Below are 55,863 nucleotides of genomic sequence, written 5' to 3'. Positions count from 1 at the left end.
GCCAGCGCGTCTGCGCCGAGCTCCTTGGCGAGATCGAGCAAGTCGCGGAACTTCACGGTGCGGTTGCACTCGACGCAGGGGATTGGCGTCTCGCCGGCAAGGTAGCTTTCGGCGAAGCGCTCGATCACCGCATCGCGGAAGCGGCTTTCGTAGTCGAGCACGTAATGCGGGATGCCGATCGTCTCGGCGACACGGCGGGCGTCGTGGATGTCCTGACCGGCGCAACAGGCGCCGGCGCGATGCACCGCGGCGCCGTGATCGTAGAGCTGGAGCGTGACGCCGACGACGTCATAGCCCTCGCGCTTGAGCAGGGCCGCGACCACCGAGGAATCGACGCCGCCGGACATCGCCGCGACGACGCGTGTCGCCGCGGGCGGCTTGGCGATGTCGAGGGAATTGCGGAAAGCGGTCATTCTCGGCTGGGTCGTCGCTGGCTCGGGGGCTGGCGCGGGCATTCGGCGCATCTGCGGGCTCTATACCGGCTTTGGCCGGGCGCCGCCAGCAGGATCGGCAAATCCTGCCGGCCTGGGTCGGGAAACCGGGCTCATCTTGCCCGCCTGCCGCGGGGCATCGGCGCTAAGGCCTTGATTCAGAAAGGGCCGTTTCTGGCTTGCAACTTGCTGGGCTGGGTCGGGCGCGTTGTTGCCCGCGTCACGGGACCGTTCATGCCGATCCAGTCTGTGTTCACCCATCAGGCCTCTGCCGAAGCGCCGGCCACCCGGTCGCGCGCCGGGCAGGCGGAGCCGCAGGAGGCTGGCGAGATCTTCGTTCTGCCGGAGGCGGAGGCGACTGTTGCGGGGACGGTGAAGGCCGCGGCGGCCGCGAAGGTCGCTGCCACGGCGGAACCGGCTGCGACCAACGAGATCAGCGGCGCCGACCAGATCGTCGACCCCGCGAAGGTGAGCGCGCGGCTGGACGGGCTCCAGCCGGCTGCCGTGCCGGCGGCGCCTGCTCCGGCGGGCAAGCCTGCGCCGCAAGCGGCGAAGGCCGATGCGAGCGGGATCGCGTTCCTGATCGCGATGGCGGCCGCCCAGGCAGATGTCCGGACCGAAGCTGCCGGCGAGGAACCGGCGGCGGAGCCCGGGGAGGTTGCGGGCGAGGTCCGCGAGGGCGCGACCAAGAAAGACGGCAAGGCGGCCGTCGAGGACAAGGGTGAGATCGCGGCGGCGGCTGCCGCTCCGGTGGCCGAAAGTCCTGCCGCGGCGACGCCGGCGGTGGTCATGATCGCACCCGCTCTGCTTCCGCCGGGGCCATCGATCGCCATCGATGCTGCTGCGGACGATGCTGCGGAAGCGGTGTCGAGCGAGGGCGCGACGAAGACGGGCGCAGCGAAGCTGGCGCTTGCCGCAGCAACCGCGGGGCTGCCGCTGATTGCGGCCGCGGCGCCGGAACAGCCGCAGGCGGGGATCGCCGCGGCTGCCGAGGGCAAGGCTGCGGCAGGTGGCGTGCAGGCTGTCGGAACGGCCGGGCAAGGTGCGCAGGAATTTGCGGACGTCCTCGCCAAAGCCGACCAGCCGGCTGCCGCCAAGGGTGCGCAGGCTCCCGCCGAGGCCAAGGCGCTCGACGCTCTTCAGCAGCAGCCGGCCGCCCCGTTCGATCTCTCGACCCTGCTGCAGCAGGCGCCCGGAAAATCCGGGCATGACCGGTTGCTTCAGCCCTTCGATCCGAGTGCTGCGCCGGGCGCGGCTCCCGGCGCTCCGGGGCAGAGCGCGGCGAACGGCCAGCCGACGCCGATCCATGTCGTGCCGATCGAGATCGGCCTGCGCGCGATGTCGGGCTCGCGGCAGTTCGATATCCGGCTCGATCCCGATGAGCTCGGCCGCGTCGACGTCAACCTGTCGATTTCCGACGCGGGCGAGGTCAGCGCCAGGCTGGTTGTCGACCGCGTCGAGACGCTTCACCTCCTGCAGCGCGATGCGCGCACGCTGGAACGCGCCTTCGAGCAGGCCGGGTTGAAACCGTCCGATGGCGGCGTCGATATCACCCTGCGCGACCCGTCCGACCAATCGGCCTTCCGCCAGAACCGCCAGCAGGACGAGGCGCCGCAGCGCCCGCGCCAGCCGAACGGCAGCGAACTCGCCGAGGACGTCCCCCTTTCGATCGACCCCGCCCCGCAGCGCCGTCTCATCCGGCTCGGCGGCGTCGATCTCAGCATCTGAACGAGGACCAGCGCCATGGCGGTTTCCGGAACCAGCGGCACATCGGGCAGCAGCACCAGCGGCGTGACCGGCTCCACGAGCGGGATCGCCAATAATTTCGACCAGTTCCTGACGTTGCTGACGACGCAGCTCAAGAACCAGTCGCCGCTGGACCCGCTCGACACCAACCAGTTCACGGCTCAGCTCGTGCAATTCGCTGGCGTCGAGCAGCAGCTCCGGACCAACGAGACGCTCGGCTCCCTGCTCAGCCTCAGCGCCGCGGGGACGGCGACGAACGCGGTCGGCTTCATCGGCGCCACGGTCACCGCCGATGGCACGACGACCCGGCTGATCGAGGGCAAGGCCGACTGGAAGGTGAACATGGCCTCGGCTGGCACCGCCACGATCACCATCAAGGATTCGAAGGGCAGCGTCGTCCAGACCCTCACCAAGACGCTGACCGCCGGCGACCAGACTTATAGCTGGGATGGCTCGACCTCGGTCGGCACCACGGCGCCGGACGGCGAATACAGCATCACGATCGATGCCAAGAACGTCGCCGGCGAGAGCGTCACGGCGAAGACGCAGATCAGCGGCGTGGTCGACGGCGTCGACTTCACCTCGTCGATCCCGATGCTCAAGATCGGCTCGATCAGCATCCCGATCGACAAGGTCAAGAGCGTGGTCCGCAGCGAGTGACCGGCTGCGAATCAGTCGTGGACATCCGGAGCGATCGTTTTAGCCAATTCTTAAAGCCGCCCGCCTATGATGCCCTCAGTAGCTCTGTTGAGTTGTGTGAGAGTACCATGACCGAGCCATTGCGACCGCGGGTGAAATACGTGATCGGACCGGACGGAAGTCCGCTGACGATCGCGGACTTGCCCCCGATGAATACCCGGCGCTGGGTCATCCGGCGAAAGGCAGAGGTGGTGGCAGCCGTGCGCGGCGGGCTGCTCAGCCTCGAAGAGGCGTGCCAGCGCTATACGCTGACCGTCGACGAGTTCCTGAGCTGGCAGATGTCGATCGACCAGCATGGCCTCGCCGGCCTGCGGACGACCCGGATTCAGCATTACCGCCAGTAAGAAACAGATATTCACGTTTCTTTTCAAAGGCGTCGGCCCGAACAGGGCCGGCGCCTTTGGCGTTTGCGCGAACCTCCGCCTGGAAAGTTTAACGACCCGCATCCAAAAATTAACCGGCCGCTAACCATGCACTGGGAAAAACTTGCCTAGTGGGTCGGAGCAGGTGCGCCGTCCCTGCGATTCTGTGGGACGGATGACGGCGTGAGCGGCCTGATCGAGCAGTTTGCCAAATTCGGCGCGGCGCGCCTGGCGGCCATGCTGGCCGTCACGCTGGTGCTCGTCGGCTTCTTCGGCTTCGTCATGCTCAAGATGTCCCAGCCGGCGATGAGCGTGCTGTTCGCGGACCTCGGGAGCCAGGACGTCAGCGCCATCCTCAAGGATCTCGACGCCCGCGGCATCAAGTACGAATTGCGCGGCGACGGCCAGACCGTGCTGGTGCCGAAGGCCGACGTGCCGCGCCTGCGCCTTGACCTCGCCAGCAAGGGCATCCCTGCCGGCGGCGGCGTCGGCTACGAGATCTTCGACAAGGGCGATGCCTTCTCCTCGACCAGCTTCGTCCAGAACATCAACCACCTCCGAGCGCTGGAAGGCGAATTGTCGCGCACGATCCGTTCGATCGGGCGGGTGCAGGCCGCGCGCGTCCATCTCGTCATTCCCGAGCGGCGGCTGTTCGAGCGCGATCGCGAGGCGCCGCGCGCCTCGATCGCGCTCAAGCTCGCAGGCGATCTCGATGCAGCGCAGGTCCGGGCCGTGCGCCATCTCGTCGCCTCGGCCGTCGATGGGCTGAAGCCGGAGCGGGTGTCGATCGTCGACGAGCGCGGCAGGCTTCTGGCGGACGGTGCCCAGAGCGACCAGGGCCTGATCGGGCTCGGCATCGAGGAGCGCCAGACCGCGATCGAGAAGCGCCTCAAGGCGCAGGTCGAGGATATCGTCGCCAGCGTCGTCGGCTACGGCCGGGCGCGGGTGCAGGTCTCGGCCGCGCTCGACACCAACCGCGTCGAGAGCCGCTCCGAGAGCTTCGACCCGGAAAGCCGGGTCCTGCGTTCCAGCCAGAACCGGACCGAGGCCTCGACGACGAACGAGGGCGGCAACGGCACGGTGACCGTCGGCAACGAATTGCCGGGTGCGCAACAGGCGCAAGGCGCGCAGCAGAACCAGCGCGAGAATTCCTCGAAGAACGAGGAAGTCGCCAATTACGAGATCTCGCGCACGACCCGCACCGAGGTGCTGGAGGGCGGGCGGGTCAAGAAGCTCTCGGTCGCCGTCCTCGTCGACGGCAACTACAGCCGCAGCCCGGCCGGCGAATTGTCCTACCAGCCCCGCAACAACGAAGAGCTGGAGCGGATCGGCGAGCTGGTGCGCACCGCCGTCGGCTTCGACCAGGGGCGCGGCGACAAGGTCGAGGTCGTCAACCTGCGCTTCGCCGAGGCGCCGCCGCCGCCGGCCGAACTGGCCGAGCAGACGCTGATGCAGCAGCTCACCTCCTTCACCAGGGAGGATCTCGTCCGTTTCGCCGAGCTCGGCGTGATCTCGCTCTTGACCCTGATCGTGCTGATGACCGTGGTGCGCCCGCTGCTGAAGCAGGTGCTGGCCTCCGACAACGGCAATGTCCGCGCGATTCCCTCCTTCATGCGCAATGGCACGGTCCTCGCGGGCCCGCCCGGCGCGACGGGAGACCCGGCCGGCAGCGGGCGGGCGGTGGCCATGGCTGGTTCCGATGCCGAGGCGCTGGCCGTGGAAATGGACCCGGCGCCCTCCGAGCGGATGCTGGCGATCGCCCAGGTCAAGGGGCAGCTCAAGGCGCAATCCGTGGAAAAGATCGGGGCTCTGGTCTCGCAGAACCCGTCCGATTCGGTGGCGGTGCTGCGGAGCTGGATCCACGAGAAGTCGGCAGCGTGACGGAGCGCTGAACCATGGCCGAGACCCGATCCATCGCAACGCGCAATACCGGTTTTCAGGACGCCATCGAGGGCGGCGGCTTCGGCGTGACCACCGTCGCCGAGATGAGCGGCCCGCAGCGCGCCGCCGTCATCCTGCTGGTGCTGGGCGAGGAGCACGGCCGCGCGATCTGGCAGGAGTTCGACGACGACGAGATCCGGATCATCACCCGCGCCATGGCCGAGCTCGGCACCGTCGATGCCGACGAGGTCGAACGGTTGATGCTCGACTTCGTCGGCAAGCTCTCCAGCGCCGGTGCGGTCACGGGCTCCTTCGACCGGACGATCTCGCTGCTCGAGAAAATCCTGCCGACCGATCAGGTGGCGCTGATCATGGAGGAAATCCGCGGGCCGGCCGGTCGCAATATGTGGCAGAAGCTCGGCAATATCGACGCGGTGGTGCTGGCGAACTTCCTCAAGAACGAATACCCGCAGACCATCGCGGTGATCCTCTCGAAAATCCGGCCCGAGCATGCCGCGAACGTGCTGCGCAACCTGCCGAACGATCTCTCGATCGAGGTCGTGGGGCGAATGCTGCGGCTGGAATCGATCCAGAAGGAAGCGCTCGACCATATCGAGAATACGCTGCGCACCGAATTCGTCTCGACGCTGACCCAGACGCGCCGTCGCGACCCGCACGAGATGATGGCGGAAATCTTCAACGGCTTCGACCGGCAGACCGAGATGCGCTTCCTCTCGGCGCTCGATGCCTCGAACCAGGAATCGGCCGAGCGCATCCGCGCCCTGATGTTCACCTTCGAGGATCTCGCCAAGCTCGACCCGGCCGGCCTGCAGACGCTGATGCGCCAGGTCGACAAGGACACGCTGGCACGCGCGCTCAAGGGCGCCAGCCAGTCGATGCGGGACTTCTTCTTCGGTGCGATGTCGCAACGCGCATCGAAGAACATGCAGGACGACATGGAAGGCCTGGGTCCGCTGCGCCTCAAGGAGGTCGACGAGGCCCAGACCAAGCTCGTCCAGATGACCAAGGACCTGGCCGACAAGGGCGAGATCGTGCTGTCCAAGGGCAACGCCGACGACGAACTGGTTTATTGAGATGGCTGCTGCGACCAAGTTCATGTTCGGGACGGATTTCCGCGAAGGAGGCCGCAAGGCCGCCGGGGAGGCCGATCTCGCCGCCGCCCGCGCGGAGGGCTTCCATGCCGGGCAGGAGCACGCGCATCGCGAGGCGCAGTCGCAGCTCACCGGCCTGACGGGGCAGCTCGCACGTTCGGCCGAGCGGCTTTTCGCGCAGGAAGCGGCCCGTATGGCTGCGATCGAGGAACATGCGGCGCAGGTCGCGATCGTGACGGCGAAGGCGCTGGCCGGCGCCGCACTTGCGGAAAAGCCGCTGGCGGCGCTGTCGGGGGCGATCCGGGAGTGCCTGAGCCATGCCCGCACCGCGCCTCATCTGGTCCTGCGCGTCCATGAGAGCGTGGTCGAGCCTGCCGAGGAGCTGGTCCGCAAGCTCGCGATGGAACACGGCTTCTCCGGCAAGCTGATGGTGCTCGGGCAATCCGACATCGCGCCGGGCGACGGGCGCATCGAATGGGCGGAGGGCGGTTTCGTCCTCGACAGCCAGCAACTCACGGCTCTGGTCGAGCAGGCGGTCGCCCGCGTGTTCGGCCATGGTCATGCGGAACCATGAAGGTCTGAGCCATGAGCCAGCAGAACGATCTCAACCTGCCGCCGCTGAACCAGGCCGACCTGTCCTTCGACCAGGGCGACATGTCCGTCGCGCGCTCGGGTCCGGTACCGGTGAAGACGGCCGAGGACCTGGAGCAGGTCTTCGACGTGCCGGTCACGGTGTCCGCGGTGCTGGGCTCCTCGAAGGTCGCGGTCGGCGACCTCCTCCAGATCGTGCCGGGCGCGGTGCTGGAACTCGACCGGCGCGTCGGCGAAGCCATCGACATCTTCGTCAACGAGCGCCTGGTCGCGCGCGGGGAGGTCGTCGTCGTCGAGGACCGCCTGGGCGTGACCATGACGGAAATCATCAAGGCGGACCGGTGAGAGCCGGTCCTGCCACAGTGACAAAGAACAGAAGGACCTGAGCCATGCGCCTCATCATCGCCGGCGGTCTCAAGGGACAGATCATCGCGGCCGCCAAGATCGCCATGTCGCATGGCGCGGCCGTGACCCATACCGAAAGCCTCGACCAGACGCTCGCCGTGCTGCGCGCCAAGGGCGCCGACCTGCTGATGATCGACGTCGTGCAGCCGATCGCGGCCTATGTCGCGGCGCTGGAGGCCGAGCGCATCCGCACGCCGATCGTCGCCTGCGGCACCTCGACCGATACGCGCGCCGCCGTCGCGGCGATCCAGGCCGGCGCTCGCGAATATGTGCCGCTACCGCCCGATCCGGAGCTGATTGCGGCGGTGCTGGAGGCGGTCGCGGCCGACCAGTCCCGCCTGATCTGGCGCGATCCGGCGATGGAACGTGTCGTGCAGCTCGCCTCGCAGATCGCCCGCTCGGAAGCGCCGGTGCTGGTCACCGGCGAGAGCGGCACGGGCAAGGAGGTGATCGCCCGCCACCTGCACCAGAAATCGGGGCGCAAGGACCGGCCCTTCGTGGCGGTGAACTGCGCGGCGATCCCTGACAACCTGCTCGAATCCGAACTGTTCGGCCATGAGAAGGGCGCCTTCACCGGCGCCATCGCGCGGCGCATCGGCAAATTCGAAGAGGCCAATGGCGGCACGCTGCTGCTCGACGAAATCTCGGAGATGGATGTCCGCCTGCAGGCCAAGCTCCTGCGGGCGCTGCAGGAACGCATGATCGACCGGGTCGGCGGCACGCAGCCGGTCAAGGTCGATATCCGGATCATCGCGACCTCGAACCGCAACCTTGCAGACGCGGTGCGCGACGGCGCTTTCCGCGAAGACCTGCTCTACCGGCTCAATGTCGTGCACCTGCGCCTGCCGGCGCTGCGCGAGCGGCCTGGCGATATCCTTGTCCTGGCGGAGCATTTCGCCAGGAAATACGCAGATCTGAACGGCCTGCCGCCCCGGCCGATCGCGGCCGATGCGCGTAAGCTCCTGCTGGCCGGCGCCTGGCGCGGCAATGTGCGCGAGCTGGAGAACACGATGCACCGGGCGGTGCTGCTGGCGAGCGGGCCGGAGATCACGGCCTCGGCGGTACTCAGTCCGGAAGGGGAGGCGTTGGCGCCGGCTCCGTCGCGTGATCCCGCGGCGCGCGCGGCCCAGACCGCCGAGGCGATGACGCGTTCGCTGGTCGGGCACACCGTCGCCGATGTCGAGCGCGAACTGATCCTCGACACGCTCGATCACTGCCTGGGCAACCGGACGCATGCGGCCAAGATCCTGGGGATCTCGATCCGCACGCTGCGCAACAAGCTCAGCGAGTATACCTCGGCCGGAATCACCGTCGCCGAGCCGGGTCAGACGCGCATCAGCGCGGCCTGACCCGGAAAAGGCTTACCAGTAGCGCCTGCGGTAATAGCGCGGGCGATAGTAGTAGCGGGGGCGGTAGTAATATCGCGGCCGGCGATAATAATAGCGCGGTCGGCGATAGTAGCGCGGCCGGCGATAGTAGTAGTACTGGCTGAATTCGGCGTCGGTCTTGTCGAGCGCCTCCTTCATCTCGGCGGTAACGGCCTCGTCGCCCTGCTTGGGCTCGGCATCCGGCAGCGGTGCCAGCTTGGGCTGGGCTGCTTCGGCGGCGGCGATGCCGCCCATGCCGGCAGCGGCAAAGCCACCGACCAGTGTCATCAGGAATGAGCGTCTGTCCACGACGGCCTCCAGGCTGTTGTCACCACATCTCCCACGGCATTCTTAGACAGGGAATGCCAGTGTGGGATAATGCATTTAAATGATGCTTTGTTCCATCTGATCGGCTTTCGCGCGCTATGGTTACGGGCGGGCCATGGTCAATCGACCGCATTGAGCGGGCGCGCCACGCTTTCGAGCGGCTGGCGCTCCGCACGGATCGCGAAACGCCCGGCAATGGCCGCCGCCGCCAGCATCAGCGCCGCCCCCAGCAGGTAGCCGCCGAAGACGCTGCCGCGCGACCCGGTATCGATGAGGATGCCGAAGAGCCAGGGGCCGGCGATGCCGCCCGCGCCGGTGCCGACCGCATAGAACATCGCGATGGCGAGCGCCCGCATCTCGACCGGGAAGGTTTCGGAGACCGTGAGATAGGCCGAGCTCGCCGCGGCCGAGGCGAAGAAGAAGACCACGCTCCAGCACAGGGTGAGCTGCGAGGCGGTGAGCCAATCCCTCCAGAAGAGATAGCCGGTCCCGGTCAGCAACAGGCCCGACAGCGCGTAGGTCGCGGCGATCATCACGCGGCGGCCGAGCGTGTCGAAGAGCCGGCCGATCAGGAGCGGACCGAGGAAGTTGCCGGCGGCGAAGGGCAGGATGAACCAGCCGATATTCTGTGACGGCACCGCGTAGAAATCGGTCAGGATCAGCGCGTAGGTAAAGAAGATCGCGTTGTAGAAGAAGGCCTGCGACAGCATCAGCGCCAGCCCGACCAAAGCGCGCTCGCGATGCGCCACGAAAAGCACGTGGAAGACCTCGCCGAGCGGTGTCGCGGCGCGCGGGCGCAACCGGGTCAGGGGCAGGACCTCGCCAGCGGGCGGAACGAAGCCGGCGCGGCGCTCGATATCGGCGACGATCGCGGCAGCACGCTCGGGATGGCCATGGCTGATCAGCCAGCGCGGGCTTTCCGGAATCCATTGCCTGAGGAACAGGATGACGAGGCCGAGTGCGGCGCCGATGAAGAAGGCCAGGCGCCAGCCGTATTCCGGGTCGATCCAGGCGGGGTTGAGCAGGATGATGGAGCCGAACGCGCCGAGCGCCGCGCCGATCCAGAATGAGCCGTTGATGACGAGATCGGTCCAGCCGCGCACGCGGGCCGGGACGAGCTCCTGGATGGTGGAGTTGATCGCGGTGTACTCGCCGCCGATGCCCATGCCGGTCAGGAAACGGAAGAGGATGAAACTCGTGACGTTCCATGAGAAGGCGGTGGCGGCCGTCGCAGAGAGATAGACGAGCACGGTGATCGTGAAGAGCTTCTTGCGGCCGAGCCGGTCGGTGAGCCAGCCGAAGAAGACGGCGCCCAGCACCGCACCGGCGATATAGGCGGCACCGGCGAGGCCGATCTCGGTATTGGTGAATTTGAGGACCGGGCTTTCCTTGAGGGCGCCCGAGACCGAGCCGGCAAGCGTGACCTCGAGCCCGTCGAGAATCCAGGTGATACCGAGCGCGGCGACGACAAGCGTATGGAAGCGCGACCAGGGCAGGCGGTCGAGCCGTGCGGGCACGTCGGTGGCGATCGTGCCTGTCTGAGCGTTGTCCGGCGCTGTCATGCCGGCTGTCCCCCCTGATGATCGATGGTTAAAGGAAAGGCCGGCACCCCATGGTGCCGGCCCTGAACCGGTCAGTAGACCCAGTAGACCCGGCCGTTGCGGACCACGCGCCGCCGGCGGCGACGGTGGACCGGCGGCGGGGGCGGGCGACGGGGATGGCGCGGCCGGCGATAGTACTGGGTGAACTCGGCATCGCTCTCGTCGAGGCCGGCCTTCAGGGCCGGGTCGATGTCTCCGGCCTTGGGTTCGACAGGCGCGGGGGCCGCTTCGACCAGGTTCTTGGCCATGGCGGTGCCGCCGATGCCGGCAACCGCGAGGCCGCCGACAAGGCTCGTCAGGAAGGAACGTCGATTCAAGGTGACCTCCAATATCGTCGGGATCGGGCGAAGTCCCGCCCTCCCTGTGCCGAGTGGGGCCGGCGAATGCGGCCACAACGCGGCGTTTTGACAACCAGCCGTTCATCGGATGGTTCCGACAGGGTATTAATCCGTTTCTTAACAATTCGTTCACCATGAACCCGGCAAGAATTGCCGAGCTGCGCCCTGCTTCGGGGCGCATGAGGCGTGGGGCGGGGCGGTCGATGACCGATGTGACGGCAGGGCAGGGCAGAGGGTTCGCCATCCCCGATCGCGGGGCGCTCGCAAAGCTGTTCAACCGTCCCGACCTGTTCCTCGCCATCGGCGTGATGGGCATCCTGGTGGTGCTCGTCTTCCCGATGCCGGCGGTCCTGCTCGACCTGATGCTGGCGTTGTCGATCATCGTGTCGGTGCTGGTGCTGATGACCGCGCTCTTCATCGAGGAGCCGCTGGAGTTCTCGGCCTTTCCGACGGTGCTGCTGATCGTCACCATGTTCCGGCTGGCGCTGAACCTCGCCTCGACGCGCCTCATCCTCGCCCATGGCCATGAGGGCACGGCGGCGGCGGGGCATGTCATCGAGGCCTTCGCCGGCTTCGTGATGAGCGGCAATTTCGTGATCGGCGTGATCGTCTTCACGATCCTGATCATCGTGAACTTCGTGGTCATCACCAAAGGTTCGGGCCGCATCGCCGAGGTCGCGGCGCGCTTCACGCTCGATGCCATGCCGGGCAAGCAGATGGCGATCGACGCCGACCTCTCCGCCGGCCTGATCGACCAGGACACCGCCAAGGTTCGCCGCAAGGCGCTGGAGGACGAATCCTCCTTCTTCGGCTCGATGGACGGCGCCTCGAAATTCGTCCGCGGCGATGCGATCGCGGCCCTGCTGATCACCTTCATCAACGTGCTCGGCGGCATCATCATCGGCGTCGCGCAGCAGGGGCTGAGCTTCGGCCAGGCGGCGACGAACTACACCATGCTCACCGTCGGCGACGGCCTCGTCAGCCAGGTCCCGGCGCTGATCGTCTCGACCGCAGCCGGCCTGCTCGTCTCGAAGGCGGGCGTGCGCGGTGCCGCCGACAAGGCGCTCGGCAAGCAGCTCTCGGGCTATCCCAAGGCGCTCGGCATGTCGGCGGCGGTGATGCTGCTGATCGCGCTGCTGCCTGGCATTCCCATGATGCCCTTCCTGTTGCTGGCCGGAGGCGCGGGCTTCCTCGCCTACCGCTTCGGGCGGGCGGCGAAGGAGCGCGAGGCACAAGCAGGCATGACCGATGCGGCGCAGGCCGGCGGCGCGGTCGCGGCGGACGGCACGCCGCGCGAGGAGACGCTGAACGACCTGCTCAAGATGGACGAGCTCAAGATCGAGATCGGCTACGGGCTCCTGCCACTGGTCAATGCGCCGAGCGGGCAGGACCGGCTGACCGACCAGGTCCGGGCGCTGCGCCGTCAGCTCGCGGCCGAGCTCGGCTTCGTCATGCCGGCGGTGCGCATCGTCGACAATGTCCAGCTCGAGGCGAACCACTACTTCATCAAGATCAAGGAGATCGATGCCGGCCAGGGCATCGTCTATGCCGGCCAGTACATGGCGATGGATCCGATGGGCGGGGCGGTGAACCTGCCGGGCCACAACGTGCTGGAGCCGACCTTCGGCCTGCCGGCGACCTGGATCGACGCGGCGCTGCAGGACGAGGCGCAGTTGCGCGGCTACACCGTGGTCGACGCGGCGACCGTGATCTCGACGCATCTCACCGAGGTGCTGAAATCGAACATGCCGGAGCTGCTCTCCCATTCCGAGGTGCAGAAGCTCCTGCGCGAACTGCCGAAGGACCACGCCGACCTGGTCAAGGAGATCGTGCCGAGCCAGATCTCGACCACCGGGATCCAGCGCGTCCTGCAGCTCCTGCTCTCCGAGCGCATCTCGATCCGCGACCTGCCGACGATCATCGAAGGTGTCGCCGAGGTCGCGGCCAGCGTGCGCAACCCGCGCGAGATCGCCGAGCATGTCCGCGCGCGGCTCGCCCGCCAGATCTGCGCCCAGTTCTCCAACATGCAGGGCGTGCTGCCGATCATCACGCTCTCGCCGGCCTGGGAGGGCGTCTTCGCCGAGTCGATCATCGGCCAGGGCGAGGACCGCCATCTCGCGATGCAGCCCTCCCGCCTGCAGGAGTTCGTGCATCACGTCCGCGACAAGTTCGAGGATGCGGCGCGCATCGGCGAGATGCCGGCGCTTGTCACCTCGGCGATGGCGCGGCCCTTCGCCCGCCAGATCATCGAGCGCTTCCGCAGGGAGACGCCGGTGCTGTCGCAGGCCGAGATCCACCCGCGCGTGCGGCTCAAGACTGTCGGCAGCGTCTGACGCCTTCCCGCCTCCGGTTTCCACGGGGGCGCGATGCCCGCGGCGCAATGGTCAGCGCCCTGAGCTGCGGCTAATCGGACATCATGTCGCGCAACGCCGCCCTCTTCGCCGTCATGTGCCTCGTCTGGGGCCTGACCTGGCTACCGGTCAAGGTCGGCTCCATGCATGTCCCGCCGGTCTTCCTGGCCGCGGCGCGGTTCTCGATCGCCGGCCTGCTGATGCTGCTCTGGGCCGGTCGCGATGCTCCCAAGGTGCCTGTTGACGCCTGGCCCCGGCTGGTCGGCACGGCGCTGCTGCTCAACACCGCCAATTACACGCTATTGTTCTGGGGCACGAAGCATGCCCCGACCGGGCTCGCGGCCATCGTCAATTTCGCGACCATCCCGATCTACACGCTGCTGGCGAGCCGGGTGATCGAGGGTGTGCGGATCGACGGACGCAAGCTCGTGGCGATCGCGCTCGGAACCGTGGGCCTCGGCTTCCTCTTCGCGACGCGGGCGCTGGGAGGCCTTTCGGCCACGCAGGGCGATCCGATGGAGATGATCGGGCTCGCGGCGGTGGCGGCCGGTACGCTGTTCTACTGCGTCGGCGCCGTTCTCTCCCGGCCGATCGCCGGGACGATGCCGACATTGACGCTCGCCGGCTGGCAGACGCTGATCGGCGGCATCGGCCTGACCGCGGTTTCGCTTGCGCTGGAGCCCGTCAGCTTCGCTGATATCCGGGCGCTGGCGAGCTGGCCGGTGCTCCCGGCAGTACTGTTCCTGATCGTCGGCGGCTCGCTGATGGGCTTTACCATCTATATGCGGCTGCTGCGCGACTGGGGCGCGTTCCGGGCCGGGCTCTACGCTTTCGTCAGCCCCGCCATCGCGGTTGCGGTCGGTGTTGTCGCGCTGAGCGAGCCCTTCGGCTGGTCGGAAGCCGTCGGCGCGCTCCTGATGTTCGGCGCGGCAGCAATCGCGCTCAAGCGCTGACAAGGCCTGTCAGCGCATCGGCTTGCCCCGAAAACCGGTTCCCACTTTTCGGGCCGATGCTATGGCGGCGGAGCGATGCGGGTGCTGCGCTTGAGTTGCGCCCGCTCGAAGGCGAGCACGATCGGCAGCGAGATCACCAGCGGCAGGATGAGATAGAACAGCCGCCAGATCAGCAGGGCGGCGAAGACGGCCGGCGCCGGCACGCCGGGCATCACCGCGAGGAAGACCGCCTCCATCACGCCGACGCCGCCCGGAACCTGGCTGAGCAGCCCGGCCGAGAACGAAAGCAGGAAGGCGCCGAGCACGATCAGGAAGCCCGGATTGCCCTGTTCCGGCAGCGCGAAATAGATGATGCCGGCGGCGCCCGCGAGCTCGATCGGGGCCGCAAGGTACTGCCTGGCGACGATCGGCAGGCGCGGATAGATGATCTCGAGCTTGCCGATCTTCAGCGGCTTGAACTGCAGCCAGGAGCCGATCGTGTAGAGCGCGGCGAAGGCGAGCATGCCGACGCCGATCCAGCGAGCGGTGCTGTCGGTGATCGCGAACCATTTCGACATCCGCTCGAGCGGATGCAGGATCTGCGGCTCGTAGAGCAGCACGAGACCCATCAGGAAGATCGTGCCGAAGGCGAAGGTGAAGGAGCAGAGCGCGACGAGGACCGCAACCTCGGCCGCCGTCAGGCCTTTCGCCGTGTAGGCCCGGTAGCGCACCATGCCGCCCGAGAAGACCGAGGCGCCGATATTATGCGAGAGCGCATAGGTCACGAAGGAGCAGAGCGAGATATAGGGCCAGGAGATGTTCTTCTCCTTGCCGAGATGGATCAGCGCGATGCGGTCGTACCAGGCGAGCGCAGCATAGGCGACGAGGGTCGCAAGCGCCGCGTGGAAGAAGGCGTCCGGCGGGATGACCGCGATCTTGTGGCCGATGCGGTGGGCGATGATCTTGACGCTCTGCCAGAGGCCGGCATTCTCCAGCAGCGCCTCGATCCTGGCGTCGGTTCCGGCCTCGAGCTTGAGCTTGCTCCAGAGCAATTCGACGGACCAGACGACCGCGACGAGCCCGATGATCGGCCAGAGATAGTCGAGATAACGCTTCATGGAGGCCGCGGGCTCAGGACAGGTTGGTGACGGGTAGCGGGTGGCCCACGTCGTCACCGCTGCGGCGCGAACCTTCCCCCTCTCTGCCAGCGGGGAAGGGCGAGGGCAAGCGCCCGAAGACGATCGCCCTCGCCCAAGGTCAAGCGAGCGGAGAGACGGCTACTTGCCGTTCTTCTTCAGCCAGTCCTTCATCATCGCGACTTCCTTCTCCTGGTCGCGGATGACGTTCTCGGCGAGCTTGCGGATCTCAGGGTCCTTGCCATGGGCGAGGACGACCTTGGCCATGTCGATGGCGCCCTGGTGATGCGGGATCATGCCGCGGACGAAATCGGCATCGGCATCGCCGGAATAGGGGATGTCCATGTCCTTGTGCATCTTCATGTTGGCGTCCCGATAGGCCTTGGTCGAGGCGCTGTCGCCAGCCTTCGACGCTGCGGGTGCGCCGTGGCTGCCATGGCCGCCGTGAGGCTGCTGGGCCTGGGCCGTGCCGGCGAGCAGGCCGGCCGCCAGGAGAGCTGCCAGGGCAATGGCGGTGCGGTTCATCTGGTCTGGTCCTCAATTGGGGGTTGATGCGGAACGCACCGCAGTGGTGCTTCGATCCATCGTGATATCCGGCCGAGGAGGCGGGATGGCGCGCGATGCCGTGACGCCGGGCATGCATCGGCGTGCAGTGATCTTTCGACCTCGATCATGTCATGATCGCGGCAGATTCCCCGACGAGCCGTTGAACCCCTTCATGTCCCAGAGCCTGACCATCACCCTGACCGGAACGACCGACCTGCCGCCCGGCAAGATCGCGACGATCGTGACCTCGCTGGAAATGTTCGAGCGCCCGCCGCAGCGTCCCGATCCGGCGGGCACCGAAGGTTTCTCGCTCGAACCGATCGCGCGCTCCGAGATCGAGCGCTATCTGAGCGTCTATCGGCTGCTCGGCGAGCGCTGGATGTGGTTCAGCCGCCTGACCAAGCCGCAGGCCGAGATCGAGGCGGTCTTCGCCGATCCCGCCATCACGGTTTACGCGGTTCGCTTCGAGGGGCGCGATGTCGGCCTGCTCGAACTGGATTTCCGGGTGCCGGGAGAGGGCGAGCTCGCCTTCTTCGGGCTGGACGAGCCGGTCGTGGGCAAGGGAGCGGGGCGCTGGCTGATGAACCGGGCGCTGGCGCTGGCCTGGGCCAGGCCGATCTCGCGCTTCTGGGTGCATACCTGCACGCTCGACCACCCCGCCGCGCTCGCCTTCTATCAACGCTCGGGCTTCACGGTGTTCAAGCGCGGGGTCGAGGTCGACGACGATCCGCGCCTGACCGGCAAGCTGCGGCGCGACTCCGTCACGCACCATCCCGTCATCGCATGAAAAAGGGCGGCGTCCGGAGGACACCGCCCTTTTTTGAATTCTCCGAACCGGTCTCAGGCGCGCGAGCGCAACCCGATCGCGTCCATGGTGGCCTGGTCGCGGGCGGCTTCCGCCGCGCGCTCCGAGGCGCGCTCGCGGTCGTCGAGGATCTCGACCTTCTTCATGTCCTCGAAGGCCTCCTGCAATTCGGCCTTGGCCTCGTCGAGCTGGCCCTTCAGGTTGTCGGCCGACTGGCGCAGGTTGTCGCGGCGGCCGAGCGCGGCCTTGGCATAGGTCGGATAGGCGAAATGGGCGGGGTCCGCGATACCGGCGCGGGATTCCTCGGCCTGGATCTCGCGATCGAGATCTCCAGCCATCCGATGAAAATCGGCGATCATCATCTCGATCTGGCTTACCCGGCGACGCTTCTCGTCGACCTGGAAGCGCTTGAGGCGAAGAAGCGTCTCTCGCGACTTCATGTGGTTTTCAACTCCTGATTACGCCCTAGGCCCCCGCGCGCCCGTCAGGACACGGCAACGGCAGTCAATCCAGTTGTCATCACATCGGCTTTCGAAAGGTGGATTCCACCTTTCGGTCCGATGCTACGGGCGCCGCCGACCCCTCGACATGCGCCCGAACTCCATCCGCGAGACGAGAAGCAACATGGCGCAAGGAGGTTGACCTTTCCTTACCGAAACGGGCTGCCTTTTACGCATGATCCGGGCGCGTCGGGGCTGCTGCCGCGGGTTGTCGGGATGGTCTAGTGAACGTGTGCTGCATTGGCCGTCCGGCCTCCTGCCTCCGCGGATATCCTGTCTTGGCTGCCTCTTCTCGTTTCGGCGGGCACGGTCCCCTGCTTCTCGGCCTCGCGCTGACCCGCATCATCGGCTGGGGCTCGACCTTCTATTCGCCCTCGGTGCTGGTCGGCGCACTCGATCGCGAGATCGGGCTCAACGCCGAGATCGTCTTCGGCGGCATCACCATCCTGCTCATCACCGGGGCGCTGGTCGCGCCGGCGATCGGGCGCGTGCTCGACCGCGAGGGTACGCGCCGTTCGATGTGCATCGGCGCGGTGATCTGCGCGCTCGGGCTCGCCGTGCTGTCGCAGGCCCAGGGGCCGGTGAGTTATCTCGCGAGCTGGTTCGTGATCGGGCTCGGCCATGCGATGTCGCTGGCCAATACCGGCAATGTCACCATCGCCCAGCTCATGGGCGAGCGGACGCGGCGCGTGATCGGCCTGATGATGCTGGTCACCGGCCTTGCCTCCAGCGTGTTCTGGCCTTTGACCGCCGTGCTGATGAATGCCTTCGGCTGGCGGATGACGCTCATCGCCTTCGCCGCGATGCAGCTCGTCATCGTGCTGCCGATCTATGCCGTGATCCCGCGCTACCGGCATGTGCCGGCGCCTGCGGCTGCGCCGACGGCCGTTCCGGGAGCGGGCCTGGCAGGGGAGCACGGCAGCGTGGCAGCGCATTCGCGCCGGGCGGCGTTCTGGCTGGTGGCGCTCGCCTTCTCCGCGAGCGGGCTCGTCTCCTGGGGGCTGCCGCTGCACCTGATCACCCTGTTCCAGGAGGCGGGACTGACGCAGGGCGAGGCCGTCTGGGTCGCGACGCTGAGCGGCCCTGCGACGCTTGCCGCGCGGGCCATCGACGCGACGTTGGGCGAGCGGCTGCCGGCGGAGAAGGTCGCGCTGTTCGGGCTGCTGCTGGGGCCGGCGCTGTGCCTCCTGCTGCCCATCGTGCCGATGACGATCATGACTGCGGCTGCGTTCGTCGTGCTGTTCAGCGCGGCGCTCGGCGTGATCTCGGTTGCGCGCGCGACATTGCCGCTCGCCCTGTTCGGCCGCAACGGCTTCGCCGCGATGCTCGGCAAGCTCACCGTGCCGCAGAACATGGCATTCTCAGCCGCGCCGCTGCTTTTCGCGGTGATGGTCGAACGGCTCGGCGCGAGCCCGACGCTGATCGTCTCCGCCGCGATCCAGGCGATCGGCTTCGTCGCTATGTTCGCGCTGGTGCGGATGGTGGCGCGGGGCTGAGACCCGCTCAGATCCCGGCCAGCAGCGCTGCGATGGCGAGTGCGGCGGGCAGGGCCTGGATATAGAGGATCTTGCGGCTGGCGGTCGCCGCCCCGAAGAGCCCGGCGACGAGGACGCAGGCCAGGAAGAACAGCTTGATCGCGAAGCCTTCCGCCCCGAGCCAGAGCCCCCAGGCCAGGCCGGCGACGAGGAAGCCGTTATAGAGCCCTTGATTGGCGGCCAGCACCTTCGAGCGCGCGGCGAAGTCGGGCGCGAGCCCGAAAGCCTTGTGTCCGCGCGGGGTGTCCCACCAGACCATCTCCAGAATGACGATATAGACATGGATGAGGGCGACGAGGCCGGTCAGAAGCGCTGCGATCATCGGATCATCATCCTGCGGCGGTATGCTTCGGCGGTTATCAGACGCTGCCGCTCATGATGGCGGCGAGGCGGGTATAGCATTCGCCCAGCGGGGTGGCGTCGTCCTTGGCCTGCTTGAGGAAGGCCTCCAGTGCCGGATGGAGGCGTATCGCCTCGTCGACCTCGGCCGAGGCCCCCTGGCGATAGGCGCCGAGCCGGATCAGCTCCTCCATGTCGGCATAGGTCGCAAGCGTGGAGCGCGCCTTCTGCACGACGGGGTAATAGGCCGGGTCGCAGGAGCGCGGCATCGTCCGCGAGACCGATTTCAGGATGTTGACTGCCGGGTAGCGCCCGCGCTCGGCGATCGAACGCTCCATCACGATATGGCCGTCGAGGATGCCGCGCACTGCGTCGGCGACGGGCTCGTCATGATCGCCGCCATCGACCAGCACGGTGAAGAGGCCGGTGATCGCGCCGTCGCCGGTGCCGGGGCCGGCGCGTTCGAGCAGGCGCGGCAGTTCGGCGAAGACGGTTGGCGTATAGCCCTTGGTCGTCGGCGGCTCGCCGGCCGCGAGGCCGATCTCGCGCATCGCCATGGCAAAGCGCGTCACCGAATCCATCAGGCACATCACCTGCAGGCCGCGGTCGCGGAAATATTCGGCCAGCGTGAGCGTGGTCAACGCCGCCTGCTTGCGCATCAAGGCGGGCTCGTCGGATGTCGCGACGACGACGATCGAGCGGGCGAGGCCCTGCGGGCCGAGGTCCTCTTGGAGGAACTCCTGCACCTCGCGGCCGCGTTCGCCGACGAGGCCGATGATATTGACATCGGCCTGCGCATAGCGGGCGAGCATCGAGAGCAGCACCGATTTGCCGACGCCGGAGCCGGCGAAGATGCCCATGCGCTGGCCGACGCAGCAGGTCAGGAAGGTGTTGAGCGCGCGGACGCCGAGATCGAGCGGATGGCCGACGCGGCGCCGGGCATGGGCGGGCGGGGGATCGTTGCGGAAGGCGAAGAGCGTGTCGCCCTGCGGCAGAGGCGGGCCGCCATCGACCGGGCGGCCGAGCGCGTCGACGACGCGGCCGAGCCAGGCGGATGTCGGTTTCAGGCCGGGCTGGGCGCGGTCGACATGGACGGGGCAGCCGCGGCGGACGCCGTCGAGCCCGCCGAAGGGCATGACCAGGGCCTTGTCGCCGGAGAAGCCGATGACCTCGCAGGGAACCCGCGTGCCCGGTGCGATCTCGATGCCGACGCGCCCGCCCAGGCTCATCGCGCCGATCGGGCCAGCAACCTCGACGAGCAGGCCGCGCACGCCGATGACGCGGCCATAGACGGTCACGCCTTCGAGATGCTCGATGGCGGACGCCAGGGCGGAGAGGCGATCGTGGCCGTGGGACGGGGAATTCATCGGGATGATTCAACTTCGCCGGTGGCGCGAGGGCAACCGAATTCGCGGCCAGCCGGTCCTGTGGATGATTTGGTAAGGGTTCCTAACAAATTGCGCTCATTTACCAGCTGTTAAGCTCTGTGATTAACACTGTGGATCGAGGCTGCCACGTGTCGCAGAGCCATTATGGCGCTGTTTCCCGCGGTAACCCTCCGCGAAAGGCGCTTTCGCGGCCGAGAAGTTCAGCGATCCGTGTCAAATTCGACTCACCTCGACAAGGATCGTTCACTTTCTCCGAGGAAGCGCTTGCGCTCGGGAATCACGGTTTGTTAACCAGTTTCCTCGTAGCGTGTCGCGTGGCGTTTCATTGGGCAAGTGCGTCGTCGTCCAGGGCCGAACGGGTCCGGGCGGAAACAACGGTCAAACCTGCCCTGCGGGCGAAATTGGGGACGTGGACATGCGGGTTCTGCTGATCGAGGACGATAGCGCGACCGCTCAAAGCATCGAGCTCATGCTCAAATCGGAGAGCTTCAACGTCTATACGACGGATCTCGGTGAAGAGGGCGTCGATCTCGGCAAGCTCTATGATTACGACATCATCCTGCTCGACCTGAACCTCCCCGACATGTCGGGTTACGAGGTGCTGCGCTCGCTTCGCGTCGCCAAGGTCAAGACGCCGATCCTGATCCTCTCCGGCCTCGCCGGCATCGAGGACAAGGTGAAGGGCCTCGGCTTCGGCGCCGACGACTATCTCACCAAGCCGTTCCATAAGGACGAGCTCGTCGCCCGCATCCATGCGATCGTGCGCCGCTCGAAGGGCCACGCCCAGTCGGTCATCACCACCGGCGACCTGGTCGTCAATCTCGACACCAAGACGGTCGAGGTCGATGCCGCCCGCGTGCACCTGACCGGCAAGGAATACCAGATGCTGGAGCTGCTCTCGCTCCGCAAGGGCACGACGCTGACCAAGGAGATGTTCCTCAACCATCTCTATGGCGGCATGGACGAGCCCGAGCTCAAGATCATCGACGTCTTCATCTGCAAGCTCCGCAAGAAGCTCGCCAACGCGTCGGACGGCAAGAACTACATCGAGACCGTCTGGGGCCGTGGCTATGTGCTGCGCGAGCCGTCCGAGGCCGAGGAGCGCATCCCGGCCTGACGCATTCCGGTGGCCGGTCCGTCATCGGGCGGTCATGAAGCAACGTCATACCAGTTCTTGACCTGATCGTCGGATGTACACGACAGGTCGACGGGGACCCCGCCGAGAGGCGGGGTTTTTGTTTGTGGGTGCTGAAGCGGCCGGGAGCGGCTTTTGGCCCGCCCGAAAACGCCTTCCCGTCATTGCGAGGAGCGAAGCGACGAAGCAATCCAGGGGGATTGGGTGGAACCGTTGCGCCCAGCCTCCCTGGATTGCTTCGCTGCGCTCGCAATGACGAGGTTGGCCCTTCGAGGCGCGGGCGGATCAGCCCCGTAGAGCGGTGGCGACGGCGGCAGGGCGCGGACGAAAGTCCGGCGCCGGGGAGGTGGCGAGCGGAGGGGCCATCGGGGCGTGCCGGTAGAGGCCACGGTGCTGCGGGTCGCAGACGAGCTTCGTCGCCAACCCGAGCACGGTCTCGGCGGCGCCGAGCAGGAAGGCTCCGTCCGGCACCAGACGCGGGGCGAGCTGCTCCAGGACCTTCACCTTGGTGGGCACGTCGAAATAGATCAGGACGTTGCGGCAGAAGATCACGTCGAACCGGCCGAACGGGTCGTTGCGCTCCAGCAGGTTGTGCTGCCTGAACTCGACCATCGCGCGGATGCGCTGCGAGACCTGCCACTTGTCTCCGACCTGCTGGAAATGTTTCAGCAGCATCTGGATCGGCAGGCCGCGCTGGATCTCGAACTGGCTGTAGATGCCCGCCCGGGCCTTCTCCAGGATCTCTGCGGAGATGTCCGTTCCCAGGATCTCGATCTTCCAGCCGGCGAGCCGCTCACTGAGCTCGTCGATCAGCATCGCCAGGGAATAGGCTTCCTGGCCGCTGGAGACGGCCGCGCACCAGATCCGCAGCGAACGGCTGGCGGCGTTGGCGGCCAGCCGTTCGGGCAGGATGACGTCGCGGAACAGGTTGAATGGCGTCTGGTCGCGGAAGAACAGGGTCTCGTTGGTGGTCATGGCATCGACCACGGCGCTCTCCAGAGCCGGGTCGCGGGCCATCCGGAGCTGGCGGACGAGCGCCTCGATGTCGGCGATGCCGCGCCGGCGGCAGAGGATGCCGAGGCGGCTTTCGGCGAGGTAGCGCTTGTCCGCGGTCAGCGACAGGCCGGAGCGCTGCTGGAGCAGCAGGCAGAGGAAGGAGAAATCGGCTTCGGTCATGCCGGCTGCACCCCGCGTACGAGGCAGCGGATCGAGGCACCGATCTCGTCGAGCGCGATGATGCTGCTGGCATGGCGGGCGCGCACGACCGAGCCCGGCATGCCCCAGATCGTGCTGCTCGGCTCGTTCTGGGCGATGACGGCGGCTCCCGCCTTGCGCAGCGCGCCGGCGCCGTCGGTGCCGTCGCTGCCCATGCCCGTGAGGACGAGGCCGAGCGCGGCGGGGCCGAGATGGCGGGCGGCATCGCCGAACAGCACGTCGACGGCAGGTCGGCAGAAATTGACGGGGGGTTCGTCGCCGATGCGCGCGACGATATGGCCGAGCCGGCGGTCGATGCCGAGATGGCGGCCGCCGGGCGCGATATAGACGGTGCCGCGCATCAATCGCTCGCCGTCGAACGGCTCGCGGGCGGGGACGCCGATATGGTTGGCGACCTGCTCGGCGAAGGAAGCGGTGAAAAGCGGCGGCATGTGCTGGACGACGATCGTGGTCAGGTCGTTGAGGCCCTCGCCGATGTCGAACAGCACCTTGGCGACGGCGCGGGGGCCGCCGGTCGAGGCGCCGATCACGAGATAGCGCGGCATCACCGAGACGAGCGGGCGCAGATTGACCGGCCCGGTATGCGGCAGGTCGGTGTCGATCTCCGGTGGCAGCGAGCCGGGTTTGACCGGCGTGTGGACGATATTGCCGAGCTTGAGCAGGAATTCGCTGCGGAAATCGAGCGACAGCGTCATGCCGCTGCGGCTGTCCGGCTTGGAGACCACGTCCATCGCGCCCCGGGTCATGCATTCCAGCGCGAGGCGGGTATTGCGCTCGTTCAGCGTCGCGGCGAGCAGGACGCCCGTATTCGGGCTTTCCTTGAGGATCTGCGGCAGGGCGGCCACTCCGTCCACGCCCGGCATGTCGAGGTCGAGCACCATGACGTCGGGCTTGAAGCGGGTGGCGTGTGCGACCGCGGTCTCGCCGTCACCGGCGACGGCGACGACGTGGAAATTGCCCGCCTCGCCCAGCCAGCGCGCGAAGAGCCCGCGCACGACGACGGAATCGTCGGCGATCACCACGGTCTTGTGCCGCGATGCGGGGCTTGCAGGGATCGCGAGAGGAGACAACATCGGTATGTTTCTCACTGAGCCGGCTGCAGGGGCGAAGGCATTTCACGCGAGGAAAGCCCGATGCGCAGCCGCACCGGCGCGCCTTCGCTCAGAGCAACCCGACCTGATGGAATTTCGAAGCCACGATCTCCTTGTCGAAGGGCTTCATGATGTATTCGTCGGCGCCGGCATGCATGGCGCGCGCGATATGGGCGATGTCGTTCTCGGTGGTGCAGAAGACCACTTTGGGTCGCTTTCCGCCCGGCATCTGGCGCAGCGTGCGCAGGAACTCGTAGCCGTCCATGATCGGCATGTTCCAGTCGAGCAGGACGGCATCCGGCATCTCGCCCTTGCAGGCGTCGATGGCGCGCGCGCCATCTTCGGCTTCGGCGATGCGGAACTGCAGTCCTTCGAGGATGCGGCGAGCCACTTTGCGGATCACCGCTGAGTCGTCGACGACGAGGCAGTATTTCATGGCTGGGTCTCCAGAACTGTGGCGCCGCCGTCAGGCCGCGCTGCGAAGGTCGAGATCGAGGACGGCGTCGAGATCAAGGACGACAAGAAGCTCGTCGGCCAGGCGATGGATGCCCGTCGCCAGCGCCGCCCAGACGCGATCGAGATGAACCGGAAGCGGCTCGAAGGTGGAACGGTCGAGCCGGATGACCTCGCCGACGGCGTCGACGATGAGCGCGTAGGCCTCGCCGTCATGGTCGATGCCGATCGCCGTCAGCTCGGTGCGGCCTTGCCCGTCGAGCTTGAGGGTGACGGGCCGTCCGAGCCGCTTGCGCAGGCAGATCGCGGTGACGATCCGTCCGCGCAGGTTGAGCAGGCCGACGATCTCGTCAGGTGCGCGCGGGACGATCGTGATGCGGTTTGCGATGAAGACGTCCTGGACCCGGCCGATCGGCAGGCCGAGGAGTTGCTCGCCGACGCGGATCGTCACGTAGTCGAGCGAGTCGCCGAAGCCGGGCGCGGTCGGCACGGGAGGAGGGGATGCGCTCGAGCTCATGCCGCATGCCTCAGATCGGTGCCGGCCGCATTGAGCTCGCTCAGCAGGGCCCGGCGGTCGAATTTCGCGAGGATATCGTCGAAACCGGCCTGGGCCGCCCGCATGTGCAGGTCGGGCGTGGCGCAGGTGGTCAGGCCGAGGATGCGTAGGCGCTCGCCCTTGGCGCGTTCGCGCAGGGCTGTCGCAAAGGCAAAGGCGGCGTCGCTGTCGCGATCGAGATCGAGCAGCGCGGACATGATCGGCTCGCCGGCGGCGGCGAGGCTCGCCGCGCTGAAATCCGCCAGCGTGGCGATGATCCGGCCCGAGGCCTTCAGCACGGGGGTCAGCATGTCCCGCAGGAAGTCGGACGGCTCGACCAGCAGGATGCGTCCGGAAGGCTCCGCGCTCCGCCCGGCCGCGAACCAGCCGGGCTCGTTCAGCGGCAGGTAATGGGCGAGGTCGAGGATGTCGGTGGCACGGCCGCGGATCATGGCCGAGCCGATGATGCCGCGCTCTCCCGCCGCCGCCATCTCGAGCTCGAAGGTGTCTTCGACGATATCGACGATCGCCTCGACGGCGAGCGCGACGGTGAGGTCGCCATTCGAGACGATGACCAGCGGCTGGATGCCCTCGCTGCGCAATCGGGTGTCCGCGACAGGCGTCACCGGGACGAGGCGGTCGCGATAATGCAGCAGCGTCCGGCTGCCGCTGCGCTGGAATTCGCCCGCCTCGATCTCCTCAAGCCGCGTCACGAGCGACAAGGGCAGGGCCTGGAGATTGCCGGCGCCGGCGCGGAAGACCAGCATCGTCGTGCGCTCGCCGCGATGCACCTCGGCTGCCGCCTCGCGCGGTTCGTTTTCCGTGTTCTCGGAGGCGGCCGCCCCGACCAGGCGCGCGACGCCGTTGGGATCGACGATGAGGACGACGGTGCCGTCGCCGAGGATGGTGTTGCCGGAAAACAGGTGGATGTGGCGCAGCTTGCTCGACATCGGCTTCACCACGATTTCCTCGGTGTGGAAGACGCTGTCGACGAGGATGCCGAATTGCCGTTCGCCGATCTGGGTGACGACGATGAAGCCTTCGCCATCGGCCCGCCCGGCTTGTTCCCCACCGGGGCAGGCCATCAGCCCCGGCAAGGAGACGATCGGGAGCAGGCGCCCGCGCAGTCGCAGCACCGGGGCTCCGTTAATCTCCTCGATGCGGTTCTCGTCGCCGGCCTTGGCCCGGACCAGTTCGCGCACCGCGATCTGGGGGATCGCATAGCGATCCTCGCCGGCGACCACGATCAGCGCCGAGATGATCGCGAGCGTGAGCGGGATCTTGATGGTGATGGTCGTGCCGAGACCGGGGCGGCTGGCGACATCGACCGTGCCGCCGATCGAATCGACATTCGCCTTGACGACGTCCATGCCGACGCCGCGGCCCGAGACCGCGGTCACGTTATCGGCCGTGGAGAAGCCGGGATGGAAGATGAAGCGGCTGATCTGCGCGTCGCTGAGCTTTTCCAGCTCGGCCTCGGTCGCGAGACCTTTGGCGACGGCCTTGCGACGGATGCGGTCGATATCGAGGCCGCGGCCGTCATCGGCGATCGAGATGGTGACCGAGCCGCCCTCGTGATAGGCGGCGAGCCGGATGGTGCCGTGATCGGGCTTGCCGGCCTCGCGCCGGTCTGCCGGCAGTTCGATCGCGTGGTCGGCGCAGTTGCGGACCATGTGGATCAGCGGATCCTTGATCAGATCGAGGATCTGGCGGTCGAGTTCGGTCTCGGCGCCGTCCGTCAGCAATTCGATGCGCTTGCCCAGTTCGGCGCTGAGGTCGCGCACGATGCGCGGCAGCTTCGACCAGGCATTGCCGATCGGCTGCATCCGCGTCTTCATCACGCCGTCCTGCAGTTCGGCGGTGATCAGCGACAGGCGCTGGAGCGGGGCCTTGAGTCCGGCATCCTCCTGCCGCCTTGCGACTTCGAGTAGCTGGTTGCGTGTCAGCACGAGCTCCGAGACCATCGTCATCAGGTGCTCGATCGTGTCCACATTGACGCGCAACGTGGCCGGGCCGCCGCTGCGGGACGGGCTTTGGGCCTCCTCGGTGGCGGCGCCGGTCTCGCTGCCCTCGATCCGGCCATCGCGCCCGCGCTGCGGGCCGGGCGCACTGCGAAAGACGACGTCCTCGACGCTCGCCGGGCTGGCGGCGACCTGGCCGTGACGGGCGAGATAGGCTGCGACCGGATCCAGCACGCTGTCAGGTGCCGGTGGCTGCTGCTTCAGCTCGCCCTTGGCGTATTCGGCGAGGGCGAACAATTCCCCGATCAGCGTCTCGTCGTTGCCCTCGGGCTCCTGCCCCTTCTCGGCGAGCTCGGCCAGGATGTCCTTGATCCGGTCGATGGTCTCCAGGATCGCCGTGACGGCGATGGAATTGACGGTGGCGCCGTCGCGGAACTGCCCGATCACCGACTCGGCGGCATGGGTCAGGGCTTCCAGCCGCGGCAGGCCGATGAAGCCGCAGGTGCCCTTGACCGTGTGGACCAGCCGGAAAATGTTCCGCAGGATATCGCGGTCGTTGGGGTCCTGCTCGAAGCGAACGAGTTCCCGATCGACCGTGTCGAGATTCTCGCCGGTCTCCGTCAGGAACTCTTGCAGCAACTCGTCCATGCAGGAACTTCACTCAACGCGGAACGCTGCAGGAACTAAAGCAGGAGAACGGTTTATGATCGGTTGAGATCGTGTCTCGACCGGTAACGACCGCTCAATCCGTCTTCTTTCAGTCTGCCTTGGCGGCCTTGATCGTCACCGTGTCGCCTTCGATGGCGAAGGTGATGCTCATCCCGGCAGCCTGGGCGACCATGCCGGCATAGAGCGGCTGGACGGCATGGGCGTCGATCGTGCCTGTTTCCGAACGCCCGGCCAGAAGCTCCTCGACATGGGCGGGAATCCGGGCATGCGAGCCGGTCGCGGTGATCTCGAACGCGCCCTGCTCGCCCTCGACCGTGGCGCGGGAGACGAGCTTGCCGCCGCGCGGCACGGCCTGCGTCGCGATGACCAAGAGGTTGAGCAGGAGCTTGACCTGATTCTTCGGCAGCAATGCGCGCGGCGCTTCCCAGTCGAGCGAGAGCTTCTCGTCGTTGAGGAAGCCGTTGGCGACGTTGCCGGCGTCGCCGAGGTCGATCATCGCGCCGGCGGAACCGGCCGCACCGAAGGCGAGGCGGGCGAATTGCAGGCGGGCCGAGGCGGCGCGCGCGCTCTTCTTGATCAGCTCCAGCGCGAAATCGCGCATCGACGGATCGTCTTCCTCCAGAACCTCGAGAGCGTTGACAATCGCACCGACCGGGCTGATCACGTCATGGCAGACGCGGCTGCAGAGAAGCGCGGCCAGATCGAGCGGCTCGAGCGAGATGGCGGTCATGGGGGCGAGGTCCTGGAAACGGGGTTGCGCCGGATTGAGGCGTCGTTGTCGTTCGATATGCTGCTATCTTGGTTTTCATGTGGTTAATCGCCATATCGGGACCGTTATGAGAAGGATGGGCCGCGATGATCGGCCGTGACGATCCCCGCCTGCGCGACCGCGACGGGCTGGGGCGTAAATTGGCGGAAGCCGCCGGGTTGAGCGCCGCCGTCCTGCTGGCGAAGCGGACGGCGCGCGACGTCACGCTCAAGAGCGACGGCTCGCCGGTCTGCTCCGCCGATCTTGCGGCCGACCATGCCGCCAAGGAGGCCTTGGCGCGCCTGTTGCCCGGCTTTCCGATCGTCAGCGAGGAGACGGCGCAGAACCCGGCGCCCGGCGACATCTTCATCCTGCTCGACCCGCTCGACGGCACGCGCGAGTTCCTCGCGGGCGGCGACAGCTATTGCGTTGCGATCGCGGTGGTCCGCGATGGCCGGCCGATCGCGGGTGCGATCGCGGCCCCGGCGACCGGGCGGCTCTGGTTCTCCGGCATACATGCCTATGTCCAGGATTTCGGCCCCGACGGCGCCCTTTTGGGCGCGGCCCGGCCGACGAGCGTGCGCGCCGTCCCGGGCGAGGGCCCGGTCGCGCTGGTCAGCCGCTTCCATGGCGACGGCCGCAGCGACGGCATCGCGGCATCCATGTGCTGCAGCAAAGGCATCCCGGTTTCGTCGGCGGTGAAGTTCGGGATGATCGCCTCGGGCGAGGCGGACCTGCATGTCCGCTGCGGCCAGACGATGGAATGGGACATCGCTGCCGGGGACGCCATCCTTTCGGCAGCGGGCGGGATCGTGCTGACGCTGGACGGCGCCTTGCCCGATTACGGCCGCAGCGAGCGGCAGTTCCGCAACCCGCCCTTCGTGGCGGCATCGAGCGAGGCCCTGGCGCGCCAGGCCATCGCCGGGGATTGCGGCGGCTAAGCTTTCTAGCGCGCCACGAAACGCAGGACCGCGTTCCAGCGGCTCTCGGCCTGCGCCAGCAAGCCGGCATTCTGCAGGAAACGCTGGCGGTTGGCGGCGGAGCGGAACAGGAACAGGCGCGATCCGATGACCGCAAACTGGCTGGGGTCGCTGTCGACGGCGACGCCGTTGGCGACGCCGGTCGGGTCGAAGCCGCCGAAAGCAGGCATGTAGACCTCCGGTGCATCGCGGAAGGCTTCGAGATTGGCCTGCGAGGCGAAGCGCCAGACGAAGCGATCCTGGATGAGCTCGTATTCGGCGCGCCCCGCCGCGGGCTTGGCTCCAAGCCGATAGGAGACGGGATCGAAGCCGTTGATGGCGAGGCCGGTGCGCAGGTCCCGCTGCATCACTTCGCCGAGCGAGGGCAGGTCGGGCAAGCCGGAGGGCAGGGCCGGGAAGGGGTTGGACGCTGTGGTTTCCGGCGCGACCGAGGGCGCGCTGGCAAGGGCCGTCTGTCCGATCAAGGCGAGCGAGACGGCAGCGGCGGCGAGCGAGATCCAGCGCTGCCTTGTTGCGGCCTTCATCGCATCAAATCCTCAGGTAAGTCCCATCCCGGGCCGATCGGCTCTCCGGAATCTTCACGCCTTGGATAGATTTGCGGCGTATCAAATCCGTTACCGAATTGATTCGCATTCGCCGGACGTCATGCTTCGACGCCCGGCCGGGCGGCGGACAGCCCAGGATCGGCCCGCCCCCCGGCCCGTATCGCATCCATTCCGAGCCGGCTGCCGCGCAGCCGCCGCCGGTGCCGAGCGGACGGACGATCGAACCGCCCCGGCGCTCTGCCTCGTCTGGCGCCCTGCCTGGAGATGTCGCTGATGACCCAGACCCGCCGTAACCTGATCAAGGCCGGTCTCGCCATGGCCGGCGCGAGCGTGAGCGGATTGCCGCTGGGCGCGCGCGCCCAGAACTACCAGAACCAGCAGTCGTTCAGCCAGAACGAGCTCGTCGGCTCCGGCCACAAGTTCTTCGGAAACGTTTCGCGCGGCCTCGCGCTGGCGATCGAGGAAGCGGTACGACGCTGGGGCGAGCCGAACGGCTATGTCCTCGGTCAGGAGGCCTCCGGCGCCTTCGTCGGTGGGCTGCGCTATGGCGAGGGCCAGCTCTATACGCGCAATGCCGGCGACCGCCGGGTGTTCTGGCAGGGTCCGTCGATCGGCTTCGATTTCGGCGGCGAGGGCGCGCGCACGATGATGCTGGTCTACAACCTGCCGGCGGTCGATGCGCTCTACCAGCGTTTCGCCGGGGTGGACGGATCGGCCTATTTCATCGGCGGCTTCGGCTTCACCGCGCTGACGGCGGAGGGCATTACGGTCGTGCCGATCCGCACCGGCGTCGGCTGGCGGCTCGGCGTCAATCTCGGCTATCTCAAGTTCACGCCGCAGGCGACCTGGAACCCGTTCTAGCCGCGGGGCGTACGGTGCCGAAAGATGGTTGCCCTCACGTTCGGGCGACTATCTCTGGCCATGACATGGCTGGCATGGCAGATTCGGCCTGAGCCCATGCTGCATCGCCGGGAGCCTTGAGACTTGATCGAAGCCGCCATGCTGTTCGCGCTCGGCTTCCTCTGCGCGGCTTTGCTGGCTCTCGCAGCCGTGCCGGCGCTGGCGCGGCGGGCCGACCGGCTGGCGCGCAAGCGAGCCGAAGCAGCGTTCCCCTTGTCGCTCGCCGAAATCGCCGCTGACCGCGACCATTTACGCGCCGAGCTTGCCCTGCGCATGCGCTCGGCCGAGCAGGATGCCGAACGCGGCTTTGCCGCCAAGGCCGGCGCGATGCAGGAACTCGGCCGGCGCGACATGACGATCGGGCGGCTGGAGCGCGAGCTCGGTGAGCGCGATACCCGGATCGGCGGCCTCGAGGCCGATCTCGCAACGACACGCAGCGCGCTTTCCGATACGCAGGCCGCGCTCGCGAGCGAGCGCTCCGGCCATGGCGAAACGACGGCTGCGCTGGAGAAGCGGGTGGCGGATCTCGCCAGCCTCGAACGTAATCTGGAAGAGACGCGCGCGGCCCTGACAGGCACCGGCACCGACCTGGTCGCGCGCAATGGCGAGCTGGCGCAGGAGCGCGAGACCGTCGGCCGGATCGAGACCTTGCTCGCAGAGCGCGAGCGGGAACTGACTGAGAGCCGCAGCCATGCCGAGAAACTGCGCGTCGAGCAGGTCGAGGGCGGGACCCGCCTTATGGTGTTGCAGGGGAAGCGCGACGAACTTGCCGGCAAGCTTGCCCTGACCGAGGAGCGCCTTGCCTCCAGCGAGGCGGCGCTTTCCGCGATGACCAGCGAGCGCGATGGCGAGCGGGTGCGGGCCGACGCGTTCAGCGCGCGGGCCACGCAGGCCGAGGCCGGACTCGCCGCCGCCGATGCCCGTGCCAGCGCGGCAGAGGTGGCGGCGCAGCAGCTCGAAACGCAGCTCCGGCAGGAGCAGGCCGAGCATGCCGCGACAAAGGACATGCGTGGAGCGCTGGACCTGGCGCTGGCCGCCGCCAGGAGCGACCATGAGGCGGCCAAGCGTCGGAACGGGGAGGAGATCGCGACCTTGCAGGACGCTCAGAACGAACGCGAGAGCCAGATCGAGATGCTGCGGGCCGAGCTTCAGACGTTGCAGGGCGCGCTGACCCAGGCAAGGGCCGACCGGACCCAGCTCATGGATGACATCTCGGCCTTGCGCCGGGCCGGGGGTGCGGGAGCCAATGACGCGGCGCTTCGCCAGGAGATCGTCAAGCTGGCAGACCGGCTGATGAGCGCGGCGCCGAAGCGGGAAGCGGCGGAATAGGTGGCTGGCGCCGGGCACCTCCGGCGATCGAATTCTTCCCCCGCCCTGGATTTCACTTTGCCATTCGATGCTCTAGGAAGACCGTGTTCCCGGCGTTCCCGCGCCATCTGAATGGTTTGAAACGTGACCGACAGCCGCTTCGATCTCCTTTGCCTCGGCGAACCGCTCGGCGAGTTCAATGCGACCCGCGCCGAGAGCGGCGCCTTCCAGTTCGGCCATGGCGGCGACACCTCGAATTGCGCCGTCGCGGCGGCGCGGCAGGGCATGTCGGTCGGCTATCTCGGCGCGCTCGGCGACGATAGCGCCGGCCATTCGATCCGGGGCCTGTGGAAGCGCGAGGGTGTCGACGACACGCATGTCTCGACCCATCCAACTGCTCCGACAGGCCTGTATTTCGTCGATCACGGCCCGTCGGGCCATGTCTTCTCCTATCTGCGCGCCGGCTCCGCCGCGAGCCTCTACGGCCCGCGCGACCTGCCGCGCGACCTGATCCGCTCCGCCCGCATCATCCAGGCCTCCGGCATCAGCCAGGCGATCTCGGCCGACGCCTGCGATGCCGTGTTCGAGGCGTTCGAGACCGCGCGCAAGGCGGGCGTGCTCACCGCCTACGACACCAACCTGCGCCTGAAGCTCTGGCCGCTGACCCGCGCGAAGGCGATCATCCATGCCGCCTGCGCCATGGCCGACATCATCCTGCCCGGGCTCGACGACGCGACGCAGCTCACAGGGCTCAACAATCCCGATGCCATCGTCGATTTCTATCTCGGTCTCGGCGCGCGGGTCGTGGCGCTGACGCTCGGCCATGAGGGCTCGCTGGTGGCGACGCCGGTCCGGCGCGAACGCTTCCGGCCGATCAAGGTCGATGCGATCGACGCGACCGGCGCCGGCGATTGCTATGACGGCGCCTTCCTCGCCGAGTACCTGCGCACGGGCGATGCCTTCACTGCGGGCGCCTACGCCAATGTCGCGGCGGCCCTGTCGACGCAGGGCTATGGCGCGGTCGCGCCGTTGCCGCGCCGCGCCGATGTCGAGGCGCGTATCGCGGCGGAGGCGCGTTCCTGATGAGTGTTCCGGTTCTGAAGCAGGCGGGCGATCTCCTCGCCCGCTACGATGTGCTGATCAGCGATGTCTGGGGCGTCGTGCATGACGGGCTCTGGGCTCTGGAGCCTGCCTGCGATGCGCTGATGGCCTATCGCGAGCGCGGCGGCACGGTGGTGCTGCTCTCGAATGCGCCGGGGCCATCGAAGCAGGTCGCCGGTTTGCTCGATGCCAAGCGCGTGCCGCGCGAGGCCTGGGACCGGCTCGTCACCTCCGGCGACGTCACGCGCGCCCTGATCGCGCAGAGCCATCACAAGCGCGCCTATCACATCGGCTGGCAGAGCGACCGGGCCGTGTTCGACGGGCTCGACGTCGCGCTTGTCGGTGAGGAGCCGGCGGACATCGTCGTCGCGACCGAGCTCAACGATTACCGCACCGAGACGCCGGAGCAGTACCGGCCGCTGCTCGAGCGCTTCGCCCGGCGCGGCCTGCCTTTCATCTGCGGCAACCCGGATCTCGTGGTGCATGTCGGCGAGGACCTGCTGCCCTGCGCCGGTGCGCTCGCGACGATCTATGAGGAACTCGGTGGCTCTGTCGCCTGGGCCGGCAAGCCCCATCGCCCGGCCTATGAGCTCGCGCTCGCGGCAGCGGCCGATGCGCGCGGCGGTCGGTCGGTCGAGCCCGGCAAGGTGCTGGTGATCGGGGATGCCGTCCGCACCGACCTGGCTGGCGCGCGCCTGATGGGCTTCGACAGCCTGTTCATCGCCGGCGGCATCCATCGCGACGAGACCATGCGCGGCGGGGAGGTCGATGCGGCCGGCCTCGCCAAGGTGCTGGACGGATTGCCCGTCCAGCCGATCGCAGCGATGGGCGCGCTGGCCTGAAGGTCGACGTCAGTGCGCGTCGCCGGCACGGGCGTCGCGCAAGGTCGTCAGGGTGACGGCGATGCAGAACAGCATGCCGATGATCGAGAGCACGGCCGCCGCCCGGAAGCCGACCATGAAGGCGTCGCTGGCGCGCGCCAGCATCGGCCCGGCCTGATCGGGCGAGAGCCCCGAGGCCAGCGCCAGCGCGCCGCCCAGGGTCGAGCGTGCCGGAGCGAGCGCATCCGTACTGACGCCGGACACGGCGATATCCGCCATGCGGCTGCGATAGAGCGCGGCGCCGAGGCTGCCGAGAACCGCGATGCCGAGCGCGCCTCCGAGTTCGGCCGAGGTTTCCGACATGGCCGAGGCCGCGCCGGTGCGCTCGGGCGGGGCCGAGCCGACGACGATGCCGGTCGTCAGCGTGATCACCGGCGTGAAGCCGATCGAGAACACGACCGAAGCCGCGACGATCTGGATCAGGCTCGGTGCGAAGACGAGCCAGACGAAGCCCAGTGCCGAGACCGCCATACCGCCGGCCATCAGCGCTGCCGGCTTGTAACGCCCGACAAGGGCGGGCGTCACGAAAGAGGCGAGCGTGAAGGCGACCGCCGAGGGCAGCGACCAGAGTCCGGCCTGCAGCGGCGTCAACCCGGCAACGAGCTGAAAATACTGTGCCAGGAAGATGAAGCTGCCGAACATGAAGAGGATGCTGGCGAGGTTGATCGTCAGCGCCGCGCGGAAGGCCGGTATGCGGAACATGGCGAGGTCGACCATCGGGTCGGCGAGCCGCTTCTGCCGCCGGATGAAGATCAGCACGAAGGCGAGGCCGACGAGGATCGCCACGGCGGCCAGCCAGTCGAAGCCGTCGGCTGCCCAGTGCTTGATGCCGTAGACGAGCGCCAGCACGGCCGCGAGCGAGAGCAGCGCGCTCGGGATATCGAGGCGCCCCGCACGCGGCGCGCGATATTCCGGCAGCAGGATGGGGCCGATCGCGAGCAGGAGCAGCATCGGCGGCACGGCGATCAGGAAGACCGAGCCCCACCAGAAATATTCGATCAGGAAGCCGCCCACGACAGGGCCGATGATGGCGCCGGCCGAGAAGCTGGCGATCCACATCGAGATCGCGAAGGTGCGCTCCTTCTCGTTCGTGAACATCACGGTGATCAGCGAGAGCGTCGAGGGCGCCAGCGTCGCGCCGGCGATGCCGAGCACGGCGCGCATCGCGATCAGCATCTCCGCGCTGTTCGAGAAGGCGGCGACCGTCGAGGCCACGCCGAAGAACGCAGCGCCGATCATCAGCAGACGGCGGCGGCCGATGCGGTCTCCCAGCGTGCCCATGGTCATCAGGAAGCCGGCGACCATGAAACCGTAGATGTCGATGATCCAGAGGAGCTGGCTGGCGCTCGGCTTCAGTTCGCGCGTCAGCGTCGGCACTGCGAGGTTCAGCACCGTCAGATCCATCGAATAGATCATGCAGGGCAGGGCGATCGCGATCAGGCCGAGCCATTCGCGCCGCGTCGCCTTCGTCTCGCCTTGGGTCGAAGCGGGCGCGGCCGTCATGGTTGTCTCGCAGGTTCGCTGTCAGGCCGGGCTCTCTGACATGACAGCGCGGCGGAAATTGGCAGGAGAGGCGATTTTTTGCCTGTCGGCCGCGGCCGGCTGTTATCCCGGCTGGGTTGCCGGGGGCTTGCGCAGATGCGCGACGATATCCTGCCAGAGGCCGTCCAGGGGGCGGAAGACGAAGCGCACCGTCGACTTGCCGGGCGGCACGACGACGGCCCGGAACAGCACATTGGCCCGGAGCAATTCGGCTGGCTTTCCGTCGATCTCGACTTGCCACCAATGGTGCCAGACATCGTTGAGCACGAGATAGCCGCCGCGCGCCGTCTCGGCCGCCAGCGTCACGGTCGTGGTGCCGTAGTCGCGGATCGCGACGCTGTCGGGACCGAGGGGGCCGGTCGGGAGCGGCGGCGGATCGCGGTCGAGGAGGACGGTGCGGCGCGGGTCGAAACCTTCAGGCCACGCGCCGGTCTTGAGGATCGCATCGAAATCCGCCTTCCGGGCATCGGTCACCAGCAGCACGCGCGGCAGGGCGCGCGGATTCTCGTAGACGAAGGCGTCCTTGGTGCGGGCAATCTGCCTGAGGTCGCCGGGTTTCAGGCGCTTGTCGATCTGCTCGACGGGGACGCCCGTCGCGATGAAGCGCAGGCCGAGCATGTCGGCAAGCTGCGAGCGGTAGCCCGGCATCAACGGCGAGAAAGTGCGCTGATCGGGCAGGGCGACATGGTCGCCGGCGCCGGTCGCCTTGGTGTAGAGGCCGAGGCGCAGCGGGTTGTAGCCCAGCGTGTTGTCGAGGTCGTGGACGAGGCTGGCATTCGGCCAGTGGAAATCGATGCCCGCGAGCTCGATGCGGTCGCGCCGGTCGGGGGCGGCGGTGCGGGCCGTCTCGCGTTTCAGCAGGGCGATGGTGTCGTTGCTGCTGTCCTTGCGCAGCACGTCGTACATCTTTGCGGGCAGGGCGGTGGATTCGCTCGGGCCGTTGTTGACCGCGAGGTCGATGGTCAGCGTCGCGGCGAGAACCAGGGTCGCCGCGAGTACGGACCCTCGTTTGGCAAATCCGCGCGCTGCAACGAGGCCGCCGAGCGAGAGCATGCCGCACAGCGCCGCGATGACGAGCGAGATGGTCGCGACCGGAATGCGCCCGACCGTCCAGGCGAGCCAGATGGCGAGCGCGAGCGCGCCGATGAAGATCAGCGCTTCGAGGGCGATCTGCCACGGCCGCGCCTTGGGGGCAGTGCCGGTCATGACGAGATGGGTCAGGTAGCCGCCGAGCAACGCGAGCAAGGCACCGAGGATGAAGAGCGCATCGGCCGGGCGGCGGTAGAAGCTGATGCCGGGCAGTTCGAACAGCACGCGGAAGGCCGGCGTGTAACGGCCGAGCGCGAAGAGCAGGACGATCAGCGCCGCGATGGTGAGCGGAACGATCTCGCGCCGCCAGAGCGCACCGCGGACGAGGCCCACCGTGAGGATCAGCCCCATCGGCAGCAAGCCGAGATAGAGCTGGCTCATATTGCGGGCGAGGAAGAGGCTGAGCGGCCCGAAGCGCGCCTCCCAGGCCGGGCTCGGCGCGCCCCAGAAATCGGCGAGCGGCCCGGCTGCACCGTAGAGATTGGCGAAGAGCCCCGTCAGCAGGGCGGCCGGGTGCAGCGAGCCCTTGCCGGCCTCGACGAAATCGATGACGGGGCGGTTCGATTCCTGCGCGATGAAGGCGGTCAGCAGGATCGGGATCGTCGCGACCAGGACGGCGCCGAGCGTGCCGGCGATGAGCGGTGGCAGGCTCGCACGGAAGGCGCGCCACGGGCTCTGCGCCATCAGGATCGCGGCAATGACGAGGCCGGCGAGCACATAGACCCCGAGTAAGGCGACCTGGTCGCGCCCCAGAACCATGAAGCCCGAGACGATGCCGGCAGCGAAGCCATAGCCGATCGAGCCACGCTCCAGCGCGCGCGAGAGCAGGAAGAGCGTGACCGCGAAATAGCCCAGGCTGAGCACCTGCCCGACATGTTGGATGCGCCAGGCTGCCGCCGCGCCGAAGGCGAAGGCAAGCGCCGCGACGACAGCGCCGGCCGGATGCCAGCCGCGATCCCGGAAGATCAGGACGATCGACAAGGCGCCGAGCAGCAGCGTGCCGAGGACGGCGCCGTCGCTCCAGCGGAAATCCGGAGCCGGGTTCAGCAAGGCTATCAACGCGAAGGATGGCGAGAAGATCAGGGATTGCGGATCGGCGACCTGCGGCGAGCCGGAAAAGACATAGGGCGTCCAGAACGGCGAGAGGCCCTTGTGCCAGGCATCGGCAAGAAACTGGAGCTGCGGATGGAAATGCGCCTTGGCGTCCCAGGGAATGGTGAGAGTGCCCGACAGCCAGGGCCAGGACAGGGCGAGCCAGGCAACGAACACGATCGCGCAGACGTTGGCGAGCGGCCAGCGCACGGGGCTCTCGGGCAAGGCGTGTTCGGGCTCGGGCATCAGCCAGGCCTGATCGCAAACGGGAGCGCGGTCAATCCGTCGGGGCGGCGCGCGCCATCAGCGCGTCCATGTCGATGAAATGGCCGGCACGGTCGCGCTTGGAGGCGAGATAGCGGACGTTATGGGCATTCGGCCGCCCGAGCACGCGCTGGGTCGCGGCAACTTCAAGCCCTGCCGCCTCGATCGCGCCGATCTTCTGCGGGTTGTTGGTCAGCGCCACCACGCTGGAAACGCCGAGCTGCTTCAGCATCGTCGCGGCGAAATCGAAATGGCGCTGGTCGAGATCGAAGCCGAGGACCTCGTCGGCGTCGTAGGTGTCCCAGCCCTGGCTCTGCAGCTTGTAGGCGCGCATCTTGTTGGAGATGCCGTTGCCGCGGCCTTCCTGGTCGAGATAGAGCAGGATGCCGCCGCCGTTCTCCGCCATCCACTGCACGGTCTCGCGGAGCTGGTCGCCGCAATCGCATTTCAGCGAGCCGAACAGGTCCCCGGTCAGGCAGGCCGAGTGCAGACGGACCGGCACGGCGGCCGAAAGATCGGGCTTGCCGACGATGATCGCGACCTGGTCGCGCAGGCCCTCGCCGCCGCGGAAGACGACGAATTCGGTATCGGTAGCGCCTTCCAACGGCACCGGCGCGCGGCCGACGACCTTCAGCGTCGCCGCCCGCTCGGCGCGGTAGCCGTTCACGGCCGCGACCTCGACCTCGACGAGCGGTTCGCCGGCGACCGCTTCGACACTCACGGGTACGAGGATTACCGCCGGCAGCACCAGCGAAAGACGCGAAAGCTCGAGCGCGGCCTCGTCGAGGGCGGAGGCTGGCGCGACCGGCGCATCCATGCGGCCGTCGATCTTGAGCGCAAGCGTCTCGATGCGGTCGGTGTCGATCGTCGGCAGCGCGAAAATGCCGGTCTCGAGCCGCCCTTTGGCACCGAGACGGCGCAGGCGTGCGGCGCTCAGCACGAGATGGCCGCGACCCTGCGCCAGCGTGTCGAAGCTGCGGGCGAGGTCGGCGTCGGCGAGCTCGGCGGAAAGGGCCAGCGCGAACCGCTCGCCCTCGCGGAGCAGGACCGGCCGGCCGGCACGAAACTCGGCAATCGCCCGTTCGACCTTCACGAGATCCGTCTGGAGGGATGGGCCGAAGAGCGTACGCGACTCAGGCATCGAAAAGTCCGTCAGATTGGGCCGGCGACCGGCCGAGGGGCATCCAGGGCACCATCGGTATCGATATAGGGCTTCGCAGTGCACTCTGCCAGCAACGTGGCCGGCATGGTGCGGGTTCCACGATCAAAACCACGTCAGGCCGCGTCCGTCGGCAAGCGAAAGTGGGAACCTCCGGAGCGCATCGCCGTCCTATGGGCGCAACCGCTTGAATATGGGATGAATGCCGTTCCGGCAGCGGGTCAGGGGCTTTCCGATGCAAGACGAGATGCCGATAACCCGCACGTACAGCCCGATTGCCCGGACGCTGCACTGGATCACGGTGGCGGCCGTCTTCCTGATGATCCCGGTTGGCCTGACCATGAGCTATCGCGGCAACGTGCTGAACATCTGGGACGGGCTGACGAACGGCCTCTACAGCGCGCACAAGCTCACCGGCTTCCTGCTGCTATGGCTGATGGCCGGACGGCTCGCCTACCGCCTGCTGCATGGCGCGCCGCCGGACGAGCCGACGCTGGCCTGGTGGCAGAAGGCGGCCTCGCATCTGGTGCATTGGCTGCTCTACGGCCTGCTGCTCGTCGTGCCGCTGCTCGGCTGGATCGGGGTTTCGCTGTTTCCGGCGCTGACGATCTTCGACCTGTTCGACCTGCCGGCGCTGGCGAGACCGAACGAAGAGGCGGCCAAGCGCGTGCTCGACATTCATGGCAAGCTCGCGCTGGCGACCGGGGCGCTCGCGCTGATGCATATCGGCGCTGCGCTGCATCACCGCCTGATCCTCAAGGACGGCGTGATGCGGCGCATGCTGCCTTGGGTGAGGTAAGGCGGCTCTAGATCGGCCGGGCCCAGAAATCCTGATGGCCGATCATCGCCGACTGCGCCTCGCGGCGCGCCGCGAGCCAATCCGCTACCGTCTTCGGATCGAGGCGGCCGGTTTCGCCGGCCGCTGCGGCGATGCCTTCCGCCAGCGCTTCCCGCAACGGCCGATATTTCGCATCGAGTTGCCAGTTGCTGTCGCCGCTCGAGATCGCGAAGCCCGATTTGCGGAAAGCTTCCGCCATGATCTCGCAGGCATCCGGGCCGGCCGCAGGGCCAAAGCCCTTGTCGCCGTGCTGATGGTCGGTGAAAGCGGCATGGATGCCGGAATCGGCCGGATGCTCCGGCTGCCAGGTTTCGCGGCCGTCATGGGTGAGCACGGCGTAAAGCGGCAGGTGCTGGCTGGCCAGCGCAGCGACGAAGCGTTCGATCCAGCGCTTCGAGGCGAGGTCGAAGAGGGCGGCGGCGGTGACCAGATCGGGCTGCCAGCCCAGCACCCATTCGAGATCCTTGTTCAGGTCGACCTTGCGGGTGTCGACCGTGATCGCCTTGCCGTCCTTGGCGAGCACGAGTTCCTCACCCTGCTCGCGCGCCTCGTCGGCCCAGTCGGTGAGGCGCTGGCGGGCGAAGGCGAGGAGTTCGGCGTCGTGATCGACCAGCGTCCAGTGCTGGCGGTCGGGCAGGGCGGCGTAGGTCGCGCGCAGGTTCGACCCGGCGCCGCAGCCGAGATCGAGCACCGAGAGCGAGGCCTTCTCAGCGAAATAGCCACCGACCGCGGCGAGAACCTGCGGATTGCGCGCCGCGTGATCGACAGGCTCGCGCAATGCGAGCCATTCCGGAGAGAAACCAGCCATTACCCCACCTTTCGGCCGCCCTCGCGCAGGCAAGCCTGCGCGACGATGCGCGCGGTTTCGTCCCACCGCGGCAGATCGCCGGCAGCGGCCCACGCGGCATCGGCACGCTGCCGACGCTCTGCCGGCGCATCAATCAGCCTCGCGAGCGCCTTGGCAAGTGCCACAGCGTCACCTGGCTGCACCTTGAGGGCGGCGGCATCGGGCAGGGCTTCGGCGCCGGCCCCGCTCAGCGTGGTGACGATCGGAAGGCCGCGGGCGAGTGCCTCGGTCAGCACCATGCCGTAGCCTTCGTAGAGCGATGGCATCACGAAAAGATCGGCTTCGTCATAGACCTGGGCGAGCCTTTCGGCTCCGACGCTACCGGTCAACAGGATGCGTTCCGCCAATCCGGCGCGGGCGACATCGTCGCGCAGTGCCGCTGCGGCTGCGGGGGCATGATCGGGCGAGCCGGCGATGGTCAGAGTCCAGGGCCGATCCGCGATCGCTGCCAGCGCATCGACGAGGATGCCGTAGCCCTTTCGCGGAATGAGCGAGCCGACGGCGAGCATGTGGAGCGCTTCGCCGCGTTCGGAGCCCTTGGCTCTTGGTGCCGGATCGGCGCCGGGGATCGCGACCGCGATGGTATCGGCGGGGACGCCGAATTCCGCCGTCAGAGTAAGTTTCGTCGCTGGGCCGGTGACGACGACGGCGCGTGCATGGCGCAGGGCCAGCATTTCGCTTCGTCGCAGCCTCTCCGCCGTCTCCGGGCTGAGTCCGGCTTCCAGCGCCAGCGGGTGGTGCACCAGTGCGACAAGCCGATCCGCGAAGCGGGCCGCGAGCGCTTCGGGGAACGCACCGAAGGCGAGGCCGTCGATCAGCAGGATGTCGCCGGGGGCGGCAGTGGCGAGGAGCTGTTCTGTCGCTCCAAGGTCTTCGGCCGTCGGGAGGGGAAAGGAACCGGGCAGGGCGAGATGGCGGGCCTCGACGCCGGCTTCGCGCCATTCGCGCAGCAAGCGCCGATCATAGCCGTAGCCGCCTGTCGGTGCATCGATATCGCCGGGGATGGCGAAGACGATGGCGCTCACGCGAGCGCGCCCTCGTAGCTGGCGCGGGCGAGATCGGTCTCGTGCAGGGTCACGCGAATCTTGCTCAGCCCTGCGCCATCCGCGCCGAGCGCGCCGGCCTTCGCCGCCGCGGCCATGGCGTCGAAGATGTGCTTGCAGAGGAATTCGGTGGTGGTCAGCACGCCCGCGAATTGCGGGAGCGCGTCGAGGTTCTGATACTTCAGTGGCTTCAGCGTCTCGGCGAGGGTGTCGAGCGCCGCGCCGATATCGACGACGACGTTCTGCCTGTTCAGAGATTCCCTGAAGAAGGCGACATCGACCACGAAGGTGGCGCCGTGCATGTTCTGCGCCGGACCGAAGAAGGGATCGGGCAGGGAATGGCCGATCATGATGCGGTCGCGGACTTCGACGGAAAACATGCGATCTCCCGGGGATTGGGTTTCAGGCGGCGCGGTCAGGCGCGCGTTTCATAGCAAATCGCGGCTGTCAGGCCAGCGGCGCCGGGCGCGAGCAGGCCGGGCAGGCGCTCGGCTAGGTCGCGGAAGGCGATCTCGTCGGTGATCAATGCATCGAGCCGGTCGTCGGCGAGCAATGCCATCGCGGCCTGCGACCGGCGGGCATAGTCCCAACGTGGGCGCCGCGAGGCCGAGACCAGGCCGACCTGCGAGGAGAAGAGCTGGAGCCGGCGGGCATGGAAGGCTCCGCCGAGCGCGGCGGGGACGGCGCCTTCGCCATACCAGCTCAGTTCGACGACCCGTGCCTCTGTGCCGGCGGACGCGATGGCGGTCGCGAGCCCTGTCGCCGTGGCGCTGGCATGGAAGACGATATCGGCATCGACAGGTGCTGCGTCGGGCAATGCGAAGTCGAAGCCGAGAGCGCCGGCGAGCGCGGCGCGGCGCGGCTCGACATCGACGAGCGTGACCTCGGATCCCGGCAGCCGGGCGGCCAGCCAGGCGACGAGCAGGCCCAGCACGCCGCCACCGACGATCACGATCCTGTCAGCGGGACCGGAGGCGGCATCCCAATGGGCGTTCAGTGCCGTTTCCATGTTGGCGGCGAGGATGGCGCGCCGGGCCGGAACCGTGTCCGGCACCGGGACCAGGCTGCCGCGCGGGGCGACGAAGCGGTCCTGATGGGGATGAAGGCAGAAGACGATGCGGCCCAGCATGTCGGGCGGGCCGGCATCGACGCGGCCGACGGCGCAATAGCCGTATTTGACGGGAAACGGGAAGTCGCCCTGCTGGAACGGGGCCCGCATGCGTTCATGCTCGGAGCGGGGCACGCGGCCTTCGCAAACCAGCCGCTCGGTGCCGCGGCTGACGCCGCTCCACAGCGTCGTGACGAGGCAGTCCTCCGGCCCGGGAGCGGGCAAGGCAATCTCATTCAGGTTGCATTCACGGGGTGCCGTATACCAAAGCGCAAGAGCCTTTGCCCTTGCGTCAATCGAGGTTGCAGGCTTTAGCTCCCGCGCCATTCGCGTCCGATCCCGTCCGTCCGAGCCTGTCTGCCTACCATGACAGAGACCGCCATGAACCAGCGTCCCGCTCCGACCACGTTCCGGCGGGCGATGCAAGAGGCCGGGCCGAGCGGCCTGACCCCGGCCGGGCTGCAGGCGGAAACCGCGCTGCGCCGCCGGCGGTTCCTCGTCCTCGCCTTGAATCTCGTGACGCTCGCCCTGCTGGCCGCCGGGCTTGCGGGGGTACTTGGGGCCGGAGGCTGGACCCCGGCCGACGTGGCGATCTTCGTCGCCTTCCTGTTCGGTGCGCCCTGGACCGTGCTCGGCTTCTGGAATGCCGCGATCGGGCTCTGGCTCCTGCACCGCAAGGCGGATGGGCTTGCCGACGTCGCGCCCTTTTTCGCAGCCGGAGGGCAGGCGACGCCGCTGACCTTGCGGACCGCCGTCCTGATGACGTTGCGCAATGAAGACCCGGCGCGCGCCTTCCGTCGGCTCAAGGCCGTCAAGGACAGCCTGGATGCGACGGGCGAGGGCGTCTGGTTCGATTATTTCGTGCTGTCGGATACCAACGACCCCGCTGTCGCCGCGGCCGAGGAAAGGCTGGCCGAAGCCTGGGCGCGCGAGATCGGCGAGCCGGCGCGCCTGACCTATCGCCGCCGCAGCGACAATGCCGGATTCAAGGCCGGCAACCTCCGCGATTTCTGCGAGCGCTGGGGCGAGCGCTACGAATTGATGCTGCCACTCGACGCTGACAGCGTGATGGCGGGCGAGGCGATCCTGCGCATGGCCCGGATGATGCAAGCGCATCCGAAGCTCGGAATCCTGCAAAGCCTCGTGGTCGGCATGCCCAGTCGCTCCGCCTTCGCCCGCATCTTCCAGTTCGGCATGCGCCACGGCATGCGGCCCTATACGATGGGCTCGGCCTGGTGGGCCGGCGATTGCGGGCCGTTCTGGGGGCACAACGCCCTGGTGCGGATCGCACCGTTCCGCCATCACTGTCATCTCCCGGTGCTGCCGGGCGGGCCGCCGCTGGGCGGAGCGGTGATGAGCCATGACCAGGTCGAGGCCGTGCTGATGCGCCGGGCCGGTTACGAGGTGCGCGTGCTCCCGGTCGAAGGCGGAAGCTGGGAGGAGAACCCGCCGACCATGCTCGACTTCGCCAAGCGCGACCTGCGCTGGTGCCTCGGCAACCTGCAATATCTCAAGTTGCTCGACCTGGCCGGCCTCAAGCCGATGAGCCGGTTCCAGCTGATCTGGGCGATCCTGATGTTCCTCGGCCTGCCGGCCTGGACGCTGATGATCGCGCTCCTGCCGCTGAAGGTGTTCGAGGATCGGGCGATCGCCGATTATCCGGCCGTGCTTGCCGGCGGGCTCTATCTCCTGTTCCTGGCGATGTACCTCTCGCCGAAGCTGGCGGGCTTCGCTGACATCCTGCTCACGCCGGGCGGCGCTGCGCGTTACGGCGGCCGGGCGCGCTTCCTGGCCTCGGCTGCGATCGAACTCGTCTTCGCCTTCCTGCAGGGCGCGGTGTCGAGCTTCCGGACGACGCTGTTCATGGCCGGGCTTGCCTTCGGGCGAGCGAGGATCGGCTGGAACGGGCAGGCCCGCGACGTCCATGCCCTGTCCTTCGCGACGGCCTTCGCCGGCCTGTGGCCGCACCTGCTGTTCGGGGCCTATCTGTTCGCCACGCTCGGCGTGATGGCGCCGGCGGTTCTGGTCTGGTCGCTGCCGCTGACAGCTGGCTATGTGCTGGCGATTCCTTTCGCCATGCTGACCGCGTCGCCCGGTTGCGGCGCCTGGCTGGCGCGACGCGGGCTCTGCGGCATCCCGGAGGATTTCGACCTGCCGCCGGTTCTGGTCGCGATCCGCGACGGGGAGGCGGCATGAACGCCGTCACCTATACGAAGGGGACGGTGAAGGCGCTCTCGCGCTCCTTGCGCATCTATCACGGCGACAAGCAACGCCATGCGGCGATGGACCGGCTCTACGGGGCATTCCTGGGGCCGGGCGATCTTGCCTTCGACGTCGGCGCTCATGTCGGCGACCGGGTCTCGTCCTTCCGCCGCCTGGGTGCGCGCGTCGTCGCACTCGAGCCGCAACCGGGCGCGGCCCGCGTCATCCGCCTGATCCATCGGCGCGATCCGCTGGTGACGCTGGTCGAGGCGGCCTGCGGCGATCACGAGGGCTCGATCGTGCTCCGGATCAACAGCCGGAACCCGGCTGTCTCGACGGCCTCGGCCGCCTTCATCGGCGCGCCTGCCAGCGTGCGTGGCCCGGAAGAGCAGGCGCCTTCGGAAGAGCAGGCCTGGGATCACGAGATCGCGGTGCCCTGCACCACGCTCGACCGATTGATCCTGCGCTACGGCCTGCCGAAGCTGCTCAAGATCGATGTCGAAGGCTTCGAGGCGCATGTGCTGGCGGGGCTGACCAAGGCGGTGCCGGTGATCTCCTTCGAATTCACGACGATGCGGCGCGAGGTTGCCGAGGCCTGTCTCGTCCTGCTGGAAACACTCGGCCCCTATCGCTTCAATGTCGCGATCGGCGAGAGCCAGATGCTCGAACTCGGCGAGCCCGCGAGCGCCGAGGCGATGGGCGATTTCCTGCGCGGCCTGCCGGGCGCGGCCAGTTCGGGCGATGTCTACGCCATCCTGACGGCCTGAAGGCGCTTCGAAAGGCATCCGGACGGGCGTTCGAGCCGTCATCGCTCGCTGTCGTCGAGCGGAACGATGCTGCTTCCCGGCCGTTGCCGGAGAACCCGAAGCCCGCCGGGTCGCAGCCAACCATGGCCCGGTTCCTGTCCAGCCCGGTCAGCCCAGGTTCATCCGGCCGCGATCAGGCTGTTTCGGAAACCGTCACCAGGGATCGCCATGACTCGTTTTCTTCGCCCGCTCGCCGTTTCGGTCGCTCTTCTCGCCTCGCTGACGGTTGCGCGGGCAGCGGGCGATATCGCCGTCGAGGTGAAGAACGAATCCGAGCCGGTGCTCTGCGCCGAGAAGGACAACGTCACGATCAAGGCGATCTCGCCCGAGGTTCGGCGCTTCCAGATCGTAGCGGCGCATCCGGCTTATGTCGCCGGCCTGGTGCGCGACAACTGGGATGCCGACTGGACGAATTGCGACATGAAGGGCGATCCGTCCTTCGCATCGCCGACGCCGCCACGCCGCGTCACGTTCTGGGAATCGATCGATTACTGGCTGGTCGGCTACACCTTCCCGAGCTTCTGGCGCCCGGCGGAGACGACCTTCCGCGTCGGTGACCGCGTCGAGAAGGGCCTGCATCTCGTCCAGCTCTGGAAGCTCGGCAAGGACAAGTCCCACGAGGTGCTCGTCGTTTATCCGCAGGACGGCAACTGGCGGGCCAGGCCGCTGCCGCCGGAGCATCTCGGCTTCTCCTCCTACGGCTCCTCCTTCCTGTTCGGGCCGATCGAGCAGGACGGGCGCCCGGTGGTGAACATCAAGGAGATCGCGTTCGATCCGAAGACGCTGACCTTCAAGCTGAGTTTCAAAGACGGTTCGTCCGGTAGTCTCAAGCTCGACAGCGTCGACGAGAACCGGATGGTGCTCGATGCCGTGCTCGACCAGCCGGTGACCGGTGGCAAGGGCTTCGTCGCGCTGCGCTCGATGTATGTCACCGAGTTCAACAACGACGTCGCCCGCATCGCGCTGCGCGAGCCGGGCGCCAAGGGCTGGCGCGAGGAGGCACTGATGTCCTATCCCGGCGGTAAGGCGACCGATATCTGGATGGGGCGCACGACGCATTCGCGCCACAACACCTCTTCGCCCGACATGGTGTTCCGGCGTTTTTCCAGCGATCCGAACCCGCCGCCGAAGCCTTAAGCGCCGTCACTCTCGGGCTTGCTCCGAGAACCTCATGACCAGTGAGGACTGGTTTTCGAGATGCTCGGGTCAAGCCCGAGCATGACGCGGAATGCGGCCGCAGCGGAACGCATTCCCTCCCTGCCGCGTTTGGTCATGACGCGGCGGGCGCATCGGTCTAACCTGCGCCGACCGATCCGTGCCCAGCCTGCAGAGAGCCTCATGCCGCGTTTTGCCGCCAACCTGTCGATGATGTTCACCGAATGGGAGTTCCTCGATCGCTTCAAGGCGGCTGCCGAGGCAGGGTTCGAGGCGGTGGAGTTCCTGTTCCCCTACGAGCATACGCCCGAGCAGGTCGGACTGGCATTGGCCGGCGGGGAGCTGACGCAAGCGCTCTACAACCTGCCGCCCGGCGATTTCGGCAAGGGCGAGCGTGGCATCGCGGCACTGGCCGGGCGCGAGGACGAGTTCCGGGCTTCGGTCGATACGGCGCTGTCCTATGTCCACGAGACCGGGGTCAAGCGCCTGCACATGATGGCAGGGCTCGCCGATCCCAACGATCCCGTCGCGCAGAAGACCTATCGGGCCTCGCTCGCCTATGCCGCCGACAAGCTCGGCGAGCAGGGCATCGATCTCCTGCTGGAGCCGATCAACGGCAAGGACATGCCGGGTTATTTCCTCAACGATTTCGACCAGGCGGCGGCTTACGTCCGCGAATCCGGCCGGCCGAATGTCCGATTGCAATTCGACATGTATCATTGCGAACTGATCCACGGCGACGTCTCGGCGAAGCTGAAGGCGCTCTATCCGCTCGTCGGCCATGTCCAGATCGCCCGCGCCAATGGCCGCCATGAGCCAGATGCCTCGGGGCCGGATTACCCGACGCTCTTCAATGAACTCGACGGCCTCGGCTATGACGGCTTCGTCGGCTGCGAGTACCGGCCGGAGGCCGGCACGCTCGAAGGGCTCGGCTGGTTCGCGCCCTGGCGGAAGCCGCTCTGATGCGCCCGCCGTCGATCTCCTATCCGGTGCTGGTCGCCGATATCGGCGGCACGAACTGCCGGCTGTCGCTGGTGACCGATGCTGACTGCGCGCACCGGCCGCTGGCGCGGATCGGCACGGGCAGCTACCCGACGGCGGAAGCCGCCTTTGCTGCCGTGCTCGCCGACGTGCCGGAGAAGCCGCGTTCGGCGGTGATCGCCGTCGCCGGCCCGCTCGATGGCCGGCAGGCGCAATTGACCAATGCCGTCTGGCATCTCGATGGGCCGCGGATCGCGGGCGCTCTTGGCCTGAGCCAGGGCCTGATGGTCAATGATTTCGAGGCGCTCTCGGCCTCGCTCGCGGTGCTGAGGCCCAGTGATCTCACCACACTGGTCGAGGGCGATCCCGAGCCTGAAGGCGTGAAACTGGTGCTCGGGCCGGGCACCGGTTTCGGCGCCGCGGCGCTTCTGATGCGGGGCGAGCGCGGCGTGCTGATCCCGACTGAATCCGGCCATATCGGTATCGGCCCGGAGGACCAGACCGAGCAGAAGATCTGGCCGGCGCTGAGCGAAGGCATCCCGCGCCTGACGGTCGAGCATCTCCTCAGCGGCGACGGGTTGGTACGCCTGCACAAGGCGGTGGCCCGGACCTCCGGCATGCTGGAGGCGGAGGTCAGTGCGGCGGATGTTTCCCGCCTCGCCCATGACGGCGATCCGGCGGCGCTGATGGCGGTGGTCTGCTTCTGGCGTCTGCTGGCGCGGGTCGCCGGCGATCTCGCTCTGGTCTTCAAGGCGACGGGCGGCGTCTACATCGCCGGGGGTATCGCACCGCATCTCTTGCCGCTCGCGGACAAGACGGCGATTCGCGCAGCCTTCGCCGGCAAGCCGCCGATGGAGGATCTGGCGGAACGTTTTGCCCTGCATGTCATCACCGCGACCGATGCGGCCGAGCAGGGACTGGCGGCGATTGCCGCGAATCTCCATCGCTTCGGGCTCGACGATCCCAAGCGGCTGTGGTTTGGCTGAGCGGCCTTCTCACCACGTCGCATAGGTCCGCGTGCAGCCCATCCATTCGATCCAGGTCCTGCGCGCGCTCGCGGCCTTCATGGTCGCGATCCACCATGTCCAGCCGGATGCCGCCGTGGTGGCCGCGCGCGCGGGCCTGAGCTTCACGCGCAGCGATCTCCTGCCCTGGATGGCGGGCGTCGACATCTTCTTCGTCGTCTCCGGCTTCATCATGGTCCATGCCTCGCAGGACCTGTTCGGTCGCGACGGCGCCTCGCGCCTGTTCCTGAAGCGCCGACTGGCGCGCATCGTGCCGCTCTACTGGGCGGTCACGACGCTGTTCCTGCTGGTCGGGCTGGCGGTTCCCGCTGTGCTCAATTCCGGCGTGCCGAGCCTTGGGCAGGTTCTCGGCTCCTACCTGTTCTGGCCGGTGGTCTCGACTCAAGGCTTCGTCCAGCCGGTCTATTCGCTGGGCTGGACGCTGAACTACGAGATGCTGTTCTACGCCCTGTTCGCCACCGGCCTGACGCTGCCGCGGCGCTGGACCTTGCCGGCCATCACGCTCGCTCTGGCGCTTTTGGTCGCAGCCGAGAGCCTGAACGGGCCACTCTCGCTGCCCTTCGGCTTCTGGGGCCAGCCGATCGTGCTCGAATTCGCGGCGGGGATGGGGATTGCAGTCCTCCGGCAAAAAGGCTTGCGATTGCACGGGGCGTTGCGCATCGCCGTTGCGATAGCCGGTGCCGCATTATTGGTCGCGGCTGCCCATGTTCCGGGCGCGGACGGACCCTGGAGCAGCGTGTTTTGGCGCGGAGGGGCAGCTGTCCTGCTGATGCTCGCCGCCGGCTGCGGCCGCGAGGGCATCGTGCCGCTGCGGCCGGTGAAGGCCTTGGCCGCGGTGGGTGACGCCTCTTACGCGCTGTATCTCGTCCATCCCTTCGTGATCCGGGGGATGCGCGAGGTTGTGCTGCGGCTCGGTTTGCATTCACCGACGCTCTATATCGCGCTGGCGCTCGCCGGTTCGGTGATTGCAGCGCTCCTGCTCTACCGTTTCTTCGAGAAGCCGGCGACGCGGCTGGCCCGGCGCTGGCTCGGAAGTTGAGGCGGCTGAGCCTCAGCTCAGCTTCATGCCCTTCAAGGACTGGCCGACCACGCCGCCATCCTTGCGGCGCTGGGCTCGCTTCGACTTGATCGTCGCGACATGCTCGGGCTGCGGGAAATAGCCGCGCTCCATGACCTCCAGCGAATATTCCTCATAGGTAAGGCCCAACGCCGAGGCCTTCTCCTCGCGCCTGAGCGCGATCTCGCGCGGCTTCTTCCAGGCCTTGCGATGGGCGAAGCGCCAGTCGAAATAGCGGCCGATAGTGCCGGAGCCGGCGGCAGCGCGGCGCTTGCGCTCCTTCAGCGGCGGGCCGCCATTATGGCCGATCCCGATCGGGCGTTCGCTGGGCATCGCTCTTGGACTCATCAGGCCTCAATCCCGATCACGATAAGGGGCGGAACAGGGCTGGCAAGGGCCGTGCCAGACTTGCGGGCGTGACAGGGCGGCGGTGGCGGTCTATCCCGCAGGCCGAACACAGGACGGATCATGGCCCCCTTGCTGCATCTGCGCGACGTCGCGCTCACCTTCGGCGGACAGCCGCTGCTCGAAGCCGCCGAGATCGCGGTTTCGGCGGGCGAACGCGTCTGCCTGGTCGGCCGCAACGGCTCGGGCAAGTCGACGCTGCTGAAGATCGCGGCGGGGCTCGTCGACCCCGATCATGCCGAGCGCTTCGTCCAGCCGGGCTCGACCATCCGCTATCTGCCGCAGGAGCCGGATTTCACCGGCTACAGGACCTCGCTCGCCTATGTCGAGGCGGGGCTCGGGCCGGGCGATGACGCCTATCGCGCGCAATACCTCATCACGGAACTCGGCCTGACCGGCGAGGAGGACCCCGCCACCATGTCCGGCGGCGAATCGCGCCGGACGGCGCTGGCACGGGTGCTGGCGCCGGAGCCCGATATCCTGCTGCTGGACGAGCCGACCAACCATCTCGACCTGCCGGTCATCGAATGGCTGGAGCAGGAGCTGAAATCGCTGCGCTCGGCCATGGTGCTGATCAGCCATGACCGACGCTTCCTGACCTCGCTCTCGCGCGCGACGATCTGGCTCGACCGCGGCGTGACGCGGCGGATGGATAAGGGTTTTGGGGATTTCGAGGCCTGGCGCGACGAGGTGCTGGCGCAGGAGGAGCTCGATCGCCACAAGCTCGACCGCAAGATCGCCCGAGAGGAGGACTGGCTGCGTTACGGCGTCAGTGCCCGGCGCACGCGCAACCAGCGCCGTCTCGGCGAGCTCCATTCGCTGCGCGACCAGCGCCGCACGGCGCGGGCCGCGCAGGGTAACGTCCGGCTGGAGGCGAGCGAGGCGCAGACCTCCGGCAAGCTCGTCATCGAGGCGATCGACGTCGCCAAGGCCTATGGCGATAATGTCGTGATCAAGAACCTGTCCCTGCGCGTCGCGCGCGGCGACCGGATCGGCATCGTCGGGCCGAACGGCGCCGGCAAGACCACATTGATCAACCTGCTGACCGGGGCGCTGGCGCCCGATAACGGCACGGTGAAGCTCGGCACGGCGCTGGAGATGGTGACGCTGGACCAGCGTCGCGAGAGCCTCGACCCGGCGACGCCGCTCGGCGATGCGCTGACCGGGGGCGGCTCGGATCAGGTCATGGTCGGCGGCCAGCCACGCCATGTGATCGCCTATATGAAAGACTTCCTGTTCCAGCCGATCCAGCGCGGCACGCCGGTCGGGGCCCTGTCCGGCGGCGAGCGCGGGCGTTTGATGCTGGCGCGGGCGCTGGCGAAGCCCTCGAACCTGCTGGTGCTCGACGAGCCGACCAACGACCTCGACCTCGAGACGCTCGACCTGCTGCAGGAACTGCTGGCTGACTACCAAGGCACGGTGCTGCTGGTCAGCCATGACCGCGACTTCATCGACCGGGTCGTATCCTCCGTGCTGATCTCGGACGGCGACGGCGTCTGGACCGAGTTCGCCGGCGGCTATTCCGACATGCTGGCGCAGCGTGGGCGCGGCGTCGGCGCCAAGGCCCGGTCGGTCGAGAAGGCGGCGCCTGCCGCTGCCAAGGCTGCGTCATCACCGGCCACTTCCGCCTCCAAGCGCAAGCTCTCCTTCAACGAGAAGCATGCGCTGGAGACGCTGCCGAAGAAGGTCGAGGCGCTGCAGGCGGAGGCCGCGAAGCTCAATGCTGCCGTAGCCGGCGATCTCTACACGCGCGATCCGAAGCTCTTCGCCAAGGCGACGGCGCGGCTCGAAGAGGTCGCGCGCGAGATCGGCGACGCCGAGGAACGCTGGCTGGAGCTGGAGATGCTGCGCGAGGAGATCGGGGCGTAAGGCCCCGTCATCCGATTTCCGCACCCGCCCGCGCACAAAAGCGCATTTACGGCCGCTCTCAATCGTTTCAAACATCGTGGCATCAAGACCACAGGGAATGACCATGAGACTCAAGGGCAAGACGGCGCTGGTGACCGGCGCGGCGCAGGGGTTCGGCTTCGGCATCGCGGAAACTTTCGTGCGTGAAGGCGCGCGCGTTGCGGTGCTGGACATCAACGGCGACAAGGCCAAGGAGGCCGCCAGGGCGATCGGCCGCAAGGCTTTCGCCGTGACCTGCGACGTCGGCAAGGCCAAGAGCGTCGACAAGGCGGTCGAGAAGATCCTCGCCAAGGTCGGGCGGCTCGACATCGTCGTGAACAATGCCGGCACCACCCATCGCAACAAGCCGATGACCGAGGTGACGGAGGAGGAGTTCGACCGGATCTTCGCGGTCAACGTGAAGTCGATCTATCTGATGGCGCGTGCGACCGTGCCGCATTTCCGGCAGCATGGCGGTGGCGTGATCCTGAACATCGGCTCGACGGCCGGTGTCCGCCCGCGCCCGGGCCTGACCTGGTACAACGGCTCGAAGGGCGCCGCGAACCTGATCTCGCAGTCGATGGCGGTCGAGTTGGCGCCGGACAAGATCCGCGTCAACGCGATCGCGCCCGTCGCCGGCGAGACGCCGCTGCTGGCCACCTTCATGGGCGAGGACACGCCGGAGCGACGTGCGCAGTTCACGGCCTCGATCCCGTGGGGCCGGTTCTCGACGCCGCAGGACATCGCCAACGCGGCGCTGTTCCTGTGCTCGGACGAGGCCGACATGGTGACGGGCTCGGTGCTGGCGGTCGACGGCGGCCGCTGCGTCTGACACCCTTCAGGCGCCCTTCGTCAGAGCGATTTCCTGGCGAAGGATGACGGTGCCGTCCGGTTCGAAGCCGCGCTGTTCCAGCGTGATCCGCGGCTCCCTGGCGTTGCCCTCGATGCGGAAGAGATGCCAGGTGCCGAGTTCGCCATGACCGCGCGGGCCGATCGAGGCCGAGGGCACGCCGATGATCGGCACGTCGCGATCGGCGCCCGGCCGCCAGGCCAGCGAGAAGCTGTGGTTATGGCCGTGCAGGACGAGATCGGCGCCCTTGCGCTTCAGCATCGCCTCGAAGGCGGCGGCATCGACCAGCTCGCGACCACGCTTGGCGCCGCCGACATAGGGCGGGTGATGGATCAGCACGACGCGGATGAGGTCTTCGTCGCGGGCGCGGTCCAGAAGCGCTGCGGTGCGGGCGATCTGCTCGCTGCCGACGCGGCCGGTCGCCATCAGCGGCAGGGTCGGAACGCCGCTGTTGACGCCGATCAGGGCGACCGGTCCGCGGCGGCGATACCAGGGATAGCCGGCCTTGCCCTCGTCATCGGCGATCCAGGGCGCGAGCAGGCCGGCCAAGGGCTTCAGCGATGAGCGGGCATAGGCGTCGTGATTACCGGGCACGAAGCTGACGGTCTGGCGCGGGCCGAGCGTATCGAGGAAGGCGATCGCGGTCTTGAATTCGTCGGGCAGGCCGATATGGGCGACGTCGCCGGTGCAGGCGATGTGATCGGGCGCCTGCGCGTGGATATCGGCGACGATCCGCGCCAGGATACCCATGTCATGGGCGTGCCGGCGCTTGCGACGCCAGTTGACGTAACCGGTCGCGCGCTTGCCGAAGAGCTGATGCAGCGAAAACCCGGCGAGCGGGCCGAGATGCGGGTCGGACAGATGCGCGAGCTTGAACACGCTCAAGCGCTTGCCCCCGCAGGAGGCCATCAGTCAAGCGCGCCGACGGCGCGCCTGGACTGCGGAAGGGCCCGAAAGCCTCAGTTGGCGGCGCCGGTCAGTTCCGACACGATGCGGGAATCGGTCAGCGTGACGGCGGGCTTCCAGACATAGGCCGGCTTGGCCTTGAGGCGGGCGATGATGAAAGAGAGAAGCATGATTTCGGTGTCCTGATGTTGCACTGCGATATCTGCCTCATTTGGGGCGCGTTTGTGGCGGAACAACTGAGCTGGTTGACGGTCCGTCATGCAGTTTTTGCATAGACAATTAACTCAGCCTTGAGAATCGATCGGATGCAATCAGAGACGCCCGAGCTCACCGCCGATCCGGACAGGCCGCGAACACTCGCGCAGCGCCTGCTGACCCGCCTGCTGCATGTCTATTTCCGCTTCGCGCGCGGCGTGACCTTCGGCGTGCGCGGCGTCGTGCTGAACGATCGCGGCGAGGTCTTCCTGATCCGCCACACCTATGTGCCCGGCTGGCATTTCCCGGGCGGCGGGGTCGAGGTCGGCGAGACGGCGGAATTGTCGCTGGAGCGCGAATTGTCGGAGGAGGCAGGCATCGCCCCGATCGAGCGGCCGGTCCTGCACGGGTTGTTCTTCAACCGCAGGATCTCGCGGCGCGACCATGTCGCCGTCTATGTGCTCCGCCGGTTCCGGGTCGAGCGCGTCAAGCAGCCTGATCGCGAGATCGCGGAAGCCGGCTTCTTCCCGCTGGACCGGCTGCCGAACGGTACGACGCCGGCAACGCGGCGGCGGCTGGCGGAGATCATCTCCGGGCAGCCGCCTGCGATCGAATGGTGAGCCTGGCTGCCCGGCCGTTCAGTTCGCGTTTTTCGCCAGCGTGCCGAAATCGGCGTCGAGCTTCGCCAGGCCCGCTGCGATCTTCGCGCGCCGATCCTTGATCCAGGCATCCTGCCTGTCGATGCGTTGCTTCGCCTCGGCGAGCATCCGGTCCATCTCCGCCGGCTGCGGGCCGCCGGATGTGGCGCGGTTCTTGATGATCGCGACGGGGTCGAGCGTCGCGCGGAACTCGGCCTCGCTCATCGGCAATTCGGCTGCGGCGAGCCCCATCTCGGTCGCCGCCTTGCGGTAGATCGCCTGCGCCTGGGCATAGGGAAACTCGGTCGGTTTGATGTTGTTGAGCTTGGCGTAGTCCACGACCTCCGATGCGAAATGGTGGCCGGCGCGGAAGGGCAGCTTGTATTTCCGCATCAGCACATCGGCGAGTTCCTGGGAGGCGGTCCAGTCGCTGTTGAGCTCTTCGAGCGCGCGTTCCGGGTCGATGGCGAGCGCCTTCAGGATGCGGTCGAGCCCCTGCAGGGCCTTGGTCGCGCTGTCGGTCATGGCGCTGTTGACCTTGGCACCCTTTGCGTCAGGCATGCCGGGCGGGATGTTATGTGCCCTGAAAACCGGCCCCATCGCCAATGACAGAGCGGTCGAAGCGTCCTCGCGGGTGCCGTTCAGTAGGCCCGGATTGCGTTTCTGCGGCATGGCGCTGGAGACATAGGTATTGCCGCCACCGGTCGTGCCGCCGCCCTCGCGCAGCAGGATCCAGGGCCGTGCCTGGGCATATTGCGTCATCACGTCCTCGATGAAGCCGCCCACATGCAGCGCAATGCCGGTGACGATGCCGCCGACCTCCACGGGCAGGTCGGCAGCCGCGATCTGCGAGGCGTCAT

At 67.7% G+C, this 55,863-nt stretch carries 54 protein-coding genes (2 of these 54 running past the window's edge); 28 read left to right on the top strand and 26 right to left on the bottom strand.

Annotated features, from left to right (window positions below; translation table 11 throughout):
* Positions 1 to 413, bottom strand: partial view of a tRNA 2-thiouridine(34) synthase MnmA gene (gene mnmA / locus FHT98_RS05685; RefSeq protein ID WP_091856196.1) — the beginning only. Its footprint begins 772 nt before the window's first position; 413 of the gene's 1,185 nt are visible here — the first part of the coding sequence; its start codon is at positions 411 to 413; its stop codon lies beyond the left edge, outside the window.
* A 252-nt stretch (positions 414 to 665) separates the two neighbouring features.
* Here mnmA and fliK point away from each other — a divergent pair, with 252 nt between their 5' ends.
* The 8 genes from fliK to flbD all read left to right on the top strand — a co-directional run bounded on the left by fliK (position 666) and on the right by flbD (position 8,576).
* Positions 666 to 2,159 (top strand): flagellar hook-length control protein FliK, encoded by a 1,494-nt coding sequence (gene fliK, locus FHT98_RS05680; protein ID WP_142113010.1) that lies wholly within the window; start codon positions 666 to 668, stop codon positions 2,157 to 2,159.
* A 15-nt stretch (positions 2,160 to 2,174) separates the two neighbouring features.
* A complete protein-coding gene (locus tag FHT98_RS05675; protein ID WP_142113008.1) occupies positions 2,175 to 2,837 on the top strand; it encodes a flagellar hook assembly protein FlgD in 663 nt (220 codons plus the stop codon).
* Positions 2,838 to 2,944: 107 nt separating this feature from the next.
* Positions 2,945 to 3,220, top strand: coding sequence for a CtrA inhibitor SciP (sciP, locus tag FHT98_RS05670; RefSeq protein ID WP_038359348.1), 276 nt, complete (start codon positions 2,945 to 2,947; stop codon positions 3,218 to 3,220).
* A gap of 201 nt (positions 3,221 to 3,421) precedes the next feature.
* On the top strand, positions 3,422 to 5,119 hold the full coding sequence (gene fliF, locus FHT98_RS05665; RefSeq protein WP_082617559.1) for a flagellar basal-body MS-ring/collar protein FliF: 1,698 nt from the start codon (positions 3,422 to 3,424) through the stop codon (positions 5,117 to 5,119).
* 14 nt (positions 5,120 to 5,133) lie between these two features.
* Complete coding sequence (gene fliG / locus FHT98_RS05660; RefSeq protein WP_061969603.1) at positions 5,134 to 6,213, top strand: flagellar motor switch protein FliG; 1,080 nt, start codon at positions 5,134 to 5,136, stop codon at positions 6,211 to 6,213.
* A gap of 1 nt (position 6,214) precedes the next feature.
* Positions 6,215 to 6,805 (top strand): FliH/SctL family protein, encoded by a 591-nt coding sequence (locus FHT98_RS05655; protein ID WP_142113006.1) that lies wholly within the window; start codon positions 6,215 to 6,217, stop codon positions 6,803 to 6,805.
* Positions 6,806 to 6,816: 11 nt separating this feature from the next.
* A complete protein-coding gene (fliN, locus tag FHT98_RS05650) occupies positions 6,817 to 7,167 on the top strand; it encodes a flagellar motor switch protein FliN (RefSeq protein ID WP_061969600.1) in 351 nt (116 codons plus the stop codon).
* Positions 7,168 to 7,211: 44 nt separating this feature from the next.
* A complete protein-coding gene (flbD, locus tag FHT98_RS05645) occupies positions 7,212 to 8,576 on the top strand; it encodes a sigma-54-dependent transcriptional regulator FlbD (protein WP_142113004.1) in 1,365 nt (454 codons plus the stop codon).
* Positions 8,577 to 8,588: 12 nt separating this feature from the next.
* On the opposite strand, the gene FHT98_RS05640 is transcribed toward flbD, so the two are convergent.
* The 3 genes from FHT98_RS05640 to FHT98_RS05630 all read right to left on the bottom strand — a co-directional run bounded on the left by FHT98_RS05640 (position 8,589) and on the right by FHT98_RS05630 (position 10,839).
* Positions 8,589 to 8,903, bottom strand: a complete 315-nt coding sequence (locus tag FHT98_RS05640; protein WP_185745076.1) for a hypothetical protein — start codon at positions 8,901 to 8,903, stop codon at positions 8,589 to 8,591.
* A 137-nt stretch (positions 8,904 to 9,040) separates the two neighbouring features.
* Positions 9,041 to 10,483, bottom strand: coding sequence for an MFS transporter (locus tag FHT98_RS05635; protein WP_142113002.1), 1,443 nt, complete (start codon positions 10,481 to 10,483; stop codon positions 9,041 to 9,043).
* Positions 10,484 to 10,554: 71 nt separating this feature from the next.
* Positions 10,555 to 10,839, bottom strand: coding sequence for a hypothetical protein (locus FHT98_RS05630; protein ID WP_139163494.1), 285 nt, complete (start codon positions 10,837 to 10,839; stop codon positions 10,555 to 10,557).
* A gap of 224 nt (positions 10,840 to 11,063) precedes the next feature.
* Between FHT98_RS05630 and flhA the strand changes: the two genes are divergently transcribed.
* Positions 11,064 to 13,193 carry a flagellar biosynthesis protein FlhA gene (gene flhA / locus FHT98_RS05625; protein ID WP_061969592.1) on the top strand — a complete coding sequence of 710 codons (2,130 nt, stop codon included), beginning with the start codon at positions 11,064 to 11,066 and terminating at the stop codon, positions 13,191 to 13,193.
* Between the two features lie 83 nt (positions 13,194 to 13,276).
* The gene (locus FHT98_RS05620) at positions 13,277 to 14,164 is read left to right on the top strand and encodes a DMT family transporter (protein WP_142112999.1); all 888 of its coding nucleotides are present in this window, start codon (positions 13,277 to 13,279) and stop codon (positions 14,162 to 14,164) included.
* Between the two features lie 59 nt (positions 14,165 to 14,223).
* On the opposite strand, the gene FHT98_RS05615 is transcribed toward FHT98_RS05620, so the two are convergent.
* Positions 14,224 to 15,261, bottom strand: a complete 1,038-nt coding sequence (locus FHT98_RS05615) for a lysylphosphatidylglycerol synthase transmembrane domain-containing protein (protein ID WP_061969590.1) — start codon at positions 15,259 to 15,261, stop codon at positions 14,224 to 14,226.
* Between the two features lie 159 nt (positions 15,262 to 15,420).
* Positions 15,421 to 15,804: a CopM family metallochaperone gene (gene copM, locus FHT98_RS05610; protein ID WP_091856206.1), complete on the bottom strand. Its 384-nt coding sequence runs from the start codon at positions 15,802 to 15,804 to the stop codon at positions 15,421 to 15,423.
* A 193-nt stretch (positions 15,805 to 15,997) separates the two neighbouring features.
* Between copM and FHT98_RS05605 the strand changes: the two genes are divergently transcribed.
* Positions 15,998 to 16,612: a GNAT family N-acetyltransferase gene (locus FHT98_RS05605; RefSeq protein WP_142112997.1), complete on the top strand. Its 615-nt coding sequence runs from the start codon at positions 15,998 to 16,000 to the stop codon at positions 16,610 to 16,612.
* 53 nt (positions 16,613 to 16,665) lie between these two features.
* On the opposite strand, the gene fliJ is transcribed toward FHT98_RS05605, so the two are convergent.
* Complete coding sequence (gene fliJ, locus FHT98_RS05600) at positions 16,666 to 17,070, bottom strand: flagellar export protein FliJ (RefSeq protein ID WP_061969585.1); 405 nt, start codon at positions 17,068 to 17,070, stop codon at positions 16,666 to 16,668.
* Between the two features lie 338 nt (positions 17,071 to 17,408).
* Between fliJ and FHT98_RS05595 the strand changes: the two genes are divergently transcribed.
* Positions 17,409 to 18,626, top strand: coding sequence for an MFS transporter (locus tag FHT98_RS05595; RefSeq protein WP_185745075.1), 1,218 nt, complete (start codon positions 17,409 to 17,411; stop codon positions 18,624 to 18,626).
* A 7-nt stretch (positions 18,627 to 18,633) separates the two neighbouring features.
* Here the strand turns inward: FHT98_RS05595 and FHT98_RS05590 are convergent, their stop codons facing one another.
* The gene (locus tag FHT98_RS05590) at positions 18,634 to 18,987 is read right to left on the bottom strand and encodes a DUF1304 domain-containing protein (protein ID WP_142112993.1); all 354 of its coding nucleotides are present in this window, start codon (positions 18,985 to 18,987) and stop codon (positions 18,634 to 18,636) included.
* A 37-nt stretch (positions 18,988 to 19,024) separates the two neighbouring features.
* On the bottom strand, positions 19,025 to 20,371 hold the full coding sequence (fliI, locus tag FHT98_RS05585) for a flagellar protein export ATPase FliI (protein ID WP_142112991.1): 1,347 nt from the start codon (positions 20,369 to 20,371) through the stop codon (positions 19,025 to 19,027).
* A 436-nt stretch (positions 20,372 to 20,807) separates the two neighbouring features.
* Here fliI and ctrA point away from each other — a divergent pair, with 436 nt between their 5' ends.
* Positions 20,808 to 21,509, top strand: coding sequence for a response regulator transcription factor CtrA (ctrA, locus tag FHT98_RS05580; protein ID WP_047580924.1), 702 nt, complete (start codon positions 20,808 to 20,810; stop codon positions 21,507 to 21,509).
* A 303-nt stretch (positions 21,510 to 21,812) separates the two neighbouring features.
* Here the strand turns inward: ctrA and FHT98_RS05575 are convergent, their stop codons facing one another.
* The 6 genes from FHT98_RS05575 to chpT form a co-directional block, all read right to left on the bottom strand.
* Positions 21,813 to 22,703: a CheR family methyltransferase gene (locus FHT98_RS05575; RefSeq protein ID WP_113585716.1), complete on the bottom strand. Its 891-nt coding sequence runs from the start codon at positions 22,701 to 22,703 to the stop codon at positions 21,813 to 21,815.
* Positions 22,700 to 23,815 carry a chemotaxis-specific protein-glutamate methyltransferase CheB gene (cheB, locus tag FHT98_RS05570; RefSeq protein WP_142112989.1) on the bottom strand — a complete coding sequence of 372 codons (1,116 nt, stop codon included), beginning with the start codon at positions 23,813 to 23,815 and terminating at the stop codon, positions 22,700 to 22,702. Before cheB ends, FHT98_RS05575 begins: the two co-directional genes overlap by 4 nt.
* 88 nt (positions 23,816 to 23,903) lie before the next feature.
* A complete protein-coding gene (locus tag FHT98_RS05565; RefSeq protein ID WP_038359309.1) occupies positions 23,904 to 24,269 on the bottom strand; it encodes a response regulator in 366 nt (121 codons plus the stop codon).
* A gap of 30 nt (positions 24,270 to 24,299) precedes the next feature.
* Positions 24,300 to 24,803 carry a chemotaxis protein CheW gene (locus tag FHT98_RS05560; RefSeq protein WP_113585714.1) on the bottom strand — a complete coding sequence of 168 codons (504 nt, stop codon included), beginning with the start codon at positions 24,801 to 24,803 and terminating at the stop codon, positions 24,300 to 24,302.
* A complete protein-coding gene (locus FHT98_RS05555) occupies positions 24,800 to 27,430 on the bottom strand; it encodes a hybrid sensor histidine kinase/response regulator (protein WP_142112987.1) in 2,631 nt (876 codons plus the stop codon). Before FHT98_RS05555 ends, FHT98_RS05560 begins: the two co-directional genes overlap by 4 nt.
* A gap of 109 nt (positions 27,431 to 27,539) precedes the next feature.
* A complete protein-coding gene (gene chpT, locus FHT98_RS05550; RefSeq protein WP_142112985.1) occupies positions 27,540 to 28,181 on the bottom strand; it encodes a histidine phosphotransferase ChpT in 642 nt (213 codons plus the stop codon).
* Between the two features lie 125 nt (positions 28,182 to 28,306).
* On the opposite strand from chpT, the gene FHT98_RS05545 reads away from it, so the two are divergent.
* On the top strand, positions 28,307 to 29,140 hold the full coding sequence (locus tag FHT98_RS05545; RefSeq protein ID WP_142112983.1) for a 3'(2'),5'-bisphosphate nucleotidase CysQ family protein: 834 nt from the start codon (positions 28,307 to 28,309) through the stop codon (positions 29,138 to 29,140).
* Between the two features lie 5 nt (positions 29,141 to 29,145).
* Here the strand turns inward: FHT98_RS05545 and FHT98_RS05540 are convergent, their stop codons facing one another.
* Positions 29,146 to 29,703, bottom strand: a complete 558-nt coding sequence (locus FHT98_RS05540) for a YHS domain-containing (seleno)protein (protein WP_142112981.1) — start codon at positions 29,701 to 29,703, stop codon at positions 29,146 to 29,148.
* 294 nt (positions 29,704 to 29,997) lie between these two features.
* Between FHT98_RS05540 and FHT98_RS05535 the strand changes: the two genes are divergently transcribed.
* The 4 genes from FHT98_RS05535 (at position 29,998) to FHT98_RS05520 (ending at position 33,875) form a co-directional block, all read left to right on the top strand.
* Complete coding sequence (locus FHT98_RS05535) at positions 29,998 to 30,585, top strand: DUF1134 domain-containing protein (protein ID WP_082617556.1); 588 nt, start codon at positions 29,998 to 30,000, stop codon at positions 30,583 to 30,585.
* A 123-nt stretch (positions 30,586 to 30,708) separates the two neighbouring features.
* Positions 30,709 to 31,953: a coiled-coil domain-containing protein gene (locus FHT98_RS05530; protein ID WP_142112979.1), complete on the top strand. Its 1,245-nt coding sequence runs from the start codon at positions 30,709 to 30,711 to the stop codon at positions 31,951 to 31,953.
* Between the two features lie 123 nt (positions 31,954 to 32,076).
* Positions 32,077 to 33,015: a sugar kinase gene (locus tag FHT98_RS05525; RefSeq protein ID WP_142112977.1), complete on the top strand. Its 939-nt coding sequence runs from the start codon at positions 32,077 to 32,079 to the stop codon at positions 33,013 to 33,015.
* Positions 33,015 to 33,875 (top strand): TIGR01459 family HAD-type hydrolase, encoded by an 861-nt coding sequence (locus FHT98_RS05520; RefSeq protein ID WP_142112975.1) that lies wholly within the window; start codon positions 33,015 to 33,017, stop codon positions 33,873 to 33,875. Before FHT98_RS05525 ends, FHT98_RS05520 begins: the two co-directional genes overlap by 1 nt.
* 9 nt (positions 33,876 to 33,884) lie before the next feature.
* Here FHT98_RS05520 and FHT98_RS05515 read toward each other — a convergent pair whose 3' ends face one another.
* The 3 genes from FHT98_RS05515 to ribA all read right to left on the bottom strand — a co-directional run bounded on the left by FHT98_RS05515 (position 33,885) and on the right by ribA (position 39,042).
* A complete protein-coding gene (locus tag FHT98_RS05515) occupies positions 33,885 to 35,417 on the bottom strand; it encodes an MFS transporter (protein ID WP_142112973.1) in 1,533 nt (510 codons plus the stop codon).
* 102 nt (positions 35,418 to 35,519) lie between these two features.
* Entirely contained in the window at positions 35,520 to 37,883 is a 2,364-nt protein-coding gene (locus tag FHT98_RS05510; protein WP_248309152.1) for a glycosyltransferase family protein, read from the bottom strand.
* A gap of 31 nt (positions 37,884 to 37,914) precedes the next feature.
* A complete protein-coding gene (ribA, locus tag FHT98_RS05505) occupies positions 37,915 to 39,042 on the bottom strand; it encodes a GTP cyclohydrolase II RibA (RefSeq protein ID WP_142112970.1) in 1,128 nt (375 codons plus the stop codon).
* A 265-nt stretch (positions 39,043 to 39,307) separates the two neighbouring features.
* Between ribA and FHT98_RS05500 the strand changes: the two genes are divergently transcribed.
* The gene (locus FHT98_RS05500) at positions 39,308 to 39,859 is read left to right on the top strand and encodes a cytochrome b (RefSeq protein ID WP_248309151.1); all 552 of its coding nucleotides are present in this window, start codon (positions 39,308 to 39,310) and stop codon (positions 39,857 to 39,859) included.
* A 7-nt stretch (positions 39,860 to 39,866) separates the two neighbouring features.
* Here FHT98_RS05500 and FHT98_RS05495 read toward each other — a convergent pair whose 3' ends face one another.
* Genes FHT98_RS05495 through FHT98_RS05480 form a run of 4 tightly spaced genes read right to left on the bottom strand, consistent with a single transcriptional unit; the run spans position 39,867 to position 43,223 of the window.
* Positions 39,867 to 40,706 (bottom strand): class I SAM-dependent methyltransferase, encoded by an 840-nt coding sequence (locus FHT98_RS05495; protein ID WP_142112965.1) that lies wholly within the window; start codon positions 40,704 to 40,706, stop codon positions 39,867 to 39,869.
* Positions 40,706 to 41,770: a glycosyltransferase family 4 protein gene (locus FHT98_RS05490; RefSeq protein ID WP_142112963.1), complete on the bottom strand. Its 1,065-nt coding sequence runs from the start codon at positions 41,768 to 41,770 to the stop codon at positions 40,706 to 40,708. Before FHT98_RS05490 ends, FHT98_RS05495 begins: the two co-directional genes overlap by 1 nt.
* The gene (locus tag FHT98_RS05485; protein WP_061969554.1) at positions 41,767 to 42,168 is read right to left on the bottom strand and encodes a 6-pyruvoyl trahydropterin synthase family protein; all 402 of its coding nucleotides are present in this window, start codon (positions 42,166 to 42,168) and stop codon (positions 41,767 to 41,769) included. Before FHT98_RS05485 ends, FHT98_RS05490 begins: the two co-directional genes overlap by 4 nt.
* A 35-nt stretch (positions 42,169 to 42,203) precedes the next feature.
* Positions 42,204 to 43,223: a zinc-dependent alcohol dehydrogenase gene (locus FHT98_RS05480; protein WP_142112961.1), complete on the bottom strand. Its 1,020-nt coding sequence runs from the start codon at positions 43,221 to 43,223 to the stop codon at positions 42,204 to 42,206.
* Positions 43,224 to 43,277: 54 nt separating this feature from the next.
* Between FHT98_RS05480 and mdoH the strand changes: the two genes are divergently transcribed.
* From mdoH to FHT98_RS05450, 6 genes are all read left to right on the top strand, one after another.
* Complete coding sequence (gene mdoH, locus FHT98_RS05475; protein WP_248309149.1) at positions 43,278 to 45,092, top strand: glucans biosynthesis glucosyltransferase MdoH; 1,815 nt, start codon at positions 43,278 to 43,280, stop codon at positions 45,090 to 45,092.
* The gene (locus tag FHT98_RS05470) at positions 45,089 to 45,865 is read left to right on the top strand and encodes an FkbM family methyltransferase (protein ID WP_142112958.1); all 777 of its coding nucleotides are present in this window, start codon (positions 45,089 to 45,091) and stop codon (positions 45,863 to 45,865) included. Before mdoH ends, FHT98_RS05470 begins: the two co-directional genes overlap by 4 nt.
* 207 nt (positions 45,866 to 46,072) lie before the next feature.
* Positions 46,073 to 47,041: a hypothetical protein gene (locus tag FHT98_RS05465; RefSeq protein ID WP_142112956.1), complete on the top strand. Its 969-nt coding sequence runs from the start codon at positions 46,073 to 46,075 to the stop codon at positions 47,039 to 47,041.
* Between the two features lie 201 nt (positions 47,042 to 47,242).
* Positions 47,243 to 48,022, top strand: coding sequence for a 2-oxo-tetronate isomerase (gene otnI / locus FHT98_RS05460; RefSeq protein ID WP_142112954.1), 780 nt, complete (start codon positions 47,243 to 47,245; stop codon positions 48,020 to 48,022).
* Complete coding sequence (locus FHT98_RS05455; RefSeq protein ID WP_142112952.1) at positions 48,022 to 49,026, top strand: glucokinase; 1,005 nt, start codon at positions 48,022 to 48,024, stop codon at positions 49,024 to 49,026. The genes otnI and FHT98_RS05455 overlap by 1 nt, the downstream gene beginning before the upstream one ends.
* Before the next feature lie 31 nt (positions 49,027 to 49,057).
* Positions 49,058 to 50,104, top strand: coding sequence for an acyltransferase family protein (locus tag FHT98_RS05450; RefSeq protein ID WP_248309148.1), 1,047 nt, complete (start codon positions 49,058 to 49,060; stop codon positions 50,102 to 50,104).
* A 12-nt stretch (positions 50,105 to 50,116) separates the two neighbouring features.
* Here the strand turns inward: FHT98_RS05450 and FHT98_RS05445 are convergent, their stop codons facing one another.
* A complete protein-coding gene (locus FHT98_RS05445) occupies positions 50,117 to 50,455 on the bottom strand; it encodes a hypothetical protein (protein WP_061969543.1) in 339 nt (112 codons plus the stop codon).
* 132 nt (positions 50,456 to 50,587) lie between these two features.
* Here FHT98_RS05445 and FHT98_RS05440 point away from each other — a divergent pair, with 132 nt between their 5' ends.
* Positions 50,588 to 52,396: an ABC-F family ATP-binding cassette domain-containing protein gene (locus FHT98_RS05440; protein ID WP_142112950.1), complete on the top strand. Its 1,809-nt coding sequence runs from the start codon at positions 50,588 to 50,590 to the stop codon at positions 52,394 to 52,396.
* 103 nt (positions 52,397 to 52,499) lie between these two features.
* Positions 52,500 to 53,246: an SDR family oxidoreductase gene (locus FHT98_RS05435; protein ID WP_061970261.1), complete on the top strand. Its 747-nt coding sequence runs from the start codon at positions 52,500 to 52,502 to the stop codon at positions 53,244 to 53,246.
* A 6-nt stretch (positions 53,247 to 53,252) separates the two neighbouring features.
* On the opposite strand, the gene FHT98_RS05430 is transcribed toward FHT98_RS05435, so the two are convergent.
* Entirely contained in the window at positions 53,253 to 54,143 is an 891-nt protein-coding gene (locus tag FHT98_RS05430) for a metallophosphoesterase family protein (protein WP_248309319.1), read from the bottom strand.
* 332 nt (positions 54,144 to 54,475) lie between these two features.
* On the opposite strand from FHT98_RS05430, the gene FHT98_RS05425 reads away from it, so the two are divergent.
* The gene (locus FHT98_RS05425; protein ID WP_142112946.1) at positions 54,476 to 54,985 is read left to right on the top strand and encodes an NUDIX domain-containing protein; all 510 of its coding nucleotides are present in this window, start codon (positions 54,476 to 54,478) and stop codon (positions 54,983 to 54,985) included.
* An 18-nt stretch (positions 54,986 to 55,003) separates the two neighbouring features.
* On the opposite strand, the gene FHT98_RS05420 is transcribed toward FHT98_RS05425, so the two are convergent.
* Positions 55,004 to 55,863: the 3' portion of a lyase family protein gene (locus FHT98_RS05420; RefSeq protein WP_142112944.1), read on the bottom strand. 679 nt of this gene lie beyond the right edge of the window; only the last 860 of its 1,539 coding nucleotides appear in the window; its start codon lies off the right edge, out of view; its stop codon occupies positions 55,004 to 55,006.

It is taken from the genome of Allobosea sp. AK1 (assembly GCF_006714945.1).
GTDB lineage: Bacteria > Pseudomonadota > Alphaproteobacteria > Rhizobiales > Beijerinckiaceae > Allobosea > Allobosea robiniae.
Note: the sequence above shows the minus strand (reverse complement) of the source record. Positions and strands in the feature narration are given on the sequence as shown.

Coding starts and splice junctions, on each gene's coding strand:
- FHT98_RS05675 (WP_142113008.1), top strand. CDS start 2,175: ATGGCGGTTTCCGGAACCAGCGGCACATCGGGCAGCAGCACCAGCGGC.
- FHT98_RS05435 (WP_061970261.1), top strand. CDS start 52,500: ATGAGACTCAAGGGCAAGACGGCGCTGGTGACCGGCGCGGCGCAGGGG.
- fliN (WP_061969600.1), top strand. CDS start 6,817: ATGAGCCAGCAGAACGATCTCAACCTGCCGCCGCTGAACCAGGCCGAC.
- FHT98_RS05445 (WP_061969543.1), bottom strand. CDS start 50,455: ATGCCCAGCGAACGCCCGATCGGGATCGGCCATAATGGCGGCCCGCCG.
- ribA (WP_142112970.1), bottom strand. CDS start 39,042: ATGCCTGAGTCGCGTACGCTCTTCGGCCCATCCCTCCAGACGGATCTC.
- FHT98_RS05510 (WP_248309152.1), bottom strand. CDS start 37,883: ATGCCCGAGCCCGAACACGCCTTGCCCGAGAGCCCCGTGCGCTGGCCG.
- FHT98_RS05480 (WP_142112961.1), bottom strand. CDS start 43,223: ATGGCGCGGGAGCTAAAGCCTGCAACCTCGATTGACGCAAGGGCAAAG.
- FHT98_RS05555 (WP_142112987.1), bottom strand. CDS start 27,430: ATGGACGAGTTGCTGCAAGAGTTCCTGACGGAGACCGGCGAGAATCTC.
- FHT98_RS05615 (WP_061969590.1), bottom strand. CDS start 15,261: ATGAAGCGTTATCTCGACTATCTCTGGCCGATCATCGGGCTCGTCGCG.
- FHT98_RS05500 (WP_248309151.1), top strand. CDS start 39,308: ATGCCGATAACCCGCACGTACAGCCCGATTGCCCGGACGCTGCACTGG.
- FHT98_RS05465 (WP_142112956.1), top strand. CDS start 46,073: ATGACTCGTTTTCTTCGCCCGCTCGCCGTTTCGGTCGCTCTTCTCGCC.
- FHT98_RS05590 (WP_142112993.1), bottom strand. CDS start 18,987: ATGATCGCAGCGCTTCTGACCGGCCTCGTCGCCCTCATCCATGTCTAT.
- fliJ (WP_061969585.1), bottom strand. CDS start 17,070: ATGAAGTCGCGAGAGACGCTTCTTCGCCTCAAGCGCTTCCAGGTCGAC.
- FHT98_RS05535 (WP_082617556.1), top strand. CDS start 29,998: ATGACCCAGACCCGCCGTAACCTGATCAAGGCCGGTCTCGCCATGGCC.
- FHT98_RS05575 (WP_113585716.1), bottom strand. CDS start 22,703: ATGACCGAAGCCGATTTCTCCTTCCTCTGCCTGCTGCTCCAGCAGCGC.
- fliG (WP_061969603.1), top strand. CDS start 5,134: ATGGCCGAGACCCGATCCATCGCAACGCGCAATACCGGTTTTCAGGAC.
- fliK (WP_142113010.1), top strand. CDS start 666: ATGCCGATCCAGTCTGTGTTCACCCATCAGGCCTCTGCCGAAGCGCCG.
- FHT98_RS05655 (WP_142113006.1), top strand. CDS start 6,215: ATGGCTGCTGCGACCAAGTTCATGTTCGGGACGGATTTCCGCGAAGGA.
- FHT98_RS05455 (WP_142112952.1), top strand. CDS start 48,022: ATGCGCCCGCCGTCGATCTCCTATCCGGTGCTGGTCGCCGATATCGGC.
- flbD (WP_142113004.1), top strand. CDS start 7,212: ATGCGCCTCATCATCGCCGGCGGTCTCAAGGGACAGATCATCGCGGCC.
- FHT98_RS05620 (WP_142112999.1), top strand. CDS start 13,277: ATGTCGCGCAACGCCGCCCTCTTCGCCGTCATGTGCCTCGTCTGGGGC.
- FHT98_RS05540 (WP_142112981.1), bottom strand. CDS start 29,703: ATGAAGGCCGCAACAAGGCAGCGCTGGATCTCGCTCGCCGCCGCTGCC.
- cheB (WP_142112989.1), bottom strand. CDS start 23,815: ATGTTGTCTCCTCTCGCGATCCCTGCAAGCCCCGCATCGCGGCACAAG.
- FHT98_RS05425 (WP_142112946.1), top strand. CDS start 54,476: ATGCAATCAGAGACGCCCGAGCTCACCGCCGATCCGGACAGGCCGCGA.
- mdoH (WP_248309149.1), top strand. CDS start 43,278: ATGAACCAGCGTCCCGCTCCGACCACGTTCCGGCGGGCGATGCAAGAG.
- otnI (WP_142112954.1), top strand. CDS start 47,243: ATGCCGCGTTTTGCCGCCAACCTGTCGATGATGTTCACCGAATGGGAG.
- FHT98_RS05495 (WP_142112965.1), bottom strand. CDS start 40,706: ATGGCTGGTTTCTCTCCGGAATGGCTCGCATTGCGCGAGCCTGTCGAT.
- FHT98_RS05545 (WP_142112983.1), top strand. CDS start 28,307: ATGATCGGCCGTGACGATCCCCGCCTGCGCGACCGCGACGGGCTGGGG.
- sciP (WP_038359348.1), top strand. CDS start 2,945: ATGACCGAGCCATTGCGACCGCGGGTGAAATACGTGATCGGACCGGAC.
- FHT98_RS05565 (WP_038359309.1), bottom strand. CDS start 24,269: ATGAAATACTGCCTCGTCGTCGACGACTCAGCGGTGATCCGCAAAGTG.
- FHT98_RS05470 (WP_142112958.1), top strand. CDS start 45,089: ATGAACGCCGTCACCTATACGAAGGGGACGGTGAAGGCGCTCTCGCGC.
- FHT98_RS05520 (WP_142112975.1), top strand. CDS start 33,015: ATGAGTGTTCCGGTTCTGAAGCAGGCGGGCGATCTCCTCGCCCGCTAC.
- copM (WP_091856206.1), bottom strand. CDS start 15,804: ATGAACCGCACCGCCATTGCCCTGGCAGCTCTCCTGGCGGCCGGCCTG.
- FHT98_RS05515 (WP_142112973.1), bottom strand. CDS start 35,417: ATGACGGCCGCGCCCGCTTCGACCCAAGGCGAGACGAAGGCGACGCGG.
- FHT98_RS05605 (WP_142112997.1), top strand. CDS start 15,998: ATGTCCCAGAGCCTGACCATCACCCTGACCGGAACGACCGACCTGCCG.
- ctrA (WP_047580924.1), top strand. CDS start 20,808: ATGCGGGTTCTGCTGATCGAGGACGATAGCGCGACCGCTCAAAGCATC.
- FHT98_RS05485 (WP_061969554.1), bottom strand. CDS start 42,168: ATGTTTTCCGTCGAAGTCCGCGACCGCATCATGATCGGCCATTCCCTG.
- FHT98_RS05635 (WP_142113002.1), bottom strand. CDS start 10,483: ATGACAGCGCCGGACAACGCTCAGACAGGCACGATCGCCACCGACGTG.
- flhA (WP_061969592.1), top strand. CDS start 11,064: ATGACCGATGTGACGGCAGGGCAGGGCAGAGGGTTCGCCATCCCCGAT.
- FHT98_RS05560 (WP_113585714.1), bottom strand. CDS start 24,803: ATGAGCTCGAGCGCATCCCCTCCTCCCGTGCCGACCGCGCCCGGCTTC.
- chpT (WP_142112985.1), bottom strand. CDS start 28,181: ATGACCGCCATCTCGCTCGAGCCGCTCGATCTGGCCGCGCTTCTCTGC.
- fliI (WP_142112991.1), bottom strand. CDS start 20,371: ATGAATTCCCCGTCCCACGGCCACGATCGCCTCTCCGCCCTGGCGTCC.